Genomic DNA, 54,748 nt, shown 5'->3' with positions numbered 1-54,748 from the left:
ATCAGGCCGGAAACGGTGGATTTGGTGGAGGCGCCGGGTACCGCCCCCGGGTCCGTAACGCTTATTCCGTATGACGTTTAGCGCCATAGTCGGGTGCGACCCGACGAAACCAATATAGCGAGCCGCCCGGCGCTTCGCCAGAGGGGAGCACAAAAAAATAATATCCCTTTTGGGCCATGAGGCACGACTGCTGGGGTATTGAAGGCGGCTTCCGATGACATTGGCGGTTCTATCGTATAGAAAATAATTCTCCGTATAAAAACGATCCGAGAAGCGGCGCAGGCGTTTGACGCGAAGCGGAAAGCCCTGGAAGCAGGAAAGCAGGCATGGGTGAAACCGATGGCATGAGCAACAAGCCCGACGGTGGTTCTTCGGATCTCGCAGGTCTGGTGGCGGAACTCGGAAACCAGACGGCAGACATGCAGGGCAAGGCCGATGGGGTGCGGAATGTGCGCCGGACGGTCCAGCACACGCAGCGGCGCTACAAGACCCTGTTCGAATTGCTGCCCCCGCCCTGCGTCACCGTGGATGCCCAGGGCATCGTCACCGATGCCAACCGTGCCGCCGAAGAACAATTCCGCCTGCCGCGCCACGACTTGCGGGGGCGCCCGGCGGAATTATTGGCCGATGCCGAACACCGTCCCGCCCTGGCCGAATTCCTGGGCTCCCTGCGCCATCATTCCCGCCACCGCCGCGCCGAATTCGTCTTCCGCTGTGCCGGGGGCGTGTCCTTCGACGGCATCATCGAGGCGGTGCAACTGCCCGATGACGTGATCGGCGAAGGCGCCTTGCTATGCACCATCACCGACGTCACCGAACGCAACCGCGCCACCGAGGCCCTGCGTCTCGCCAACCAGCAGGCCGAACAGGCGCGCAGCAAGCTGGAAGTGGCTCTGGCCGCCAAGACCCGCTTCCTGGCGGCGGCCAGCCATGACCTGCGCCAGCCCCTGCAGGCCCTGTCGCTGTTCGTCGGCGTGCTGTCGGGCGAGCGGAGGGATAGTCACGAGGTGGTGGGGCGGATCCAGGAATCCGTGGGGGCGCTCAGCGAACTGATCAACAGCCTGCTCGATATCTCGAAACTGGAAGCCGGGCTGATCGAGGCCAAGGTCACCTCCTTCTCGGCCGGCGATCTGATGGGGCGGCTGCACGGCGAATTCTCCACCATGGCGGCGGGCAAGGGGCTGAAATTGCGTACCTATGCCCTGGACGTGCCGCTGCGCACGGATGCAGGCCTGCTGGAGCGCATCCTGCGCAACCTGTTGAGCAACGCCGTGCGCTATACCATCAAGGGGGCGATCCTGTTCGGCGCCAGGCGGCGGGGGCGGCATCTGGTGTTCGAGGTCTGGGATAGCGGCATCGGCATTCCGGAAGACCAGATGGAGCTGATCTTCGAGGACTTCCATCAGGTCGCCAACGAGGCGCGGAACCGGCAGGAAGGATTGGGCGTCGGGCTGGCGGTGGTCGAGCGCCTGAGCCGGTTGCTGGGCTGCACGGTGCGCGTCCAGTCCCAGTTGGGGCGCGGGTCGCGCTTCATCGTGGAAATCCCCATGGCCGTCGAGCTCGAACAAGTCGCGCCGCCGCCTCCCGTCATGCCGCCCGAAGGGGTGCAGGTGCTGGTGGTGGAGGACGAACCGGCCGTGCGGCAGGCGATGGCGATGCTGCTGGAAAGCTGGGGATGGCGGGTCAGCACCGCCGACAAGGCCGAGGAGGCCCTGGCCCTGGTCCGGCAGGGCGCCCGCCCCATGGTGGCGCTGGTGGACCATCAGTTGAACGACGGCGTCAGCGGGGCGGAACTGCTTTCGGAATTGCGCTATCTCCTCGGCGAGGAGCTGACCGGGGTCCTGCTGACCGGGGATACCTCGGCGGAGCGCTCCGCCGATGCCTCCTGCCGCAATCTGCGCCTGCTGCACAAGCCGGTGCAGCCGGAGCGGCTGCGGGACATCCTTTCGGGAATCCTGACCCCCCTGGATGCGTGAGAAGAGATGGTCCGGACAGGCTGTGGGCGCTTCACTGCCCGCAGCCTGTCCGGTGTCCTTTACAGCACTGTCAGCATGCTGGCGACCAGCGGATGGCGGACGATGTCCTTCTCGCCCAGCTGCACTACCGACACGTCGGGCAGGGCGCCCAGGCGCTGGGCGATCTCGGCCAGGCCCGACATGCCGGGCAGCAGGTCGCTCTGGTCGGGGTCGCCGGTCAGGACCATGGTGGAATGCCAGCCCAGGCGGGTCAGCAGCATCTTGATCTGGCCATAGGTGCAGTTCTGCGCCTCGTCGATGACGACGAAGGCATTGTTCAGGGTCCGCCCGCGCATATAGGCCACAGGGGCGATCTCGATGCTGCCGTCGGCCAGAAGCGAGCGCAGGCGCTTGCCGCCCAGCCGTTCGGTCAGGGCGTCGTAGAGGGGGCGCAGATAGGGCGCCAGCTTTTCCTGCATGTCGCCGGGCAGGAAGCCCAGGCTTTCTCCCGCCTCGACCGCCGGACGGGTCAGGACGATGCGTCCGACCCGGCCGTCTTCCAGCGCCTCGACCGCCTTGGCGATGGCCAGATAGGTCTTGCCCGTGCCGGCCGGGCCGAGGGCAACCGTCAGATGGAAGCCATCCAGCGATTCCAGTAGCAGGCGCTGATTGTCGCTACGCGGCTTGATGCGGCGCACATAGGATTGATCGCGGTTTTCGTCGAGCGGCGTCCAGCCGGTCGGAAGGGCGTGGATCGGCGGAAAGTCACGGACCGTCGTTTCGGGAACCACGGGGCGAGCGCGCTTAGCCATGGCAGTCTCCATCGTCTGGGACGGGAAAGAAGACATGAAAAAGGCCTCCGCAAAGGGAGGCCCGATCATGCACTGATGAATGGAGGGATGCGTCTGCTGCTCCGCCGGAAGGACGGGTCGGTGCGACAAGTGCGGGTTTTCGTTCCTGCATACGAGTCCCCCTGGCAGACGGGAATAGACGCAAAGTAAGCCGTCCACTCGCGATTAATGTGGGACCAAACGGAAGCCGCGTGCAAGGGGGTTCTAAAGGGGGAAAGCAAGGGGTGCCGCCGCCGAGGAGGCCTTTTTCCCAGCAATGCCGCCGGTTTCGCGTCTCTATGACACAAAAGAGAAAGCCGGAATGGCGGCCTCTCCCCCACCGAAAGAGAGGCCGCCGGGACCTTCGGCAAGGGTCAGGGGGCCGAGATGTCGAGCATCTCGATGTTCCGCTGGGCCAGTTGGGCGAGTTCCCCGTCGGGCGCCATGGCGAGGACGCGCTGCCAGGCCTCGCGCGCCGCCGGGGCGTCGCCGCTCAGATATTTCGCCAGGCCGTATTCCAGCCAGGCCTCGGCATGGGAGAAATCGCTCTTCAGCGCGGCTTCGGCATCGGCCAGGGCGGCGGCCAGATTGCCGGTCTGGCGATGGGCGCTGGCGCGCAGGCTCAGCGCATCGGCGCGGCCGGGATCGATGGCCAGGGCGGCATCGAGATCGACCAGGGCCTCGGCATGGCGTCCGGCTTCGGCCAGGGTGACGGCGCGGTCGATCCGCAGCTCCACGTCATCGGGGACCAGCGCCAGGGCGGCGGTCTGCACCGCATCGGCGCGACTGACCTGCCCGGCCATCAGCCAGGCCTGTCCCGCCTGGGCCAGCATCCCGGCCCGGATCTCCGGCTCGGCGCGGCTTTCCTGGGCCAGGCTTTCCAGGCGCGTGGCGGCCTCTTCGTATTTTCCTTGGCCGATCAGGGCGACGGCGGCGCAATGGCGGGCGGGGTCGCCGCCGCCCAGGCTGGTCCAGGCCAGGGCCAGTTCCCATCCCTGCACGGGATTGTCGCGGGCCAAGGCCATGCAACGGGGATATTCCCGGGCGGGATCGATGGTTTCCCCGGCGGCAACGGGCGTTGAGAAAAGGGCGGCGGCGGAGATCGTCAGGAGAATTCGGCGCATTGTCTTGTCAGTCGGGAAAGGGCCGGGCTAGACTCCCCTCTCCTTGTGGCGATTTCAAGGTCGAGGATGAGCGGGCATCGGCGTCTTTTCTGTTTCGGACTGGGCTTTTCGGCCATGGCCCTGGTGCGTCGCCTGTTGCGTTCCGGCTGGAACGTCGCCGGGACCTGCCGTTCCGGAGACAAGGTACAGGCCCTGCGCGAGATGGGGATCGAGGTCCATCTCTTCGATCGCGACCATCCGCTCGATCCGGTCGTCCTGGCCGGAACCACCCATATTCTGGTCTCGGTGCCGCCGGATGCGCAGGGCGATCCGGTCCTCGCCCTGCATGGCCGGGAGATCGCCGCCTTGCCCGGCCTGTCCTGGTTCGGCTACCTCTCGACCACCGGCGTCTATGGCGACCATGACGGCGGCTGGGTGGACGAGACGACGCCGGTCACGCCCAGCCTGGAGCGCTCGGAACGCCGCGCCGAGGCGGAACAAGGCTGGCTGGGACTGTGGCGGGATCACGGCCTGCCGGTCCATGTCTTCCGCCTGGCCGGTATCTACGGGCCGGGGCGCAGCGCCATCGAGTCCCTGCGCGCCGGCAAGGCCCGCCGCGTCGTCAAGCCGGGCCAGATGTTCTCGCGCATTCATGTGGATGACATCGCCCAGGTGCTGGAGGCGTCGATGGACCGGCCACGCGGCGGCGCCATCTACAATGTCTGCGACGACGATCCGGCCCCGCCTCAGGACGTCATTACCTATGCCGCCCAATTGCTGGAGATGGAACCGCCGCCCGAAGTCCCCTTCGACCAGGCCGGTCTCTCGCCCATGGCGGCCAGCTTCTATGCCGACAACAAGCGCGTGCGCAACGACCTGATCAAGACGGAATTGGGCGTCCGCTTGATCCATCCCGATTACAAATCCGGCCTGCGCGCGGTGCTGGAGGCAGAGCGGGATATGCCGAGGCGGAGTCCGGTCTAGACATCTGTCAGGCGTCCTTCGAGACGGCCCTTCGGGCCTCCTCAGGACGAGGGGACGATTGTGATATGAAATAGCCTCGTCCTGAGGAGCCGCTTCAGCGGCGTCTCGAAGGACAGGGCGGGCCAAGGCCCTTTGATCCCCGTTGATTCACTCGTCATTCCTGCGAAAGCGGGAATCCATCATGTGGCGGCGTCGCCCTGGACTCCCGCTTTCGCGGGAGTGACGGAATGAGAGAATACGGGAAAACAGCCTATGCCATCACCGCCCGCACCACCGCGCGGATCTCCTCGCGCACCGGGCCGGGGTGGGGAGTGTCGGCCAGGGTGGTGAACCAGTGTTCCGGCGCGTTGCGGCCCCGGCGATGGTCCCACCACAGGGCGCGCATCACCTCCTCGGCCTGGGGCGGCAGGCGCTCGGGCAGGGGGTGGTCGTTGAGCAGGGCCCATAGTCCCGTCCAGCAGCGGGCGGCGGACCAGGGATTGTAGCCGCCACCGCCCAGCACGATCAGGCGCGGGGCGAGGTCGCGGAAGGCGGCCACACTGCGCCACAGGGCGCGGTTGGAAAGCTCCAGCTTCGACAGCGGATCGTCGGCCAGGGCGTCGGCGCCGCATTGGATGACGATGGCCTGCGGCTGGAAGTCCTCGGCCAGCGGCAGCAGCGCCTGGGTGACGAGGAAGCACATCTCGCTGTCGTTGAAGCCCGGGGGCACCGGCAAGTTCCGCGCCATGCCGCCCGCCCGGTCGTGCAGCAGCCCGGTGCGCGGCCAGCGGTTGGCCTCGTGGACCGAGATGGTGAAGACGCGGTCCTCGTCGTGGAAGGCCTCCTGCACGCCGTCGCCGTGATGGGCGTCCAGGTCCAGGTAGAGGATGCGCTCCAGCCCCTGGTCGAGCAGCGCGTATAATCCCAGCACCGGATCGTTCAGATAGCAGAAACCGAAGGCGTGATCAGGGCGGCCGTGATGGGTTCCTCCTGCCGGATGGAAGACGCAGCCGCCGTCGGCCACCAGCCTTGCCGCCGTGATCGATCCGCCCGCCGAAGTGGCCGGGCGGCGGAAGACTTCCCCGTAAACCGGGTTGCCGTTGACACCGATATTGAAGTCCGGCAGCGCCTGCTGCTCGGCTTCGGCCCGCATCAGGGCGGCGATGTATTCGGGGCGGTGAAAGCGCGCCAGTTGCTCCGGCGTTGCCGGGCGGCTTTCCACATAGGCCGAATCGGGCAGCCAGCCCAGCGCCCGGCACAGATCGATCACCGGATAGACCCGTGGGATCGCCAGCGGATGGCCCTTGCCGTAGCTGGAACCGCGATAGATGTCGCTGCCGATGAAATATGGGTGCTGCATCAATGGCCCGCCTCGCCCTCCGAGACGCCCCTTTCGGGGCTCCTCCTCAGGACGAGGCTAATTCTCTAAAAAGAAAAAGCTTTTCCTCGTCCTGAGGAGGCTGCGACGCAGCCGTCTCGAAGGACAGTGGAACGGACCCCTTACTTCAACGTCTCCAGTCCGACCAGCGCACGGGCGAACTGGTCGGCGGAGAAGGAGCGCATGTCCTCGGCGGTTTCGCCGACGCCGATGAAATGGACCGGCAGCTTGAACTTCTCGGCCAGGGCGACGAGGACGCCGCCACGCGCCGTGCCGTCGAGCTTGGTCAGGACGAGGCCGGTGACCTGGGTCATCTCCTTGAAGATTTCCACCTGCGAATGGGCGTTCTGGCCGACCGTGGCGTCGAGGACCAGCAGGCAGGAATGGGGCGCGGTTTCGTCATGCTTCTTCAGGACGCGGACGATCTTCTGCAGCTCGGCCATCAGGTGCTGCTTGTTCTGAAGGCGCCCGGCGGTGTCGATCAGCAGCAGGTCGTCCTGGCGGGCCTGGGCTTCCTTCAGGGCGTCGAAGGCGAGGCCTGCGGCATCGGCACCGGTGTCGCGGGCGATGACCGGGCAGCCGGTGCGGTCGCCCCAGACCTTCAGCTGTTCGACGGCGGCGGCGCGGAAGGTGTCGCCGGCGGCCAGCGTGACCTTCAAGCCCTGGTCGCGGAAATGCTTCGCCATCTTCCCGATGGTGGTGGTCTTGCCCGATCCGTTGACGCCGACCACCAGCACCACATGGGGCTTGTTGGCGCGGTCGATTTCCAGCGGCACGGCGACGGGGGTCAGCACCTTCGAGACCTCGTCGGCCAAGGCGGCCTTGATCTCCTCGGGCGCCACTTCCTCGTTGAAGCGCGACTTCGCCAGGCGCTGGGTGACGCGGTTGGCGGTCGAGACGCCGAGATCGGCGGTGATCAGCAGTTCTTCCAGTTCCTCCAGCGCCTCGTCGTCGAGCTTGCGCTTGGTGAACAGGTCGGTGAGGCCCTGGGTCAGACGGGAAGAGGAGCGCGACAGGCCCTGGCGGATGCGGGCGAACCAGCTCTGCTTCTCGGCCTGGGGGGCGCCGACAGGCTGCGGGGCCTCGGCCGCTTCGGGTTCCAGGACTTCCGAGGCCGGGGCTTCCGCCTCTGGTTCGTCGGGTTCGGGAGCTTCGGGTTCCCGTTCCTCTTCCTCTTCCTCTTCCTCTTCCTCTTCCTCTTCCTCTTCCTCTTCGGGAGCGGTTTCGGCGGCGCGGGCCTCGGCTTGGCGCTCGGCCTCCTCGGCCAGTTCCTCGGAGAGGAACTGGCCTTCCAGCGCCTCGATGATCTCTTCCGGTGCGGCTTCGGCGATGGGACCGGCTTCGGCGGCGGGGATGGGCTCGAAGGGTTCGGGCTCGGGAACGACCTCGGGCTCCGGCACCACGGCGGGATCCTCGGCCGGAACATCTGCCGGAATTTCTTCCGGGGGAACCTCTTCGGGCGCCGGGCTTTCCTCGGGTGCCGGCGTTTCTTCGGGGGCTTGCGTCTCTTCGGGTGCGGAAGTCTCTTCCGGTGCTTCGTCGCGTCCGCCGAACAGGCGAGAGAGCCAACCCTTCTTCTTCTTTTCCTCGGCCATCATGCCTTCCCCTGTCCGATGAGTATGCCGCCCTCGACCGCGGCGATCTGGACGTCGACCACTTCCCCCACCGGCGCACCGCCGGGGATGCGCACGGGCAGGTAATGCTCGCACTGGCCCTGGCCGTCCTTCTCGATCAGCACCCGCGCGGTCGTGCCGATGCGCGATGCCAGCAGCCCGTTCATTGCCGCCTCGCCCTTGGCGCGCAGCCTTGCCGCCCGCTCCTTGGCCACGTCGCCGGGCACCTGGGGCATGCGGGCCGCCGGGGTGCCGGGGCGGGGCGAATAGGGGAAGACGTGCAGATGGGTCAGGCCGGTCTCGTCCACGATGTCGAGCGAGCGCGCGAACATCTCCTCGGTTTCCGTGGGGAAGCCGGCGATGATGTCGGCCCCCAGGGCGGCATCGGGACGGCGGGCGCGGATTTCGGCGGCGATCCTCAGCACGTCGGCGCGCAGATGGCGGCGCTTCATGCGTTTCAGCACCATGTCGTCCCCGGCCTGGATGGACAGGTGGAAATGGGGCATCAGGCGCGGTTCCTCGGCGATCAGGCGCAGCAGGTCGTCATCGACCTCGACCGGATCGAGCGAGGACAGGCGCAGGCGCGGCAGTTCGGGCACCTGGGCCAGCAGGCGGCGGGTCATCTGGCCCAAACTGGGCTTGCCCGGCAGGTCGGTGCCGTAGCCGGTGATGTCGACGCCGGTCAGCACCACTTCGCGATAGCCGTTGGCGACCAGTTCTCGCACCTGATCGACGATGCGCCCGATGGGGGCGGAACGGTTGTTGCCGCGTCCGAAGGGAATGATGCAGAAGGTGCAGCGGTGGTCGCAGCCCTGCTGGACCTCGACGAAGGCGCGCACGCGGCCCTCGAAGCCGCCGACCAGATGTTCGGCCGTCTCGCGCACCTGCATGATGTCGGTGACCAGAACGCGATGCTCTTCGACGGGCAGCAGCCAGCTTTCCGCCTTCATCTTCTCGGCATTGCCCAGCACCTGGTCCACTTCCGCCATGGCGGCGAATTTTTCGGGATGAACCTGGGCGGCGCAGCCGGTGACGATGATCCGCGCGCCGGGGCGCTCGCGCCGCAGCTTGCGGATGGTCTGGCGGGCCTGGCGCTCGGCTTCGGAGGTGACGGCGCAGGTATTGACGATGATGGCATCCTGCAGCCCCGCCTTGCGGGCATGGTCGCGCATCACCTCGGATTCATAGGTGTTGAGGCGGCACCCGAAGGTGACGATCTCGGTCTCGCGGCTGCTTTCGTCGTTCATTCCAAAAGGCTTGCGTCAAGCGTGCCGGAAAAGGCCAGCGCCACCGGCCCGGTCATCACCACATGGTCGTCGGCCTGCCATTCGATGAACAGGCTGCCGCCGTCCAGGATCACCTCGGCCTTGCGTCCCGTCAGGCCTCGGCGCGCGGCGGCGACCAGGGTGGCGCAGGCGCCGGTGCCGCAGGCCTGGGTGATGCCCGAGCCGCGCTCCCACACCCGCATGCGGATGCGATCGGGCGAAAGAACCTGCGCCACCTCAATATTCGCGCGCTCGGGGAACATCTCGTGATGTTCCAGCGGCGGGCCGAGGACGTCCAGCGTCACCGCTTCGGCGTCGGGCACGAAGAAGACGGCATGGGGATTGCCCATCGACACACCGACGGGATCGGCAAGCGGCCCCATAGTGATGCCCAGATGCAGCGTGTCCACTGGCCGGGCCAGGGGGATCTCGCGCCAGTCCAGGCGGGCCGGGCCCATATCCACGGTGACCATGCCGTTCTCGCCGCGTTCGGCATCCAGCAGCCCGGCATTGGTTTCGATGACCGTATGGCTGTCGCCGCTTTCCTCCATCAGCAGATGGGCGATGCAGCGCGTGGCATTGCCGCAGGCCGAGACGGTCGAGCCGTCCGCATTGCGGATCTGCATGAAGGCGTCGGCTAGTTTATCGCGCGCGGGCTCGATCACGATCAACTGGTCGCAGCCGATCCCGGTCTTGCGGTCGGCGATGGCCCGCACCTGAGCATCGGTCAGGTCGAGCGGATGGGCGCGGGCATCGAGAACGACAAAGTCGTTGCCCAGCCCGTGCATCTTGAGGAACGGACGTCCCGTGGCGGAAAATGCGGTCATGATGCGCCGTTATATGGGGCAGAGGGGGAGTGAGTCCATAGAAGAGGGGGGCTAAGGAGAGGCGAGCGATTGCGTTTGGCGGGCTGTTTCCTCATGTTATAACCGATGTAAGACCGTGGAGGGTGCCGATGTACAAGCTCAAGCTGACCGCCGTTGGCAATTCCTCGGGAGTCATCCTGCCCAAGGATGTGCTGGCCAAGCTCAAGGTCGAGAAGGGCGATGTCGTTTATCTGACGGAAACGCCGGACGGATTCCGCATCACTCCTTATGATCCGGCCTTCGAAACGCAGATGGACGAAGCGCGCAGGATCATGAAGAAGCGCCGTGCCGCGTTGCGGGAACTGGCGAAGTGACGGATTGGGTGTGGGCGGAGCTTGCGGTCGTCCTCGCCCTGCATGAAGAGCATCTGGCCGAGCATGGCGGAAAGGCGGGCGTGCGGGATGAGGGGCTGCTGATTTCGGCCCTAGCCCGTCCGGCCAATCGTGCCGCTTATGATGGAGAGGCGGATATCGCCGCCCTGGCGGCTGCTTACGCCTATGGCATTGCGCGCAATCATCCCTTTTTCGATGGAAACAAGCGCACGGCCTTGGTGGTCGCGGAATTGTTCCTGGCGCTCAACGGCCATGAACTGACCGCTTCCGATGCCGAATGCGTGACGATGTTCCTCGCCCTGGCTGCGGGCGAAGTCGAGGAAGAGGCGCTGGCCGAGTGGATGCGCGCCGCGATTGCGGCGGTCTGATCGCCGGGGCGGTGCCTTATCCTTGACTCTCCGTGTTCAGGGGCGTAGAAGGGCAGCCTTCATCGGCAGAAGTTTTGCCGTTGCCCTCCGAGGAGGCCGTCAGTCTGCGAGTTTCGCACGCTGGCGCCGTTTTTGTTTGGCTGAATGAGTTCGGGTCGCAAAGGACAGGCATGTTCGAGAGTTTGAGCAACAGGCTGGGGACGGTTTTCGACCGGTTGCGGGGGCGCGGCGCGCTTTCGGAATCGGACGTCGCCGAAGCCATGCGCGAAGTGCGCATCGCCCTGCTCGAAGCCGACGTCGCCTTGCCGGTGGTCAAGGAATTCGTCAACAAGGTCAAGGAGCGGGCGGTCGGCCAGGAAGTGATCAAGTCGGTCACGCCGGGCCAGATGGTCGTCAAGATCGTCCATGACACGCTGGTCGAGACCCTGGGCACGGACGGTTCCGAACTCAACCTGAATGCCGCCCCGCCCGCCGTGGTGCTGATGGTCGGCCTGCAGGGCTCGGGCAAGACCACGACCTCGGGCAAGATCGCCCTGCGTCTGAAGACCCGCGAGAAGAAGCGGGTCCTGCTGGCCTCGCTCGACGTCTATCGTCCGGCCGCCCAGCAGCAATTGGAAATTCTCGCCAAGCAGGCGGATGTGGGCTCGCTGCCCATCGTCATGGGCCAGATGCCCGTGGACATCGCCAAGCGGGCCCTGGACGTCGGCCGCAAGGAAGGCTACGACGTCGTCATCCTCGATACCGCGGGTCGCCTGCATATCGACCAGGAGCTGATGGACGAGGTCGCCCGCGTGCGCGACGTCGCCAAGCCGGTCGAGACGCTGCTGGTGGTCGACGCCATGACCGGCCAGGATGCCGTGACCCTGGCCCGCGAATTCAATGAAAAGGTGGGGATCACCGGCTCGGTCCTGACCCGTATCGACGGCGATGCGCGCGGTGGCGCGGCCCTGTCGATGCGTCAGGTCACCGGCAAGCCCATCAAGTTCCTGGGCGAGGGCGAGAAGCTCGACGCGCTGGAGGTCTTCCACCCCGACCGCATCGCCGGCCGCATCCTGGGCATGGGCGACGTGGTCAGCCTGGTCGAGCGCGCCGCCGAGCATATCGACAAGGAAGAGGCCGAGAAACTCGCCGCCAAGGTCACCAAGGGCAAGTTCGACCTGGAAGACATGGCCGCGCAGTTCCGCCAGATCCGCAAGATGGGCGATATCAAGGGCATCATGGGAATGCTGCCCGGTATCGGCAAGTTCAAGCAGCAGATCGAGAACGCCAATATCGACAATTCGATGGTCGCCCGCCAGGAAGCGATCATCCTGTCGATGACGCCCAAGGAACGCCGCAATCCCGACCTCATCAAGGCTTCGCGCAAGCGCCGCATCGCGGCCGGCGCCGGAGTCACCGTGCAAGAGGTCAACCGCCTTCTCAAGCAGCACCAGCAGATGGCCGACATGATGAAAAAGGTCGGCAAGATGGGCAAGAAGGGCCTGATGCGTCATGGCATCCAGGGCCTTCTGCCGCCCAAGGGCCTGGGCTGAGAAACCGTTACACATTGGACCAAGACTTAAGGAACCGCGAAGTATGGCCCTGAAGATCCGTCTCGCCCGTGGCGGCGCTAAGAAGCGTCCCTTCTATCGTATCGTGCTCGCCGATGCGCGCAGCCCGCGCGATGGCAAATTCCTCGAGAAGCTGGGCACCTACAACCCGATGCTGCCGCGTGAGAACGAGAACCGCATCACCCTGCAGAGCGAGCGCGTCAGCCATTGGCTGAAGATGGGCGCCCAGCCGACCGACCGCGTCGCCAAGTTCCTGGCCGAAGCCGGTCTGATGGCCGCGCGTCCGCGTTCCGAGCAGACCAAGAAGCCGGTGCCGAAGGCCAAGGCCCAGGAGCGTCTGAAGGAAGCCCAGAAGGCCGCCGAAGCTGCCGCCGCCGCCGCTGCTGAAGGCGCCGCCGAATAAGCATGGCTGCTCAATCGCGTCCTGAAACCGTCTGCGTCGGCGTTATCGTCGGAGCCCAGGGTGTAAGGGGCGCGGTGCGGGTCAAGAGCTTCACCGCCGATCCGCTCGACGTGGCCGCCTATGGGCCGGTCAGCGACGAGCAGGGTAAGCGGAGCTTTCGGCTCAAGGTGGTCGGCGAGGCCAAGGGCGTGGTCATCTGCACCATTGCCGGGGTCACCGACCGCGATGCCGCCGAAGCGCTGAAAGGCGTGACGCTGCATGTGGACCGGGCCTCCCTGCCCGAGCCCGAGGAAGACGAGTTCTATCACGCCGACCTGATCGGGTTGGCGGCGGAACTCTCCGACGGCAGCCCGTTCGGGCGGGTCAGGGGGATATACGATTTCGGCGCGGGCGACGTGATCGAGATCGGCCGGAACGACGGAACCGTGATCATGCTGCCTTTCACCAAGGCGGTGGTTCCGATGGTGGACGTCAAGGCGGGCCGCCTGGTGGTCGAGCCTCCGCCCGAGGTGGAGGCGAAGCCGGAAGGCGGGGCCGAAGAGGCGGGGGAAGAAGAGGGCGAAGATGGACGATAGGCCGCAACCGGCCTGGACGGCCACCTTGCTGACGATCTTCCCCGAGATGTTTCCGGGGCCGTTGGGCCTGTCCCTGGCGGGGCGGGCCTTGGCCGAAGGGAAATGGGCGTTGGAAACGGTGGACATTCGCGATTACGCAAGCGATAAACACCGTTCCGTAGACGATACCCCCTTTGGCGGCGGGCCCGGCATGGTGATGCGGCCGGATGTGCTGGATGCGGCGATACGCGCCAAGCGGGGTTCGGGTCCGTTGATCTATATGACGCCGCGAGGCCGGGTTCTGACCCAGCAGCGCGTGCGCGAGTTGGCGGAAGAGCCGGGGGTGACGATCCTCTGCGGCCGTTTCGAAGGGGTCGACCAGCGTCTGCTGGAGGCCCATGCGGTCGAAGAGGTGAGCATCGGCGATTTCGTCCTGTCCGGCGGCGAACCGGCGGCGATGATCCTGATGGATGCCGTGGTGCGCCTCCTGCCCGGAGTGATGGGCAAGGAGGAATCGCTGTCGGAGGAAAGTTTCGAGCGGGGATTGCTTGAATATCCCCATTATACCCGTCCGGCCGAATGGCAGGGACGGGCGGTGCCCGAGGTTCTGCTTTCGGGCCACCACGAGAAGATCAGGGCTTGGCGCTTGCGTCAGGCCGAAGAGGTGACGCGGCAGCGCAGACCGGACCTATGGGGACGGTATGTGTCGGCCAGATCAGGCAATATGGCCCCAGGCGACGTGACCGGCGGGCCGGCGAAGAAAGCCAGGACGGCAAACGAGGATTGAGCGATGAACATCATCAAGCAGCTCGAGCAGGAGCAGATCGAGAAGTTGACCGCCGAGCGCGGCGTTCCGGATTTCAAGCCGGGCGACACCCTGAAGGTCAGCGTCAAGGTGGTGGAAGGCCAGCGCGAGCGTCTGCAGGCCTATGAGGGCGTCTGCATCGCCCGCAGGAACGATGGCCTGAACTCCTCGTTCACTGTCCGCAAGATTTCCTACGGCGAGGGCGTCGAGCGCGTCTTCCCGCTGTACTCCCCGAACGTGGCGACCATCGAAGTGGTTCGCCGTGGCGATGTCCGCCGCGCCAAGCTCTACTACCTGCGTGAGCGCCGCGGCAAGTCGGCCCGTATCGCCGAGCAGACCACCGGCTACTCCGCCAAGGTCGCCCAGGCCGAGCGCGAAGCCGCTGCCGCCGAAAAGGCTGGCAACAAGGCCTAAGCTCGCCAGAGGGCTGACAAAGCCTCTTTTCCCTCGTCATTCCCGCGAAAGCGGGAATCCATGGGCCCCCGCTTTCGCGGGGGTGACGAATGGGAAAGGTTTTTGTCGGCGGCTTGCAAGGTCTTCAGGCTGTGCCTGTCGAATCGGGCGGGATCGGGAAGCCGGTCCCGCCCGATCTTTTTTCCGGCATCAATTTCATTCACCATCCGCGTTAGATTTTATCGCGCGCGGGCCGGTCCGCGACTCTTTCATTTCGTGATGGGAGGGGGTAGATTCCGCAACCTTACGGCATAAGGAATCCCGCCCCGCGACCGGAGCCTCACATGGCGCCTTCCGTTCCGGAGCCGACGAGTCTGGAGTAGCTTAGGACATGGCAAAGCCCCGCACCCTGTTCGACAAGATCTGGGACAGTCACTTGGTTGACGTACAAGATGACGGCACTTGCCTCATCTATATCGACCGTCACCTGATCCACGAGGTCACCTCGCCGCAGGCCTTCGAAGGGCTGCGCTCTTCCGGCCGCAAGGTCCGCCGGCCCGAGCTGACCCTGGCTGTCGCCGACCATAACGTACCGACCACCGACCGTTCCGTCGGCATCGCCGACGAGGAAAGCCGCGTCCAGGTCGAGACGCTGGAGAAGAACACGGCCGATTTCGGCGTCGAATATCTGGCGATGGACGACATCCGCCAGGGCGTGGTGCATATCGTCGGTCCCGAACAGGGCTTCACCCTGCCGGGCACCACCATCGTCTGCGGTGACTCCCACACCTCGACCCATGGCGCCTTCGGTGCCCTGGCCTTCGGCATCGGCACCTCCGAGGTCGAGCATGTGCTGGCGACCCAGACCCTGGTGCAGAAGCCGGCCAAGAACATGCGCATCACCGTCAAGGGCAAGCTGCCGGTGGGCTGCACGGCCAAGGACATCGCCCTGGCCATCATCGGCAAGATCGGCACCGCCGGCGGCACCGGCTATGTCGTCGAATATGCCGGTGAAGCCATCCGCAGCCTGTCGATGGAAGGCCGCATGACGGTCTGCAACATGACCATCGAAGCCGGTGCCCGCGCCGGTCTGATCGCGCCCGACGAAACCACCTTCGAATATCTGAAGGGCCGTCCGCGCGCGCCGAAGGGCGCCGCCTGGGAAGCCGCCGTCAGCTACTGGAAGACCCTGCATACCGACGAAGGCGCCGTGTTCGACGCCGAGATCGAGATCGACGCCGCTTCGCTGGTGCCGCAGGTGACCTGGGGCACCAGCCCCGAGAACGTGCTGCCCATCACCGGCACCGTGCCCAACCCGGACGAGATCGCCGATGAAGGCCGCCGCCGCGCCGTGCAGCGTGCCCTCGACTATATGGGCCTGACGGCGGGGATGAAGCTGGAAGACGTCAAGGTCGACACCGTCTTCATCGGCTCCTGCACCAATGGCCGCATCGAGGATCTGCGCGCCGCCGCCGAGGTGCTGAAGGGCCGCAAGGTCGCCGAGGGCATGCGCGTGCTGGTGGTTCCGGGCTCGGGCCTGGTCAAGGAACAGGCCGAGGCCGAAGGCCTGGACGAGGTCTTCCGCGAGGCCGGTGCCGAATGGCGCGAACCCGGCTGCTCGATGTGCCTGGCCATGAATGCCGACCGTCTGCAACCCGGCGAGCGTTGCGCGTCGACCTCGAACCGTAATTTCGAAGGCCGTCAGGGCCGTGGCGGCCGCACCCATCTGGTCAGCCCGGCCATGGCCGCCGCCGCCGCCATCACCGGTTATCTGACCGACGTGCGCAAGATCTGAACCGAGGGACTGCGACCATGGAAAAGTTCAACAAGCTGACCGGGGTGGCTGCTCCGCTGCCGATCATCAATGTCGACACCGACATGATCATCCCCAAGCAGTTCCTGAAGACCATCAAGCGCACGGGGCTGGGCAAGAACCTGTTCGACGAGATGCGCTATGACGACAAGGGCAACGAGGTGCCCGATTTCGTCCTGAACAAGCCGGCCTATCGCAATGCCAAGATCCTGGTGGCGGGCGACAATTTCGGCTGCGGCTCGTCGCGCGAACATGCCCCCTGGGCGATCCTGGATTTCGGCATCCGCTGCGTCATCGCGCCCAGCTTCGCCGACATCTTCTACAACAACTGCTTCAAGAACGGCATCCTGCCCATCAAGCTGCCACAGGACGTGGTGGACCAGTTGATGAAGGATGCCGAGAACGGCGCCAACGCCACCATGACCATCGACCTGGAAAAGCAGGAAATCACCCGTCCCGACGGCGGCGTGGTTGCCTTCGAGGTCGATCCGTTCCGCAAGCATTGCCTGCTCAACGGCCTGGACGATATCGGCCTGACGCTGCAGAAGGCTTCGTCCATCGAAGAGTATGAAACGCGCCTGCGTACGTCTCAGCCCTGGCTTGCGGCCTGATGGGGTGGCCGTCCTTCGAGACGGCCCCTTCGGGGCCTTCTCGGGACGAGGATTAAATAAATGACGGAATAGCCTCACCCCTTCAGGCGCGCGAAGCGCGTCTCGAAGAGTGGGGCGGTCCAAGGACTTTCAGGGGGATCGTAAAGTAAATGGCTACCAATAAGCTTCTGTTCCTGCCCGGCGACGGTATCGGCCCCGAAGTGATGGCGCAGGTGATGCGCATCATCGAATGGATGGCGAAGAAGCGCGGCATCAATTTCGACGTGACCAGCGGCCTGGTCGGCGGCGCCTCCATCGACGCCCATGGCGTGCCCCTGACCGACGAGACCCTGGCTGCGGCCATGGAAGCCGATGCGGTGCTGCTGGGTGCCGTCGGCGGCCCGAAATGGGACAACCTGCCCTTCGACGTGAAGCCCGAGCGCGGCCTGCTCGGCCTGCGCAAGGAAATGGGCCTGTTCGCCAATCTGCGCCCCGCCGTGGTCTTCGACGCCCTGGCCGATGCCTCGACCCTGAAGCATGAAGTCGTGGCCGGTCTCGACATCATGATCGTCCGCGAACTGACCGGCGGCATCTATTTCGGCCAGCCGCGCGGCATCGACACGCTGCCCGACGGCACCCGCAAGGGCTACAACACCCTGGTCTACACCTCGCCGGAAGTGCAGCGCATCGCCAAGGTCGCCTTCGACCTGGCCATGAAGCGCAACAAGCGCGTCTGCTCGGTGGACAAGGCCAATGTGCTGGAATCGACCATCCTGTGGCGTGAAGAGGTCGAGAAGGTCCACAAGGAATATCCCGGCGTGGAACTGTCCCACATGTATGTGGACAACGCCTCGATGCAGTTGGTGCGCAATCCCAAGCAGTTCGACGTGATGGTGACCACCAACATGTTCGGCGACATCCTGTCCGACTGCGCCGCCATGCTGACCGGCTCGCTGGGCATGCTGCCCTCGGCCTCGCTGGGGGCTGCCGACGACAAGGGCAAGCGCCGTGCCATGTACGAGCCGGTCCACGGCTCGGCCCCGGACATCGCCGGCAAGGACCTCGCCAACCCGCTGGCGACGATCCTCAGCTTCGCTATGATGCTGCGCTATTCCTTCAACCTGGACCAGGATGCCGATCTGGTGGAAAAGGCCGTCGAGAACGTTCTCAACGGCGGCCTGCGCACCGGCGACATCATGCAGCCGGGCAAGGCCAAGGTTTCGACCACCGTCATGGGCGAAGCCGTGGTCCGCGAACTGGACAAGCTGGTCTGATTTTTTAATGCGGGGAAGGGCTTTCGGGCCTTTCCCCTTGCCTTTTTCGGCGCGTTATTGTAACACTTCGCCTCCACGGAGAAGGCAGAATGACCGCTTGCGCAGTCCGCATTGATGTTCTGACCACCGCGACCCCCAAGGGCGCGGCTTTTTCCGTTCGCACCACCAAAACCGGCACCACCACCACCGCTTGAGCGGGCCGGTTCGTCACGACTATACGAAAAGGCCCGCAGACGCGACTGCGGGCCTTTTCGTATGAGGCGGCACGCGGTTAGGGCCCGAGAGAGGCCAGAGAGGAGTAAACATGGGTTACAAGGTTGCAGTCATCGGCGCCACGGGCAATGTGGGCCGCGAGATGATGGAAACGCTGTATGAGCGCGATTTTCCCGTCGATGAGGTGATTCCGCTGGCGTCCGAGCGTTCCGCCGGCCGCGAAGTGTCCTTCGGCGACAAGGTGCTCAAGGTCCGCGACCTCGCCACCTTCGACTTCAAGGGCGTCGATATCGCGCTGTCTTCGCCGGGTGCCAAGGTTTCCGCCGTCCACAGCCCCCGCGCCGCCGCGGCCGGTTGCGTGGTCATCGACAACACCTCGCATTTCCGCATGGAGCCCAACGTGCCGCTGGTGGTGCCGGAAGTGAACCCGGAAGCCATCGCCGGCTACACCAAGTCGGGCATCATCGCCAACCCTAATTGCTCGACCATCCAGATGGTGGTGGCGCTGAAGCCGCTGCACCGCCTGGCCAAGATCAAGCGAGTCGTGGTCTCGACCTACCAGTCCGTCTCGGGCGCCGGCAAGGAAGCCATGGACGAGCTGTTCAACCAGACCCGCGCCATCTATGTGAACGACCCGGTCCGGCCGGAACGCTTCACCAAGCAGATCGCCTTCAACTGCATTCCGCATATCGACGTCTTCATGGATGACGGCTCGACCAAGGAAGAGTGGAAGATGGCCGTCGAGACCCGCAAGATCCTCGATCCGGATATCGCCGTCCACGCCACCGCCGTGCGCGTGCCGGTCTTCATCGGCCATGCCGAGGCCATCAATATCGAGTTCGAGAACCCGATCTCGGAGGACGATGCGCGGGAAGCCCTGCGCCGCGCGCCGGGCGTGTCGGTCGTCGACCATCGCGCCGATGGCGGTTATGTCACGCCGCAGGAATGCGTCGGCGAGGACAACGTCTTCGTCAGCCGCATTCGCAAGGACCCGACCCAGCCCAACACGCTGAGCCTGTGGTGCGTGGCCGACAACCTGCGCAAGGGCGCGGCCCTGAACACCGTGCAGATCGCCGAGGTGCTGGCCGAGAAGTATCTGAAGAAGTAAGCGCTTCTTCCTGTTTCAGGCAGGCAAAAGGCCCGTGCGAAAGCGCGGGCCTTTATGTTTGCGCTGCTGACATGAATCCTCTTCTTCCCGGCATGCTGGTCCGCGTCATTTGATCGGCTGGACGGTCTGGCCTCTTGTCGGCTCGCCGTTTTCGATCGCTTCGCCATCGGCGAGATAGGACAAGAACTGGGCGGGCAGTCCTTCGCCATGGCCGAGGCTGGGGCTCGTCTGAAGGTGGAAGTGCAGATGTGGTTCGGAGGTATTGCCGCTGTTACCGCAGCGTCCGACTTCCGTGCCTGTGGTGACCTGGTCTCCTTCCGCCACCGTCACGCTTCCCTGTCGCAGATGAGCGAGGAAACCGTATTCCCCGTTGCCGAAATCGATAACGACATGGTTTCCGGCCGGATTCGAGGGATCGCTCTTGCCGATCGGCTGGTCCGGCAGATGGCCGACCGCTCGCACGATGACGCCTTCTGCGGGGGCGAGGATCGGCCGGTCCCAGCAATAGTAGTTTTCCAGTATCGCCGGATCGCCCGAATGGCTTTGACCGTGCTGCATGACCAGAAGGTCGAGGGCGAATCGCTGGCCGGCATCGATAGCGTGATGATTGTCCTCGACCCTGCGTCCGCCCCAGTAGACATACCATGCGCCGTCAAATGGCAGGCGAAGCGCGGTCTTGGTCTCATAGTCGAGATAGGGGCTATCTGCGGTCTTTGGCTGCGGCCGCACCCAAAGGCCTGCGACCTGTCCGTCGGGATCGAGCGCTACGGTAATCTGGAGCGGCGTGGCAGACCCCGTCCAGCGCGCGGTGCGCTCGTAGACGTCGTAGGGGCCATCGCGGAGCATCCGTTCCGATAGGACTTCGCTTTCGGAGCCAAAGTCGCGGCGCATGTCCGCCTGGACGGCCGCAAGGGCGTCGGCCGTGCCAAGGGCGCTCTTCATCTCGGGTGACATCTCGGCCCAAACCGCATCGGTTTCGCCGGCAAGAAAGGCTTCGGCGATGTCTTTTCCCCGGGACAAGGATTCTGCTCCCGCCGCCGCAGAGAGTATTCCGAAAGCGAGTGCTGCCGCGATTCCTGGCCAGCGTCCCATTCTGCTCTCTTTCCTTCTTGTGCCGCTTCCCCATTAATTTCCGCTTTCCGCCGCAGGAAACAGAATGGGCTTTAGAGGGGGCACGGCACCAGCAGGCATCGCTATCCCTGCGCCATTTCCTTCAGGCGCGACTGATAGAAGGCATGGCCCAGTTCGATATTCTTGGCGATGCGTTCGGCCACCGCCTGGATGTCCCAGGCCAGGGAATCGATGAACAATTCTTCCGTCGTCTCGCGGAACAGGGCGAGCCAGCGGGTGATGTTGTCGGGGCTGATCTGGGGGATCTGGATATGGGCGCTCATGACGCTGCCCTTGTAGCGCCCGCGCGCCAGGATCACCGAATGCCAGAAATCGTACATGGTGCTCAGATGCGGCCCCCAATCCGTGATCCGCTCGTTGAAGATGGGGCCGAGCACGCTGTCGGCGCGGACCTTCTCGTAGAAGCGGTCCACCATGGTGCACAGGGATTCTTCGGTGATCTCTTCGTAACGCATGGCCGCACTCCCCCTCCGTTGTTCGCTCCGCTAAACTGCCAAAAGAGGCTGTTGAGATACAACTTTAAAAGAGCAGGCTGACCAGCAGGACAAGGCCGAACAAGCCCAGGCCCAGGGCGGAATAATGGTTCAGCTTGGTTAGCCAGCGTTCGGAGAAGCGGTTGCGCAGGGCGGTGACGCTGAAGCTGAGGGCCATCCACCACAGGGTCGAGCCCAGGAATACGCCCAGGACCAGCAGCCAGGCTTCGCCCGGTCCGCTCACGCCCACCCCGCCCAGAGCGGCGAAGATCCCGAGGAAGGCCAGGATGGTGCCGGGATTGGTCAGGGTGATGACCAGCGTGGCGAAGAAATCCTTGACCAGACCGGCGCCCGAAAGAGGGGTGTCGGACAGGGCGCAGGGGGTGAACCATGTGCGCACGCCCAGGCCCAGCAGGAAGAGCCCGCCGACCAGGCACAGGGAGCGTTCCCATTCCATCAGCCAGTCGGAGATGAAGCTCAGGCCGAAGGCGGCGACGGCGCCATAGAAGGTATCGGCCACGGCCGCCCCCAGTCCGGCGACGAAGGCGGCGAAGCGGCCATCCGCCAAGGCGCGGCGGATGCACAGAATTCCTACCGGCCCGACGGGAGCGGCTATGGCGAGACCGATCAGCATGCCGGTCGGAAGCGTTAGAAAGCCCATGGACGGGGAATGAGTCCGGAACAGGAAATGACAGGTTGTTTTTTTAATCGCGATTCGGCGGCAGGTTAATCTCATTCTGCGCCTCTCCTGCATTAATTCCGAAGGATGCCGGGGGGGCAGGTGAGGCGGCGGCGTATCGGGGTTCTTTCTTCCCTCGTTTGGCCTATCCCAAGTGGTAAGAAAATTCCCTTATGACGCGGCTATCCTTTCTGAATGTTGCGCTGCAACTTGCCAGGAGGGCCTTCGGGCTGTTACTGTCCCGCAGCTTCTGATTTAGCAAGGGAAGTCCAAGATGGCGAATATCGCGCGACCCCGCCGCAGCGTCCTCTATATGCCCGGCTCGAACCCCCGCGCCCTGGAGAAAGCCAAGACCCTGGCCGCCGACGGCCTGATCTTCGACCTGGAAGATGCCGTCGCTCCGGACTCCAAGCCCGAAGCCCGCCGCCAGGTCCGCGAGGCGCTGGCCGGGGGCGGCTATGGCCGCCGCGAGATCCTGGTGCGGGTCAACGGCCTCGGCACGCCCTGGGGCTATGACGACATCGTGGCCGCCGCCACTTCGGGCGCCCATGGCCTGCTGCTGCCCAAGGTCGAGAGCGCCGACATGATCCGCCAGGCCGAGGCCATCCTGGATGCCGCCGGAGCGCCGGGCGACATGGCCATCTGGGCAATGATGGAAACGCCGCGCGGCATCCTGCGGGCCGAGGAAATCGCCCTGGCCTCGCCGCGCATGGGTGGCTTCGTCATGGGCACCTCGGACCTTGCCAAGGAATTGCATTGCGCGCATACGCGCGACCGCCTGCCGATGATCACCAGCCTGGGGATGTGCCTGCTGGCCGCCCGGGCCCATGGGCTGGCGGCCATCGACGGCGTGCATCTGGACCTGTCGGATGACGAAGGCTTCGAATATTCCTGCCGCCAGGGCCTGGAACTGGGCTTCGACGGCAAGACCCTGATCCATCCCAAGACCATCGACAAGGCCAACGAGGTCTTCTCACCCAGCGAGAAGGAGATCGAATGGTCGCGCAGGATCATCGCCGCCCATGCCGAGGCCAGAGCCCAAGGCCAGGGCGTGGTCGTGGTGGACGGCAAGCTGATCGAGAACCTGCATGTCGAGAATGCCCGCCGCCTGGTGGCCCTGGCCGAGCAGATCGAGGACATGCGCAAGGATCTGGCCTCGGCTTGATTGCAGGATTGCGGGGAGGGGGCTGTGGCCCGCCCATCCTTCGAGACGGCTGCTTTGCAGCCTCCTCAGGATGAGGCTATTTCAGCGGCGTCAGACCTCATCCTGAGGAGCCCCGGAGGGGCGTCTCGAAGGATGGGCAAGCGCGCCGCTTTCCTTCCCTTCCTGCCTTGGTTTCCATTCCCCAAGGACGTCGCTCATGACCAAGACCAATTCCGGGAATTTCTTCGAGGATTTCCGACTCGGCCAGGAAATCCGCCATGCCACGCCGCGCACCGTGACGACGGGCGACGTGGCGCTCTATACCGCCCTTTACGGCAGCCGTTTCGCCTTCTCCTCCTCCGACGAATTCGCCCGCTCGCTGGGGCTGGGGAGGGCGCCGGTGGACGACCTGCTGGCCTTCCACATCGTCTTCGGCAAGACCGTGCCGGATGTGTCGCTGAATGCCGTGGCCAATCTCGGCTATGCCGATTGCCGCTTCGGCGCGCCGGTCTATCCCGGCGATACCCTGCGCTCGGTGTCCAAGGTCATCGGCCTGAAGGAAAATTCCAACGGCAAGACCGGCGTGGTCTATGTCCGCTCGACCGGCACCAACCAGCGGGGTGAGACGGTGCTGGACTATGCGCGCTGGGTGATGGTGCGCAAGCGTGACGAAAGCGCCCCGGCCCCCGAGGCCGTCATCCCCGATTTGCCCAAGGCCGTCCCGGCCGGGCGGCTGGAGATCCCCGCCGGGCTGACGCTGGAGGGCTATGACGCCGAACTGGCGGGTTCGCCCCATTTCTGGGACGATTACCAGGAGGGCGAGGCCATCGACCATGTGGACGGCATGACCATCGAGGAAGCCGAGCACATGATGGCGACGCGCCTCTACCAGAACACCGCCAAGGTCCATTTCAACCAATACACCGAGGGGCAGGGCCGCTTCGGCCGCCGCCTGGTCTATGGCGGCCACATCATCAGCCTCGCCCGCGCCCTGTCCTTCAACGGCCTGGGCAATGCCTTCAAGATCCTTGCCATCAACGGCGGCCGCCACGTCAATCCGTCCTTCGCCGGCGACACCATCCATGCCTGGACCAAGGTGGTGGAGAAGATCGAGATTCCCGGCCGCAGGGACATGGGCGCCCTGCGCCTGCAACTGGTCGCCACCAAGGACCGCCCCTGCGCCGATCACCCGCTGAAGGATGCGGCCGGGGAATACGACAAGGCGGTGGTGCTGGACCTGGATTACACCGTCCTTCTGCCCCGCCGGGGTTGAAAATTTTCCTTCCGTTCCCACGCGGACGGCATGTTACAAAACAAACATATGGGCCGCTTGGCCGCCGGAGATCAGGGCTTCCCAAGCGGCCCTATTTCTTAGGGCAGTAAAAAAACCGCCAGAACGGGTAGTGTCCGAACGTTGACACTGCCTGTCCGAGGGGATAAACCATCCGCCATCGCCGAAAAGGTCCCGAACGGACAGTTGCAAGGGGCGTTCTGCCATGACACCGCGAAACAGGCCACTTTCTCCGCATTTGCAAATCTACAAGCTGCCGCTGCTGGCAATCATGTCGATCACCCACCGCGCCACCGGCGTGGCGCTGGCGGTCGGCACGCTGCTGCTGGCCTGGTGGCTCGGTGCCGCCGCCTACGGGCCGGACGCCTATGACACCGTGACATCCTTCATCGGCTCGCCCATCGGCTACATCCTGATGTTCGGCTGGTCCGTCGCGCTGTTCTACCATCTGTGCAACGGTATCCGTCACCTGCTGTGGGATGCCGGCTGGGGGTATGAGATTCCGCAGGCCTATCTGTCGGGCAAGGTGGTCCTGGTCGCCACCGCCGTCCTGACCGTGCTGGCCTGGATCATCGGCCTGGCGGCCTGAGAAGGGGGAGAGTAGAGAATGAGGAGCCTCCGTACTCCGCTCGGCCGCGTGCGCGGCCTGGGTTCTGCCAAGGAAGGCGTCGGCCATTGGTGGGGGCAGCGTCTCAGCGGACTGGCCCTGGTGCCGCTGACGCTGTGGTTCGTGATTTCGGTCATCGGCCTGATCGGCGCGGATTACGCGACCTTCAGCGCCTGGCTCGGCACGCCCGGCAACGCCACCATGATGCTGCTGCTGGTCTTCGTCGTCTTCTACCACGCCCAGCTCGGCCTGCAGGTGGTGATCGAGGACTATGTGCATAACGAAGGCGCCAAGATGGCTAGCCTGATCGCGATCAAGTTCGCGACCGTCGCCCTGGGCGTTTTCTGCGCCGTCTCCATCCTCAAGCTTGTCGCCTTCGGAGGCTGATCTGACCATGGCTTCGTACCAGATCATCGACCATACCTATGACGTGGTCGTCGTCGGTGCCGGCGGCGCCGGCCTGCGCGCCACGCTCGGCATGGGCGCCGCGGGCCTGAAGACCGCCTGCATCACCAAGGTCTTCCCGACCCGTTCCCACACCGTCGCCGCCCAGGGCGGCATCGGCGCCTCGCTCGGCAACATGGCCGAGGACAACTGGCGCTGGCACATGTACGACACCGTCAAGGGGTCGGACTGGCTGGGCGACCAGGACGCCATCGAATATATGTGCCGCGAGGCCGTTCCGGCGGTCTACGAGCTGGAGCATTTCGGCGTTCCCTTCTCGCGCACCGAGGACGGCCGCATCTATCAGCGCCCCTTCGGCGGCCACATGTCCAATTTCGGCGAAAAGCCGGTGCAGCGCGCCTGCGCCGCCGCCGACCGTACCGGCCATGCCATCCTGCACACGTTGTATCAGCAGTGCCTGAAGCATAACGCCGAGTTCCTGGTCGAATATTTCGCCATCGACCTGATCATGGATCAGGACGGCGCCTGCCGCGGCGTCGTCGCCTGGAACCTGGACGACGGCACGCTGCACCGCTTCCGGGCCCATCAGGTGGTGCTGGCGACCGGTGGCTACGGCCGCGCCTATTTCTCCTGCACCTCGGCCCATACCTGCACCGGCGACGGCCAGGGCATGGTGGCCCGCGCGGGCCTGCCGCTGCAGGACATGGAATTCGTGCAGTTCCATCCCACCGGCATCTACGGCTCGGGCTGCCTGATCACCGAAGGCGCACGCGGCGAAGGCGGCTACCTGACCAACAGCAACGGCGACCGCTTCATGGAGCGTTATGCTCCGACCGCCAAGGACCTGGCCTCGCGCGATGTCGTCTCGCGCGCCATGACCATGGAAATCCGCGAGGGCCGTGGCGTCGGCAAGCAGAACGACCATATCTATCTGCATCTGGAACATCTGGGCGCCGAGACGCTGAACCTGCGTCTGCCCGGCATTTCCGAGACGGCCAAGATCTTCGCCGGCGTGGATGTGACCAAGGAGCCGATCCCGGTCCTGCCGACCGTCCACTACAACATGGGCGGCATCCCCACCAACTATCACGGCGAAGTGCTGCGTCCGACCAAGGACGACCCGGAAGCCATCGTCCCCGGCCTGATGGCCATCGGCGAGGCGGCCTGCGTGTCCGTCCACGGCGCCAACCGCCTGGGCACCAACTCGCTGCTCGACATCGTGGTCTTCGGCCGCGCCGCCGGCCTGCGTGCCGCCGAGCTGATCAAGCCCGGCATGACCCACAAGCCGCTGCCGAAGGATGCCGGCGATTACGCCATCGCCCGCTTCGACCGTCTGCGCAATGCCAATGGCTCGGAAACCACCGCCGCCATCCGCGACCGCATGCAGCGCACCATGCAGAACGACGCCGCCGTGTTCCGTACCCAGGAATCGCTGGCCCAGGGCTGCAACAACATCGACCAGGTCCGCGGCATGCTGCCGTCGATCAAGATCACCGACCGTTCGCTGATCTGGAACTCGGATCTCGTCGAGGCGCTGGAGCTGGAAAACCTGATGGCCTGCGCCCAGGCGACCCTGCATTCGGCGGAAGCCCGCAAGGAAAGCCGTGGCGCCCATGCCCGCGAAGACTTCCAGGACCGCGACGACGTCAACTGGATGAAGCACTCGCTGGCCTGGGTGGACGATCAGGGCAAGGTCACGCTGGACTACCGTCCGGTGCATACTTGGACCCTGACCGACGAAATCGATTACATCGAGCCGAAGGCGCGCGTCTACTGACGCGCGTCAACCTCTTGCAGACTAGAGGAACCGATCATGGCTGAATTCGCTCTGCCCGCCAATTCCCGGGTCCAGCAGGGCAAGACCCACAAGGCGCCCGCCGGCGCCAAGAATGTGCGCGTCTTCAAGATCTACCGCTACGACCCCGATACCGGGGCCAATCCGCGCCTGGACACCTACGAGATCGATCTCGACGATTGCGGCCCGATGGTTCTGGACGCGCTGATCAAGATCAAGAACGAGATCGACTCGACGCTGACCTTCCGCCGCTCCTGCCGTGAAGGCATCTGCGGCTCCTGCGCGATGAACATCGACGGCACCAATACCCTGGCCTGCCTGAAGCCCATCGAGGACGTGAAGGAAGACGTCAAGATCTACCCGCTGCCGCATATGCCGGTGGTCAAGGACCTGGTTCCCGACCTGACCGTGCCCTATGCCCAGCTGGCCTCGATCAAGCCCTACATGCAGACCCAGACCCCGCCGCCGCCGGACCGCGAGCGGCTGCAGAGCCCGGAAGAGCGCGCCAAGCTCGACGGCCTGTGGGAATGCATCCTGTGCTTCTGCTGCCAGACCAGCTGCCCCAGCTATTGGTGGAACGGCGACCGTTATCTCGGCCCGGCCATCCTGCTGCAGGCGGCCCGCTGGATCCACGATTCGCGCGACGAGAATACCGGCGAGCGCCTGGATGCGCTGGAAGATCCCTTCCGCCTCTATCGCTGCCACACCATCATGAATTGCACCAAGACTTGCCCCAAGGGTCTCAACCCCGCCAAGGCGATCGGGTCGATCAAGGAAAAGATGATCGAGCGCCGCTAAGGCGTCTGCAGGATGGTCAAGCCTTCAAGGGCCGCCGGATTTTCCGGCGGCCCTTTTTCTTGGGCGTTGGATCATGCTTCGAGGCGGCCCAGTGGGTCAGTCCCTTATGGCGCCACGCATTCGTAATGGGAGCGGCTGGGGGCGCTGATGCGGCATTGCAGGTTTTCCTGGCTGCGGAAGACGGCGGTCTTGCCCAGCTTGGCGCAGCCTTCCTCGGCGGCTTCATCGATGGCGGCGCGTTCGGCGTCGGAGGTATGGCAGACGGCCAGGGCCGAGTCATGGCGGATGACGGGGAAGGGCGTTTCGACGAAGGGCGCTTCGGCGCAGCCGGTGACCAGCAAGGCGAGGAGCGGGGCGGAGAGGAGAAGGCGCATGGGGATGTCCGGCTGGAGAGAACGAACGGCCATTATCCGTCAAGGCGGGCTTGGACGGAAGACACCCTTGGCGGGACGGCCGCGAGTGGGTAAGCTCGCGCCACCATGACCAATGGACCCCTTTCCGCCTATCGCGCGAAGCTGGCTGCCGGCGACCTGAAGCCCGACACGGCGCAGGCCCTGGCCGCCGAGAAATTGCAGAGCCTGCACAACGCTCTCGCCCATTACCGCCCATCCCAGGGGGAAAGTGGCTGGCTGGCCCGGTTCGGCATCTCGCTGGGCCGCCGCCGCGAGGAACCGCCACCGCCGCCCGGCCTCTACATCTTCGGGGAGGTGGGGCGCGGCAAGTCCATGCTGATGGACCTGTTCTTCGCCACGGCGGAAATTCCCGGCAAGCGCCGGGTCCATTTCCACGAATTCATGCGCGACGTCCATGCCGAGCTGCATGCCTGGCGCCAGGCCAACAAGGGCAGCAACGGCGATCCCATTCCGCGCCTGGCGCGCAGCATCGCCGAGGAAGCCTGGCTGCTGTGCTTCGACGAATTGCAGGTCCACGACATCGCCGATGCCATGATCCTGGGGCGGCTGTTCCAATGCCTGTTCGACAACGGCGTGGTGATGGTCGCGACCTCCAACCGCGCGCCGGACGACCTCTACAAGGACGGCTTGCAGCGCGACCGCTTCCTGCCCTTCATCAGCCTGATCAAGTCCAAGATGGACATCCTGGAGCTGGACAGCGAGCGCGATTACCGGCTGGGGCGCAAGCGGGGCCTGCGGGTCTATCACACGCCGCTGGACACGGCGGCGCAGGCTGCGCTGGACGAGGCCTTCCTGCGGCTGTCGGGCGGCCGCACGGGCCAGCGCGAGAGCATTGCCGTGCAGGGCCGCAGCCTGGAGGTTCCCGTGGCCGCCGACGGGGTGGCGCGCTTCACCTTCGAAGAACTCTGCGCCCGGCCGCTGGGAGCGGCCGATTACCTGGCGCTGGCGACCCATTACCACACGATCCTGATCTCGAACATTCCGGAACTGGGACCGGCGAATCGCGACCAGGCCAAGCGCTTCGTCAACCTGATCGATGCCCTTTACGAGCACAAGGTGACGCTGATCTGCTCGGCCGCCGCGCCGCCCGAAAAGCTCTATCCGCGCGGCGACGGGGCGTTCGAGTTCCAGCGCACCGTATCGCGCCTGATGGAGATGCAGTCGGAGGATTATGTCGGGAGCGAGCATCTGACCTGATCCTCCGCCAAGGAGGGAGGCTATGTCGGAAGGGGGGAGCCGCGGCTCCGCCCCTTTCCCGTATTGGGGGGACGGACGGGGAACGGCTCCCCCCTCTGCCTTCTGGACAGGCTCGGTTATGCCCGCTTCCCCAACGGGTAGGTAAAAAACCACCCCGGGTAGGTAATTATCCCGACTCCCCAACGGCTTAGCGCTCTCCGCCCTCCGTGAATCCGCCAAGTGGCGGGGAAATAAATGAATTTTTCCTTCGGCTCGGGGGCTGAAAAAGTGCGTCGGGGGCTTGCCCTGGAGCGAGAATCGCGTTACCAAAGCCCCCCATCGGTAATGCTGCGCGATGGCGTAGCCCACCCGTTCGACAAGACTCAACCCGATCGAGGGACCACACCTATGGCACGCAAAAAGATCGCTCTCGTTGGCGCTGGCAACATCGGCGGCACATTGGCGCATCTCATCGGCTTGAAGGAACTGGGCGACGTCGTCCTGTTCGACATCGCCGAGGGTATTCCCCAGGGCAAGGGACTGGACATCGCTGAATCCACCCCGGTCGAGGGTGTGGACGCCCGTTACAGCGGCGCCAACGACTACTCGGCGATCAAGGATGCCGACGTGGTCATCGTCACCGCCGGCGTGCCGCGCAAGCCGGGCATGAGCCGCGACGACCTGGTCGGCATCAACCTCAAGGTCATGGAAGCGGTCGGCAAGGGCATCAAGGAAAACTGCCCCGGCGCCTTCGTCATCTGCATTACCAACCCGCTGGACGTGATGGTCTGGGCGCTGCAGCAGTATTCCGGCGTGCCGGCGAACATGATCTGCGGCATGGCCGGTGTGCTCGACAGCGCCCGCTTCCGCCATTTCCTGGCCGAGGAATTCAACGTTTCGGTCGAAGACGTCACCGCCTTCGTGCTGGGCGGCCATGGCGACACCATGGTCCCGCTGGTCCGCTACTCCACCGTCGCCGGCATCCCGCTGCCCGACCTGGTGAAGATGGGTTGGACCACCCAGGAAAAGCTCGACAAGATCGTGCAGCGTACCCGTGACGGCGGCGCCGAGATTGTCAACCTGCTCAAGACCGGTTCGGCCTTCTACGCCCCGGCCGCCTCGGCCGTCGCCATGGCCGAAAGCTTCCTGAAGGACAAGAAGCGCGTTCTGCCCTGCGCCGTGGAAGTCAAGGCCGGCAAGTACGGCCAGAAGGACGACATCTTCGTCGGCGTGCCCGTCGTGATCGGCGAGAAGGGCATCGAGCGCGTGGTCGAGATCGAACTCGACGCGGCCGAGCAGGAAGCCTTCAACAAGTCTGCCGATGCCGTCCGTGGCCTGATCCAGGTCGCCCGCGGCATCATGGGCCAGTAATCTCCAGGGGGAGCATCCTTCATGAATATTCATGAGTATCAGGCGAAGCAGCTGCTTCGGAAGTACGGCGTGGCCGTGCTTGAAGGCGGCGTCGCCTACACTCCGGCCGAGGCCGTGCAAGAGGCCAAGAAGCTGGGCGGTCCGGTCTGGGTCGTGAAGTCCCAGATCCATGCCGGCGGCCGCGGCAAGGGCAAGTTCAAGGGCAACGAGAACGGCGCCGGCGGCGTCCGCGTCGTCAAGTCCCTCGAGGACGTCGAGAAGAACGCCCAGGAAATGCTCGGCCAGGTGCTGGTGACCCACCAGACCGGCCCGGCGGGCAAGGAAGTCAAGCGCGTCTATATCGAGCAGGGCTGCGACATCAAGCGCGAGCTGTATCTCGGCATGCTGATCGACCGCGCCACCTCGCGCGTCACCATCATGGCCTCGACCGAAGGCGGGATGGAGATCGAGGAAGTCGCCGCCCACAGCCCGGAAAAGATCCTCAAGGTCGCCATCGACCCGGTGATCGGCTTCCAGCAGTTCCATGGCCGCCAGCTCGCCTTCGGCCTGGGCCTGGAAGGCAAGCAGGTCAGCTCCGCCGTCAAGTTCATGGCCGCCATGTACAAGGCGTTCATCGACCTGGATTGCTCGATCGTCGAGATCAACCCGCTGGTCGTGACCGGTGCCGGTGACGTCGTGGCGCTGGACGCCAAGGTCAACTTCGACGACAACGCGCTCTATCGCCACAAGGACATCGAAGAGCTGCGCGACGAGGACGAGGAAGATCCGTCCGAACTCGAAGCCGCCCGTCACAGCCTGAACTACATCAAGCTCGACGGCACTATCGGCTGCATGGTCAACGGCGCCGGCCTGGCGATGGCCACCATGGACATCATCAAGCTCTATGGCGGCGAGCCGGCCAACTTCCTCGACGTCGGCGGCGGCGCCACCAAGGAGCGCGTCACCACCGCCTTCAAGCTGATCCTGTCGGACAGCAATGTCGAAGGCATCCTGGTCAACATCTTCGGCGGCATCATGCGCTGCGACGTCATCGCCGAGGGCGTGGTCGCCGCTGCCCGCGAAGTCTCGCTGAACGTTCCGCTGGTGGTGCGCCTGGAAGGCACCAATGTGGAACTGGGCAAGAAGATCCTGTCGGAATCCGGCCTGCCCATCATCGCCGCCGACAACCTGGCCGACGCGGCGGAAAAAGTCGTCAAGGCCGTGAAGGAGGCTGCATAATGGCCGTTCTCGTCAATTCCAACACGAAGGTTATCTGCCAGGGCTTCACCGGCGCGCAGGGCACCTTCCACTCGGAACAGGCCATCGCCTACGGCACCAAGATGGTCGGCGGCGTGACCCCCGGTAAGGGCGGCACCACCCACCTGGACCTGCCGGTGTTCAACACCGTCGCCGAGGCCAAGGACAAGACCGACGCCAATGCCTCGGTCATCTACGTTCCGCCGCCGTTCGCCGCCGACGCCATCCTGGAAGCCATCGATGCCGAGATCGAACTGATCGTCTGCATCACCGAAGGCATCCCGGTGCTGGACATGGCCCCGGTCAAGCGCGCCCTGGCCGGTTCGAAGAGCCGCCTGATCGGCCCGAACTGCCCCGGTGTCATCACCCCCGGCGAATGCAAGATCGGCATCATGCCCGGTCACATCCACCAGCGCGGCAAGATCGGCATCGTCTCCCGCTCGGGCACCTTGACCTATGAAGCCGTCGCGCAGACCACCGCCGCCGGCCTGGGCCAGACCACCTGCATCGGCATCGGCGGCGACCCGATCAACGGCACCAACTTCGTCGATGCCCTGGACCTGTTCCTCGGCGACGACGAGACCCAGGCGATCATCATGATCGGCGAAATCGGCGGCACCGCCGAGGAAGAGGGTGCCGAGTTCCTGAAGCAGTCCAAGGTGAAGAAGCCCGTCGTCGGCTTCATCGCCGGTGTCACGGCGCCTCCGGGCCGCCGCATGGGCCATGCCGGCGCCATCATCTCCGGTGGCAAGGGCGGCGCGGGCGACAAGATGGAGGCCATGCGTTCGGCCGGCATCACCGTCGCCGACAGCCCGGCGGCCCTGGGCAGCACCATGCTCAAGGTCCTCAAGGGCTGATTGGTCCTTTAGGGCTTAGGGAAGAAGGACGGTCCCCTCTGGAACATGTCGTTCAAGGGACCGAGTTTATGAAGCGGGCGTAATCCCGCGAACGATACGGACGGCACCGCAGGGGCAAACCCGGCGGTGCCGGACGTGGCGAAACCCAAACCCAGGGGGCGGGGCAGGAAAAGGGCCTCGCCGACCGAGAAATGGCACGACAGCTCGAGACCACCTTCCTGACCGGCCAGAACGCGACGTTCATTGCCGAGCTCTATACCCGATACGTCGAGGATCCGTCCTCGGTCGACCCCAGCTGGGTCACGTTCTTCGAGGAACTCCATGAAGATGGCCGCGCCATGCTGCAGGAATTGCAGGGGGCGAGCTGGTCCAGGCATCACGCTTCGGTGATCGTCAACGGCGAGGACGCCGCGCCTGTCATGACCCGTCCGGCCGCCACCGGTGGCGACCTGTCGGCCGAAGGCGTGCGCAATGCGGTGCTGGATTCGATCCGCGCCCTGATGCTGATCCGCGCCTATCGCGTGCGGGGCCATTTGCAGGCCAATCTTGATCCCCTGGGCCTGATGGTGCGCGCGCCCCATCCGGAACTCGATTACCGCAGCTACGGCTTCACCGAGGCCGATCTCGACCGCGAAATCTTCATCGACAACGTACTGGGCCTGGAAACGGCGACCCTGCGCCAGATCATCCGGGCGCTGCAGGAAACCTATTGCGGCACCATCGGCGTCGAATTCATGCATATCCAGGATCCCGAGCAGAAGGCCTGGATCCAGAAGCGCATCGAAAGCATCCACAACCACACCGAATTCACCGACCGCGGCAAGCGCGCCATTCTCGAGCGCCTGACCGAGGGCGAGGGCTTCGAGCGCTTCCTGCAGATGAAGTATACCGGCACCAAGCGCTTCGGCCTGGAAGGCGGCGAAAGCCTGATTCCCGCGCTGGAACAGATCCTGAAGCGCGGCGCGCAGCTCGGCGTGCAGGACGTGGTCCTGGGCATGGCCCATCGCGGCCGCCTGAACGTGCTGGCCAATGTCATGCAGAAGCCCTATCGGGCGATCTTCTCGGAATTCCAGGGCAACCCGGCCAATCCGTCGGACGTCCAGGGTTCGGGTGACGTGAAGTACCATCTCGGCACCTCGGCCGACCGCGATTTCGACGGCCAGGTGGTCCATCTGTCGCTGACCGCCAACCCGTCGCATCTGGAAGTCGTCAATCCGGTGGTGCTGGGCAAGGTTCGCGCCAAGCAGACCCAGCTCGATGACACCGACCGCAGCAAGGTGATGGCGATCCTGCTGCATGGCGACGCCGCCTTCGCCGGTCAGGGCGTCGTGGCCGAATGCTTCGCCATGAGCCAGATCGAAGGCTACACCACCGGCGGCACGGTCCACGTCATCATCAACAACCAGATCGGCTTCACCACGCTGCCGCAATATTCGCGTTCGGGTCCGTATTCCTCGGACATCGCGAAGATGGCTGCCTGCCCGATCTTCCACGTCAATGCCGACGACCCGGAAGCCGTGGTCCATGTCGCCCGTATCGCCACCGAGTTCCGTCAGACCTTCAAGATGGACGTGGTGATCGACATGATCTGCTATCGCCGCCACGGCCATAACGAAAGCGATGAACCGGCATTCACCCAGCCGCTGATGTATCGCAAGATCGCCCAGCATCCGACCACCCGCCAGATCTATGCCCAGAAGCTGGTGAGCGCCGGTGTGCTGAGCGAGGACGAGGCCAACGGCTTGGTCAGCGCCTTCCAGGCGCGCATGGAAGAGGAATTCCAGGCCGCCTCCAACTTCCGCCCCAACAAGGCGGACTGGTTCGAGGGCCGCTGGACCGGTCTGGCGCAGCTTAACGAGGAAGAGGAATTCCGCGAAGAGCGCACCGACGTGGACCTGGCGGTGCTGAAGGATGTCGGTCTGAAGCTGACCGAGGTGCCCGAGGGCTTCAACGTCAACCGCAAGATCCTGCGCCAGCTCGAAGCCAAGAAGAAGGCCATCGAGACGGGCAAGGGCATCGACTGGGCGACCGCCGAGGCGCTGGCTTTCGGCACCCTGCTGGCGGAAGGCACGCCGGTCCGCCTGTCGGGCCAGGATGTCGGCCGCGGCACCTTCTCGCAGCGCCATTCGGTGCTGATCGACCAGGAAACCGAAAACCGCTTCATCCCTCTGAACAACATCAAGGACGGTCAGGCCCGTTACGAGGTCATCGATTCCTTGCTGTCGGAAGAGGGCGTGCTGGGCTTCGAATACGGCTACTCGCTGGCCGAGCCCCACGGCCTGACCATCTGGGAAGGCCAGTTCGGCGACTTCGCCAATGGCGCCCAGGTGATCTTCGACCAGTTCATCTCCTCGGCCGAATCCAAGTGGCTGCGCGTCTCCGGCCTGACCATCCTGCTGCCGCACGGCTATGAAGGCCAGGGGCCGGAACACAGCTCGGCCCGTTGGGAGCGCTATCTGCAGTTGGCCGCCGAGGACAATTGGCAGGTCTGCAACTGCACCACCCCGGCCAACTACTATCACGCGCTGCGCCGCCAGATCCGCCGCAACTTCCGCAAGCCGCTGGTGATGATGACGCCCAAGTCGCTGCTGCGTCACAAGCTCTGCGTCTCGAACCTGGAAGATTTCGCCACCGGTTCGCGCTTCCGCCGCGTGCTGCCCGAAACCTCGACCAATCTGGTGGCCGATGAAGCCATCCGCCGCGTCGTGCTGTGCTCGGGCAAGGTCTATTACGATCTGGCCGAGGAGCGCGAGAAGCGCGGCCTGAACGATGTCGCCATCGTGCGCATCGAGCAGCTCTATCCCTGGCCGCATGCGACCATCCAGAAGCAGCTGTCGCGCTACAAGAATGCCGAAGTGGTGTGGTGCCAGGAAGAACCGGCCAATATGGGCCCCTGGACCTTCGTCGATCGCCGCCTGGAATACGCCCTGGAGGAAATCGGCGGCCACAAGGCCAAGCGCGCCAGCTATTCCGGCCGCCGCGCCTCGGCTTCGCCCGCGACCGGCTCGCTCAAGGTCCACAATGCCGAGCAGGCCAAGCTTGTCGAGGATGCGCTGTGCACTTCCCTCGACAAGCTGCACCAGCCTTTCCGCCGCGCTACGGCGCTCAGCAATATCCTGCCGTAATCGGACTACCCAGACGAGGTTGATACCCTAATGTCGACTCAAATTGTTGTGCCCGCTCTGGGCGAATCCGTCACCGAGGCCACGGTTGCCAAGTGGTTCAAGGCGGTGGGCGATGCCATCAAGCAGGATGAGCCGCTGGTCGAGCTCGAAACCGACAAGGTGACCGTCGAGGTCAACGCGCCGGCTTCCGGCACGCTGGCGGAGATCGTCGTCAACGAAGGCGATACCGTCGAAGTCGGCGCGCTGCTCGGTGCCATCGCCGCCGGTGGCGCCGCCGCCACCAGCACCACCGCCGCTGCGCCCGCGGGCACCAAGCCGGTCGAACCGGCCAAGCCCGCGCAGCAGCCCGCCGCCGCTGCCTCCAGCGCTCCGGGCTCCGCCCCGGCCATGCCTTCGGCCAAGAAGATCGCCGCAGATGCGGGCGTGGATACCGCCCAGATCGCCGGTACCGGCAAGGACGGCCGCGTGACCAAGGGTGACGTGCTGAGCCATATGGAGAAGCCCGCTGCCGCTCCGGCTCCCGCCGCCAAGGCCCCGGCCGCGCCGCGCGCCGCCGGCGAGCGCGAAGAGCGCGTGCGCATGACCCGTCTGCGCAAGCGTATCGCCGAGCGCCTGAAGGAAGCCCAGAACACCGCCGCCATGCTGACCACCTTCAACGAGGTGGACATGACGGCGATCATGGAACTGCGCAACCAGCACAAGGACGCCTTCGAGAAGAAGCACGGCGTGAAGCTCGGCTTCATGTCCTTCTTCGTGAAGGCCAGCATCACCGCCCTGAAGGAATGGCCGGCGGTCAATGCCGAGATCGACGGCGACGACATCGTCTACAAGAACCATTACGACATCGGCGTTGCCGTCGGCACGCCCCAGGGTCTGGTGGTTCCGGTGCTGCGCGATGCCGACGAAATGTCCTTCGCCACGGTGGAAAAGACCATCGGCGCTTTCGGCAAGAAGGCCCGCGACGGCAAGCTGACCATGGAAGAGATGATGGGGGGCACCTTCACCATCTCCAATGGCGGCGTCTACGGCTCGCTGATGTCCACGCCGATCCTCAATCCCCCGCAATCGGCCATCCTGGGCATGCACAAGACCATGATGCGCCCGATGGTGATGCCCGACGGTTCGATCCAGGCCCGCCCGATGATGTATCTGGCGCTGTCCTACGACCACCGCATCATCGACGGCCGCGAGGCGGTGTCCTTCCTGGTGCGTGTCAAGGAGTGCCTGGAAGATCCGCAGCGCATCCTGCTGGACATGTAATCATCTGACATCCGGCCCCCGACCCGAAAAGGGCGGGGGCCGCGACACTTTACGACCAAGGGACTTCTCTCCATGAGCGATACTTTCGACCTCGTCGTTATCGGCGGCGGCCCGGGTGGTTATGTGGCGGCGATCCGCGCGGCGCAATTGGGCCTGAAGACCGCCTGCGTCGAAAAACGCGGGGCGCTCGGCGGCACCTGCCTCAATGTCGGCTGCATTCCGTCGAAGGCGCTGTTGCAGTCTTCGCATCACTTCGAAGCCGCCGGGCATGAATTCGCCCAGCACGGCATCAAGGTCGGCCAGCTGGAACTCGACCTCGCCGCGATGATGGGCCGCAAGGACAAGGTCGTCTCCGGCCTGACCAAGGGCATCGAGGGCCTGTTCAAGAAGAACAAGGTGACCTATGTGGTCGGCTCGGGCCGCATCGCCGCCGGCAACAAGGTGATCGTCACCGGCCAGGACGGCGAGCAGACCCTGCAGGCCAAGAACATCGTCATCGCCACCGGCTCGGACGTCACCCCGCTGCCGGGCGTGACCATCGACGAGAAGCGCATCGTCTCCTCGACCGGCGCCCTGGCCCTGTCCAGCGTGCCGAAGTCCATGGTCGTCATCGGCGCGGGCGTCATCGGTCTGGAACTGGGCTCGGTGTGGCGCCGCCTGGGTGCCGAAGTCACCGTGATCGAATATCTCGACCGCGCCCTGCCGCCCTTCGACGGTGAAGTTTCCAAGCAGATGCAGCGCATCCTGGAGAAGCAGGGCATGAAGTTCCGCCTGAAGACCAAGGTCACCAGCGCGGAATCCTCCGACAGCGGCGTGACCCTGACGGTCGAGCCCGCCGCCGGCGGCGATGCCGAGAAGATCGAGGCCGAAGTGGTGCTGGTCGCCATCGGCCGCCGTCCCTATACCGAAGGCCTGGGCCTGGAAGACGTGGGCGTGCGGGTTGAGCGCGGCTTCGTACAGGTCGACAACCACTTCCGCACCAACGTGCCGGGCGTCTATGCCATCGGTGACGTGATCGGCGGCGCCATGCTCGCCCACAAGGCCGAGGAAGAAGGCGTGGCAGTGGCGGAAATCCTGGCCGGTCAGCACGGCCATGTGAATTACGAGGCCATTCCCTCGGTCGTCTACACCTGGCCGGAAGTGGCCACGGTCGGTGCCACGGAAGAGCAGCTGAAGCAGCAGGGCGTGGCCTACAAGGTGGGCAAGTTCCCCTTCATGGCCAATTCCCGTGCCCGCGCCAATGACGACGCCGACGGTTTCGTGAAGATCCTGGCCGATGCCAAGACCGACCGCATCCTCGGTGGCCACATCATCGGCCCGATGGCTGGCGACCTGATCGCCGAGATCGTGCTGGGCGTGGAATTCAGCGCTGCCGCCGAAGACATCGCCCGCACCTGCCATGCCCATCCGGGCCTGGGCGAGGCGGTCAAGGAAGCGGCCCTGGCCGTGGATGGCCGCGCGATCCACATGTGATCTCGCGTCTCATCGCAAAAGAAAGCGGGGCGGCTCAAGCGAGCCGCCCCGTTGTTTTTTATGCGGGCTGCTGCCCGCGCCCTGGGATCCCGAACCCCGTTTCTTGGTCCGCCCTTCGAGACGCCGCCAAGGCGGCTCCTCAGGGTGAGGCTAATTCTTTATCAATCACATAAACCTCATGCTGAGGAGGCCCGCAGGGCCGTCTCGAAGCATGGGCAAGCGCTCAAAAAGGGTTCCAAGGGCCGATGCAGGGCGGCGCCCTGCGTCTTATCTCCCTTACACCGCCTTGCTGTGCCGCTTTTCGCCCGCCTGAAGATAGCGGTCGAAGACGGCGGCGGCGGCACGGACCAGCGGACGGCCTTCCTCGGTGACGGCGATGCGATGGCCGTCGCGGATCACGAGGCCGTCGGCCAGCAGGGGGGCGAGGCGGTCCAGATCCTCCTCGAAATCATCGCCCGAGGCGCCGTGGCGGGCGGCGATGACGTCCACATCCACCGACAGGTCGCACATCAGGCGTTCGATGATCTCGCGGCGCAGCAGGTCGTCGGGCGTGACGGCGATGCCGCGCACCACGGTCAGGCGGTTCTCGTCGCGGATCATGCGCTTATAGGCCGTCACGCTGCCTTCATTGGCGACATAGCCCTGGGGCAGGGAACCGATGGCCGAGGCGCCGAAGCCGATCAGCACTTCCGCCGAATCGGTGGTGTAGCCCTGGAAGTTGCGGTGCAGGCGCTTCTCGGCCAGGGCGACGGCCAGCGGATCGTCGGGTGCGGCGAAGTGATCGAGGCCGACGGCGACATAGCCCCGATCCACCAAGCGCTGGGTGGCGGCCTCGTATTGCTGCCAGCGTTCCTCGATACCGGGCAGGGCGTCTTCGGGAATCAGGCGCTGATGGCTTTTCATCCACGGCACATGGGCGTAGCCGAAGAGCGAGATGCGGCGCGGCGCCAGGCCGACGCCCTGGTCGATGGTTTCCATCAGGCTGTCGACCGTCTGATGGGGCAGGCCATAGACCAAGTCCATGTTGATCTGCGACACCCCCTCGGCGCGCAGCCAGTTGATGACGCGCTCGGTCACTTCGTAGGGCTGGATGCGGTTGATCGCCTTCTGCACCACCGGATTGAAGTCCTGCACGCCGATTGAGGCGCGGGTGACTCCGGCCTCGGCCATGGCCTTCACATAGGCCTCGTCGGCGGTGCGCGGATCGAGTTCGACGGCGATTTCCGCGTCCGGCTTGATCAGGAAGTTGCGGCGCAGGATGTCCAGCGTCTTGACGAAATCCTCGGGCGCCAGAACGGTCGGGCTGCCGCCGCCGAAATGGACATGGCGGGCGGCCATGCGCGCGGGCAGGCGCTCGGCGACCATGTCGATCTCACGCCACAGGGCGTCCATGTAATCGGCTACGGGAGCGTATTTCTTGCTGATCTTGGTGTGGCAGCCGCAGAACCAGCACATTTCGGCGCAATAGGCGATATGCAGGTAGAGCGACAGCTCGGTCTCGGGCGGCAACTCCGCCAGCCAGCCGTCATAGCGCGCCGCATCCACGGTTGCGTTGAAATGGGGCGCAGTGGGATAGGAGGTGTAGCGCGGGACGCGCAGGTCGTATTTTGCCGCAAGGTCGGGGCGCATGCGAACTCTTCCTGTTGCGATATCCCGAAAGCTACCCCCAATGCCCAAGGGAATGCAATAAACCACCACGGGAAGGAGGGAAATATGTCCGGATTCGCAGCCCCGGCGGAACGTCCTGAACCGGGCTAAACTTGAATATGGAGGGGAGGCGCGGAGTCTTGTTGAAGGTTATGCGCATAACCTTTAACAAGGATGGCCAGGGCTGCCTCTTGTTCAAGGTTACGCGATGCACCGTCCCGATTTGGTGGGCCGGGTTCAGGCTCGGCTGAAACGCCTGCCGCCGCCTTTCGCGGCGCATTACGGCGTGGTGCCCTTGCCGCCGCCGGAGGAAAGTGTTTCCGTCCTGCCGGTAGCGGGCCGACATGAAGCCGCCATCGCGGCTATTGCACGGGCCGATGCCCTTGCCAGGGATTTGCGCGATCCCTTCATGATCAGCCGCATCCTGACCCGCCGGGAAGCCGTCTCCTCTTCGTCGATCGAAGGCACCCACAGCACCTTGGACGAATTGCTGATGGTGGAGGAAGGGAACGAAGCAGGGACGGCGGAGGCGCGGCAGGTGCGCAGCTACGCCCTGGCGCTGGAAGAAGCGCTGGAGGTGGTGAGACCCCAGGCCCATGGGGCCTTCAGCCTGGATCTGATCCGCCAGCTTCATCGGGCGGTGATGGCCGACGATCCGGATTACGAGGACGAGCCGGGGAGATTCCGCGACCGAGTGGTCTGGATCGGCGGCAGTGGGGATATCAGCCGTTCGGTCTTCAACCCGCCGCCGCCCGAAGATGTCGAGGCCTGCATGGAAGATCAGGTGGATTACCTGCGTTGCGAGGGCATGCAGCAATATCAGAGCCTGATCACGCGCATGGCCCTGGCCCATGCCCATTTCGAGGCGGTGCATCCTTTCCGCGACGGAAATGGCCGGGTGGGGCGCCTGCTGCTGCCTTTGATGATGGCGGCGGACGGCCATGTGCCGCTTTACCTGTCGCCCTATATCGAGGCGCACAAGGGACGCTATCTGGAGGGCCTGAAACTGGCCCAGCAGCGCCTCGACTGGGCGCCCCTGATCGGCTTTCTGGCCGATGCGATCACGGCTTCGGTGGAGGAGGTGCAGGAAAGCCGGGCAGCCTTGTCGCGGCTGCCCGAGCTGTGGCGGAAACGAGGGCGTTTCCGCAGAAAATCGGCGGCGGACCGGGCCCTCGACCTGCTGGGCGAGTATCCGGTCCTGTCGGTCAACCGCCTGGCCGCCTTGCTGGATGTCAGCTATCAGGCGGCCAATGGCGGGATCGAAGCCCTGGTGGCGGCAGGTATCCTGGTCGAGCGGACGGGATATCACCGCAACCGCCTGTTCTCGGCGCCCGAGGTTCTGGCCGTCTTCAACCGTCCCTTCGGGAGCCCGGCCCAGGGGGAAGGGTAATCAGCCCTTCACCCTGATCCGCTGCTCGCCCAGGCCGTCGGCGCCCAGGACCATTTCGTCGCCTTCCTTCAGGAAGATGCCGCATCCCAGGCCGACCCCGGCGGGGGTGCCGGTGCAGATGACGTCGCCGGGCTGCAATTCCATGAAGCGGCTGAGATAGCTGACGATGGTGGCGACGCTGAAGACCATGTCGGCGGTCGAGCCGTCCTGTCTTTTCGTGCCGTTGACCGACAGCCACAGGCGCAGGGCCTGGGGATCGGGGATTTCGTCCGCCGTCACCAGCCAGGGGCCCAGCGGGCAGAAGCCCGGGGCGGATTTGCCCTTGATCCACTGGCCGCCGCGTTCGATCTGGAAATCGCGCTCGGACAGGTCGTTGGCCAGCATATAGCCGGCGACATGGGACAGCGCGTCCGCTTCCGGAACCTGCCAGGCGGCACGGCCGATGACGACGGCCAGTTCCACTTCCCAGTCGCTTTTCTTCGAGCCGGGCGGCAGGGTGAGGTCGTCATAGGGACCGGCCAGGGCGGAACTGTGCTTGCTGAAGACCACCGGTTCGGACGGCAGGGCGAGTCCGGCTTCGGCGGCATGGTCGCGGTAGTTCAGGCCGATGCAGAGCAGGTTGCCGATGCCCGAGAGGGGCAGGCCGAGGCGGGGATTGCCCTCGACCAGCGGCAGTGACGCTTCGTCCAGGCCGCGCAGGGCATCAAGGCCGTCGGCGCGGATATCCCCGCAGCGGGCGGACAGGTCGCGCAGCTTCCCTTGGGAATCGATCAGGCCGGGCTTTTCCGCGCCCTTGGGTCCGAAACGCACCAGTTTCATGCAAGCAGCTCCTGTAGTCTGGAAAGAAGAAGGCGGCGCGCGGTCAGCGCGGCGGCAGGATCACGATCTTGCACCAGAAATCCTCGATGGCCCGGATCACGGTGATGAATTGATCCAGGTCCACGGGCTTGGTGATGAAGCAATTGGCGTGCAGGTCGTAGCTGCGCAGGATGTCCTGTTCGGCCTGCGAGGTGGTCAGCACCACCACGGGAATGCGGCGCAGATGCGGGTCTTCCTTCAACTCGGCCAGGACCTGGCGGCCGTCCTTGCGGGGCAGGTTGAGGTCGAGGAGGATCAGATGGGGACGGGGAGAGGCGCTGTCCTGCAGGAAGGCCATGGCTTCGACACCGTCCTGCGCCACATGCAGGCGGGTGGCAAGCTGCCCTTCCTTCAGAGCCTCTTCGGCGAGGCGGGCATCGCCCGGATTATCCTCGACCAGCAGGATGTCGATGACCTCGTGCGCGGGCTGGGGCATGGGATCACTCGCCTCAGGACGGCGCGGCGGAAGTTCCGCGCCTGCTTTCACTATAGTGAAGGTTCCCGGAGCGGCAAAGAAAAAGGGCTCCGCCATCGGCGGAGCCCTTGAGGTAAGGCAGGCGAAGGAATCAGCCCCAGATGTCGCGGGTGATGCTGTCGTACCAGCCGTAGGTATATTCGGCCTCCTGCTTGCGCAGCGAAGCCGGGGCATTGGCCGGGCTGAGGCCGCCCGCCCCCTCGACATCGGCGATCTTGCCCTCGGCGACATGATAGACGCCGGCCACCGACACGCCGTATTCCGGCCCCAGCAGGCTGTAGCAGGTGTTGATGAAGGACGGCGCGGCCGGTTCGGCATCGCCGAGCAGGGCCAGCACCGCCGCGGCGACGGCCTTGCCCTGGCTGTTGGCCGAATAGCCGGACTTGGGCATGGTGCCGGCGATGCAGGCGTCGCCGATCACGTGGATGCCCTTCTGCAGGGTCGATTCGAAGGTGACGGGATCGACCGGGCAGAAGCCGGTTTCGTTGGTCACGCCGGCGGCCTCGGCGATGACGCCTGCCTTCTGCGGCGGGATGATGTTGATGACGGCGGCCTGATGGGTGTCGAAATCGGTCTCGACGCTCATGGCCTGGGTATCGACCTGTAGGACCTTGCCGCCCTGGCTGGCCGAGACCCATTCGATCATGTCGCCGTAGAGCGCCTTCCAGCCCTCGGTGAACAGGCCCTGCTTGGAGAAGTTGTCCTTGGCATCGAGGATCAGGATCTTCGAGCGGGGCTTGTGGGTCTTCAGGTAATGGGCGATCAGGGCCGCGCGCTCATAGGGGCCGGGCGGGCAGCGGAAGGGATTGGCCGGTGGGGCGATGATCACCAGGCCGCCGTCTTCCATGGCTTCGAGCTGGCTGCGCAGCAGGGCGGTCTGCGGACCGGCCTTCCAGGCATGAGGCATGATCTCGGCGGCGGCCTCGTCATAGCCTTCGATGGCGCCCCATTTCATGTCCACGCCCGGCGACAGGATCAGGCGGTCATAGGTCAGCGTCTGGCCGCCCTGGGTGGTGACGCTACGCTTGACGGGATCAATGTCGGTGGCGCGGTCGTGGAGCACGGTGACGCCGGCGGCTTCCAGGCCGTCATAGCCCTGTTCGATGAAGTCCAGCGTGTTGATGCCGGCCAGCACGGTGTTGCTGAAGGGGCAGGTATGGAAGCTGCGGTTGGCTTCGATCAGGGTGACGCGCAGGGACGGGTCCCGGCGGCGCAGATAGCGCGCTGCCGTGGCGCCGCCGAAGCCGCCACCGATGACCACCACATGCGCGCCGTTGCCGCCCTGGGCGCGGGCCGTGCCGATGCCCAGGCCCAATGCGGAGAGGGCGCCGGTGGCGCCGACCAGGCGGCCGAAAGACCTGCGGGAAATGCCGTTCATGTCCGTCTCCCTCACTTGCGGCCGAGATAGCGGGCGATCAGGGCGATCTCGTCGTCCGTATAGCCCTTGGCGATGCGGTTCATGACGCTGCCCTCGCGGGCTTCGCTCTTGAAGGCGAGCAGCGCCTGCTCGATCGCCTGGGCATCCTGGCCCCGGATGGCGGGAATGGCGCCGGTGCTGTTGCCGTCGGGGCCGTGGCAGCCGGCGCAGGTGTCGGCAAGAAGGGCGGAACGATCCTGCGGTCCTTGCGCGGCGGCGGGCATCTGGGCAGCCAGGAGCAGCGCGGCCGCCAAGGGCAGGGCAGCCTTGACGATGAGCATTGGGTAGCCTCCTTCGTGATTTAACACATAAACCACGTGTAATAGCTTAATAACGCTTAATTGCTGCGTTAAATTCGCATCGACGAAAGGCATGCGCAAGTGATTTGTTGCGCTATACCAAAGTGCAAAGCGGGATTATCGGGAAACGAGATGCAGAAGGGGATAGGGGCGGCCCGCCTCGTCGACGGGGGAGCGGCCGATCTGCTCGAAACCCAGCCGGGCATAGAAGGCGCGCGCCCGGTGGTTCTGTTCGTTGACGTCGACCAGCAGGGTGGGATGGTGCCGGCGGGCTTCGTCGATCAGCCGCCGCCCCACGCCCCGCCCGTGCCAGGCGGGATCGACGAAGAGGGAAAGGATCTTGTGCCCGCTCAGCCCTATGAAACCCAGGATGCGGCGGTCGCTTTCGGCCAGCGTGAACCTGTTGTTCGGCAGGTAATGGGCGCGGACCATTTGCGCGTAGAAGCTGATATCCTCTTCCGCCACGAAATCATGGGTGGCACGCACGGCGGCGAGCCAGATGCGGAACAATTCGTCGGTATCGTCGGGAGAGGACTCCCGCAGGGTGAACGTCGTCACGGTCCGCTGCCTCAGGTCAGGGCGTCGATCTCTTCGTTGCTGAGGCAGCCGGGCAGGATGGTCAGGGGGATGCGCAGGCGGCTGGAATGCTTGCCGGTCAGGGCGGTGATGAGGGGCCCCGGCCCGCCCGGTTCGGTCCCGGCGGCGAGGACCAGGACGCTGATGCTCGGTTCCTCGTCGATCAGGCGCAGCAATTGGTCCAGGGGATCGCCTTCGCGCAGATACAGGGCGGGGAATTCGCCGGTATGGCCGTTGATATGTTCGGCCCAGCGATGCAGCAGGCGTTCGGCCTCTTCCCGCGCTTCCGCCTCCATGATGTCGCGCACGCCGAAGAACGGTCCCAGATCGGCATGTTCGACCACGTGAAGCAGGGCCACGCGCCCGCCGGTATGCTCGGCCCGGCGGATGGCGAAGCGCAGGGCGGCGCCCATTTCCTCGGTGTCGTCCAGAACCACCAGCCATGTCCGTCCCGACCGTCCGCGTGCGGCGGCAGGAGGAGGGGCGGCGGTGTCGCAAGGGTTCGGGCGGTCGTGGCTCATGCTCTGTCTCGCGATGACAAGGAAAGGGAAATATAACCGCAGACGGAGGATGTTGCCCAATGCTTTGCTGTCGCCGGTTTTATTGCACTGCAACATCGGCGGTGCATTGGTCATAGACAAAGGAGGGTGCCTTGTCGGCGGCGCCGGTCGAACATATCGTAACGTTGCCCTTCCTCGGCGGGCGCTTATTCTAAGAGTGGAACGGCCTGTCATGAAAATCGATCTGCTGCTCGATTTCGCGACGCCCCCCGGCGATGAGCGGTCTCTTGCGGAAATGGTCGAGGACGGACTGGCCCTGGCCCGCGCCGCCGATTGCCTGGGCTTCGATGCCATTTGGGTCGCGGAACATCACTTTCTCGACCACTATTCCCATGCCTCCTGCCCCGACATGCTGCTGGCCGCGCTGGCGCGCGAGACCAGCCGCATCGGCCTGGGCTTCGGGATCGTGCCTTTGCCCATCCACGAGCCGGTGCGGGTGGCGGAACGTCTGTCCACCCTGGACCTGCTGTCGGACGGGCGGGTGTTGTGGGGCGCGGGGCGCGGGCTGGCCCCGGTCGAGCTGCAAGGCTTCGGCGTGCGCCCCGAGGACAGCCGGAAATTGCTGGCGGAACGCCTGGGCGAGGTGCGCAGCATCCTGCGCCGGGGCGGTTTCGTACGCGAGGGCCAGTTCTTCGACCTGCGCCCGGCGCCGCGTCCGGACCTCGCCGACGAGGCCTGGCTGGCCGCCGGGGCGCCCGAGAGCTTCGACATGGCGGCGGCGTGGAAGCTCAATGTCCTGGCCGGGCCGTTCAAGCCCTGGCCGATGGTCCGCGCCGACCTCAACCGGTACCGCAAGCTGTGGCCGGGCGGGCGCGGCGCCTTCACCCTGGCGGTGCATTGCGACCTCGACCAGCGCCGGGCCCGGCGTCGGGCGGGACGGGGCGTGTTGTGGCTGTTCCGCCAGATCTTCGCGCTTTCCCGTCCCCTGCTGCTGAGCGAGGTCGAGGATTACGACCATTACCGCGCGGTGGCCTGGGTGGGGCCGTTGCTAGAGCGGATGCTGACCCTGCCGGCGCTCGAAGCCCTGGGCCTAGCCGCCGTCGGCACGCCCGAGCATGTCGGCGAGCGTCTGGAGGGCTTGCAGGCCTCGGGCCTGGACCGCGTCTGCATCATGCCCGGCGGCGGCGGGTTGGAGCGCGAGGAAATGATCCGCAGCCTGGAACTGATCGCCGACAAGGTGATGCCCCGGCTGACCGTGGCGCCCTCGGCCTGAGGGATCAGCTCACCGTGATTTCGGACGAGGTGGTGTAGACCGAGCCGTCGTCGTCGTGCCAGGCCATTTCGATGGTGCCGCTTTCCTCAGCCCGCAGGAAGAAGGCCATGTAGGGATTGGCGGCGATGCCCGGATACCAGTCGGTGACGAAGACTTCCTTGCCGTTATAGGTGCAGACGAATTTGTTGATGATGCGGCGCGGGATCGTCTGGCCGCTGGCGTTCTGGCGCTGGCCCGTCTCCATGTCGTGGCCGATGGTGGTCTTGATCTCGATGACCTCGCCCTTCCTGGCGGTGGCCGGGACGCGGGTCTTGATGGTGTCGTTGCTCATGCTTCCTCCCCTCCCTTAACCGCCGCAGCCGCCGATGGTGACGGTCACATTCTGCACCGTCTGATAGACCGAGCCGTCGCTCATCATCGCCAGGGCGCGGACATTCTGGCTTTGGGCGAGGCGCATGCGCCCCGAAACCTCGGCCCGGCCCGACGCCGGGGTGAAATGGTACGAGGCCACGGCCGGCGCAGGGTTGCCCTCGGCCAGGATATGGATGCTCTTGACGTGGTCCTCCTCGGTCATCGGGCTGTCCACGCTGACGGTGAAGGGCACGCTGGCGCCGTTGTCGGGAACCTTGGGCATCCGCAGCGAGACCTTGCCGTCGATGGGTTTGGCGTCGCCGATCAGCGCGGCTTGCAGGGAATCGGCGTCCGCAGGAGTCGCCCGGGCCGCGCGCGGAGCCAGGGCCAGGCCGCTGGCGACCAGCGCCCCGCAGCCCGCGGCCAGTATCACCTGGCGGCGGCTCAGGGCCTTGAGGTCGGTGGTGTCGGACATCGCATTCTCCTTTGCAGCTTTCCCCGGAGGCGGGGGCCCAAAGGCGGCCCTCGCATCCTCGATCTTACATCGTCCCGGACGCCGCCGGGGCAAGAAGAGGCAAGTTGTGATAGCGAATCATGTCCCCCCTGTCCACAAGGGGGCGGACTCAGCCGGGCGAATAGTCGAAGCGGTAAATAAGTATTCAAACTGTTCGGCGGCGGTGCAAAGGCCGCATCTCTTGCGGCGGCACTTGCCATCCGCGGAGGCGAGGACAAGGTGCTAAAGGCCTGGCAAACAAGGAGGGAGTAAAGCTGCGATGGCGACTGGACGGCTGAAATGGTTCAACCCGGTCAAGGGCTACGGCTTCATTCTGCCCGATGAAGGAGGGCGGGATGTCTTCGTCCATGCCAGTGCGCTTCAGCAGTCCGGCCTGAAAGCGGTGAATCATGGCCAGCGCCTGGAATTCGAAACCGCCCTGTGCCGGGCCGGGCGCGTGACGGCGGTGCGGCTGGCGGCCCTGGACCAGCCCGGGCGGGAGCGCCGCCGCGACGCGGCGGCTCGGCCGGTGAAGGCGGCGGCGGGAAGCAGCAGGCTGAACGGCGCCGAGTGACGCGCCGTTCCCTTTTCCGCCGATCAGGCTGTGCGGGTGAAGACGGCGCGGAAGGCGCCGCCGAGGCTTCCTTCCTCCAGATATTTCAGACCGAGATAACCGCCCGCCAGGATGGACAGAAGGGCGATGACCGAGCCCAGCGCCAAGGTGGAGAGGCCGCTGAGGCCCTGGCCGATGGTGCATCCCAAAGCCAGCACGCCGCCGGTCCCCATCATCGCCGCTCCGGACAGATGGCGCAGCATGTCGTCGGTATTGGTGAAGGATTCCAGGCGGAAGCTGCGGGTGGCCAGCGCCATCAGGAAGGAACCGGCGATCACCCCGCCCACGGCGGCGACACCGAACGAGATCGTCGCGCCGGTAAAGCTCATCAGATATTGCATGGCTTCGCCGATGGGGCCGACGAAGGTGAAGGAGGCCAGCGGCTGCGGGTCGAAATCGTCGTTGCCCAGCACGCCGGTGATCCACCAGGCGGTGGGCACCATGGCGCCGATGATCACGCCGCCGATGATATCGCGGGGGGAAGCCCGGAATTCGGGGCTCTTGAAGCACCAGAACAGCAGCCCCAGCACCGCCAGGGCGGCCAGCAGCAGGCGGGAGGCCTCGGCCGGAAGGCCGGTCAGGGCGGTCAGCATGTCGGGCAGGCCTTGAGTGGACAGGCCGGCGGCGGCGAGGTCCAGATTGGTCGCGGCTTCCAGCTCGACCCGCGCCAGCGCGATCAGGCCGCGCATGGTCATGTAGGCGAACAGGCCCAGGACCAGGAAGACGATGATGGATTTCAGGTTGCCGCCGCCGATGCGGACGAGGCATTTGTTGCCGCAGCCGCCCGCCATGGTCATGCCGAAGCCGAACAGCAGGCCGCCCAGGATCGCCCCGGCCCATCCCAGATTGGGCGTGAGATAGATGGAACGGCCGAGATCGACCAGCCCGGCCAGATGCATCGCCTGGCTGCCGGCGATGGCGACGGCGACGGCCAGCATCCACGAGCGGAAGCGCCGGTAATCGCCCATGAAGACCGCGTCGGAAAGCGCGCCCATGGTGCAGAAATTGGTTCGCTGCGCGGTCGCGCCGAAAACGATGCCGGCCAGGAAGGCCGCCATGCCTACGATCGTCGTCACCGAAAAGGCGTCCACTCTGCTTTTCCTCCTGGCCTTGTCGCCCAAGGCCGGGTGAAGTTGGCGGCGGCGACAAAAGGGGTTACATTTCGGGCGGCTAAATTAGCATCGGCTGCGCCGGCCAAACAAGACACCTGGCCATCCCGCCGTTCCATCCCGAGTGTAGAGGAGAAGAAGCGTCCATGTCCGTGACCGTTCTCGACGTAAAGGGGCTGAACTGCCCGCTGCCGGTCCTGCGTACCAAGAAGGCGATGAAGGACGTGCCCGCGGGGGGGACGCTCCAGGTCATGACCACCGATCCCGGATCGGTGAAGGACTTCCAGGCTTTTTGCGAGCAGACCGGCAACCAACTGGAGAACTGGTCCGAAGCCGACGGCGTCTTTACCTTCCTGATCAAGAAAAACTGAGGGTTTTCCGCCACCCCTGCCTGTGCGGGCGTGGCGGATTCCTACGGTCGTTCGGCAGGCCCTGCGCTCAATCCTGCCCGACCAGACCGCGATAGGCGTGCCAGCTGGCATGGGCGACCAGGGGCAGGGCGATGGCGAGGCCGATGAAAAGCGTGGCCATGCCCGCGCCGATGATCAGCACGATCATCGCGGCCCAGCCGATCATCACCCGCCAGTTCTGCAGCACCGCCTGGATGCTGGTGGCGATGGCTGTGACGACGGTGGCGTCGCGGTCCAGCAGCATGGGAATGGACACGACGCTGATGGTGAAGGCCAGGGCGGCGAAGAAGCCGCCGATGGCGGTGCCGATCAGCAGGAAGGGCAGGTTCCCCGTCGAGGTCAGAATGGACAGCAGGAAGCTTTCCATGGGCGGCGGCGAGGCCGAGAAGAACAGGGCGAACAGCAGGAAGGCCAGTTGGATCCAGACCAGCGTCAGGATCAGCAGGGCCACGCCCATCATGCCGATCTGCTCGCCGTTGCGACGGAAGGCCAGCAGCGTCCGGATATCGGGCCTATCCCCCAGTTCGAGGCGGCGGCTGATTTCGTAAAGCCCCACCGCCAGGACCGGGGCCACCAGCATGAAGCCGCCGAGAAGGGGCAGGAACAGGCTGCCCAATCCCACCTGTTCCAGGCCGACCAGCAGCAGATAGCCAAAGGCCACGAAAGACAGGCCGTAGCCGAGGCTGAGGGCCGGGGAACGCCGCAGGTCGCGCCAGCCGGCGGCGAGCCAGCGCCCGGTCTCGTCGGCGGTGACCTTGTGGATGGCGGGGGTGGCGAAATCTCCGCTGAACCAGCGGGCCTGCGATGCGCGCGTAGTCTCCATGGACGGACCTCCTGTCGGTCTATTGCCGATTATCGCTGATCTTGCTCTTCTTACTTCACCGTAAAAAGTATTTATTAAGTGTGGGTATCGAAGGAATTTGTTTTCCGACAATATGGGTGCTGGTGCGAAAGGGTGAAGGGGCTCTACCAATTTAGGCTTTATTTTTGCGCTGCAAAATGAGCGGAAGGGGCTTTTCGCACCCGCCCAAAGGCCCCACATAAGATGGCGCGATTGCAACAGGGGGTATCGATGATGACACGAAAGAGGCCCGGCAAAGGGACCATGCTTGTCATCCTCATGGCTATTGCCGTGGCCATGTATGTCTTGATTATTCTGAGAGTCGGTCTTTACGGGTGGGGCTGAGATGAACACGGCGACTGTCCTGCCGCATGTCACGGCCGCGCTGAACGCGGTGTCGCTGCTGCTCCTGCTGGTGGGTTTCGTGCTGATCCGCCAGCGCCGGCAGGCTGCCCATCGGGCGGCGATGATGGGGGCGATGGGGGCATCGGCGGCTTTCCTCGCGGTCTATGTGGTGTATCACTTCACCGCGCCGATCTTCGTCTTCACCGGCGAGGGCATGATCCGGCCGGTCTACTACTTCATCCTGATCACCCATGTGATCCTGGCCGCCGTGGTCTTCCCCATGATCCTGATGACCGCCGCGCGCGCCTTGCGCGGGCGGTTCGAGGGCCATCGCGGACTGGCGCGCTGGACCTATCCGATCTGGCTCTACGTCTCGGTCACCGGCCTGGTGGTCTACGCCATGCTCTATCACATCTACTATCCGGTCGCCTGATGCGGGCGGTCGATCCCCTCGGTCAGCCCTCCGCCCCCTTCTTCGGCGTCTTCTCCCGCGGCCTCGTGCCGCCGCTGGCGCGCGAACTGCGGGGCTGGGCCTTGCTTGCGGCGGGATCGCTGGCGGTGGCGGGCCTGCTGGCCCTGCTGCTGGCGGCATCGCGCACGCCGGTTCTGGGCGGGCTGCTGCCCTGGGGCCCGGCCTTCTTCCGCACCGCCTTGGTGACCCATGTGGTCTTCTCCTTCATCGTCTGGTATCTCGCCTTCCTGGGTGCCCTGAGCGTCGTCGCCACGGCGCGGGGAGGCGGCAGTCGGGCGGCAGGCCTGGGCATGGCGGGGCTGGTCCTGGCCGTGCTGGGAAGCGGGCTGCTGCTGGTGCCGACACTGGCGGAATGGGGCGAGCCCTCGCTGAACAATTACGTGCCGGTGCTGGTCCATCCCCTCTATTACCTGGGGCTGGGCCTGCTGGGGCTGGGCGTGACCCTGGCGGTACTGCGCCTGTTCGCCAATGCCGGCGGTTGGCGGGATCCGGTCGTGGCCGGAACGCTGGCGGCGGGGGCCTGCCTGCTGGTGGCGATGGCCTGTTTCGTGCTGGCTTGGCTTGCCATCCCGTCGGGCCAGGATGTGTCCAGCGTCAATGAACGCCTGTTCTGGGGCGGCGGCCATGTGCTGCAATTCACCAATACCGCCCTGATGCTCACCGGCTGGCATCTGCTGGCCGGGCTGGCGGCGGGCGAGGCGCCGCTGCCGCCCCGCCTCTTCGGCGCCGCCATGGCCGCCCTGGTGCTGTTCGTACTGCCCGCCCCGGCCTTCTATGCCCTGTTCCCGGTGATGGGATGGGAACACCGGGAAGCCTTCACCCTGCTGCTGCGCTATGGTCTGGTGCTGTCGCCGGTGGTCATGGGGCTGGGACTGGTGGCGCTGTTCTGGCGGCGGCGCGCCGTGCTGCGCTGGACCTCGGTGCCGATGCTGGCGCTGGGCCTGTCCATCCTGGTCTTCGGCATCGGCGGCGTTTTCGGTTATTTCCTGGGCGTCAGCGATACCCGCACCCCCTCCCACTATCATGCCGTGATCGGCGGGGTGAACCTGACCTTCATGGGGCTGATGCTGGCCTTCCTGCTGCCCCTGCTGTCGCGGATGCCCGATGAAAGCCGGGCGGTGCGGCTGCAATTCCCGCTCTATGGGCTGGGGCAGCTGATGTTCTCGGTGGGCATGTTCGCCGCCGGCGCCGCCGGCGTGCCGCGCAAGACCGCCGGGGCCGAGCAGGGATTGGACAGCCTGGGCAAGATCGCTTCGATGGCGGTGACCGGCCTGGGCGGGCTGGTGGCGGTGATCGGCGGTGCCATGTTCGTGTGGATTTCCCTCCGCTGGCTGCTGGCGAGGCCCCGTCATGGCTGATCTTCTGCGCACACGTTGGGATCAACTGGCGGCGGCCTTCGTCCTGGCGGCCGGGCTGGGCCTGTTCGCCGCCATGCCGCTCTGGCGCTGGGCCGGAGCGCCGCCGCAGAGCCGGGTCGCCGCCATCGACGTGGCGGAGTTCGAGCAGAGGGTCGAGGATTTCGTCGCCGCCCACGGCACCGGCGAGGTGGAGGACGGCCTGCCGGTGGTGGCACCGCCGCCGGGCGAGGTGCCGGTGATCGCCCGGCGCTGGCAATTCTATCCGGCCCTGCGGCTGGAGGCGGGGCAGCGCTACGAATTGCACGTGGCCAGCACCGATATCCTGCACGGCTTCGCCCTGGAAGGAGCGGGGGCGGACCTGCTGCTGCCGGGCGGCAGCGCAGGCGTGGTGACGCTGGTTCCCCAGGCCCCGGGACGGCTGGCGATCCAATGCAGCGAATATTGCGGAATCGAGCATAACCGCATGCGTGCCTGGGTCGAAGTGGTCGGCCCACAATAACGCCACATCTTTTGTGGCTAATCTTTTGGGGTATTATTTCATATAGGAGGGCTGGATATTCTGCCCCGGCATTCCCATGCTCTAATAAAACCAATGATTAAGCAGGGAAGGCACCCAATGACGTTCCGGCACTATCTCGAGCTCATGAAACTGCGCATCGGCGTGATGATCGCGCTGACGGCGGTGATGGGCTATGTAGCCGTGGCCGACGAGGTGAGCGTGGTGCAGATGGCGGTTCTGGCCCTGGCCATGCTGCTGGGCTCGGCCGCCTCTTCGGTCTTCAACCATTTCTACGACCGCGACATCGACCGGCTGATGACGCGCACCGCCCGCCGCCCGCTGGCCTCGGGTGCCGCGCAGAAGCCGGTCATGGTGCTGTGGTTCGCCGGCCTGCTGCTGGCCCTCGGCCTGGGTCTGTCGAGCTGGGCCTTCAACATGGTCGTGTCCCTGCACCTGTTCCTGGGGGCGTTCGTCTATGCCGTGGTCTACACGGTCTGGCTCAAGCGCCGCACCTGGCTGAACATCGTCATCGGCGGAGCGGCGGGCAGCTTCGCCGTCCTGGCCGGCGCGGCGGCGGTGGATCCCAGCATCTGGCTGCTGCCCCTGCTGCTGGCCGTCACCCTGTTCCTGTGGACCCCCAGCCATTTCTGGAGCCTGGCGATCCTGCTGAAGGAGGATTACGCCCAGGCCGGAATCCCCATGCTGCCGGTTCTGGTGGGCGAGAAGCGCACCGCCGACGCCATCCTGATCAACAGCGTGCTGCTGGTCGGTTCGGCCCTGCTTCCCTGGATGCTGGGTGAACTCGGCTGGATCTACGGCGCCGGTTCCTCCCTGCTGGGGGCATGGTTCCTTTGGCTGAACTGGCGCTTGTGCCGCAACCCCTCGCGGCCCCTGGCGCGCAAGAACTTCTTCGCCTCGATGCTCTATCTGGTGGGGCTGTTCTTCGCCGTGCTGGCGGATGTGAACTGGGCGTAAAGGAAGGGTATGCAGGGCGCTGCCCTGCACCCGCAAAGGGCCGCAAGGCCCTTTGGTTCCGTTCAGGAGGATGGCCCGCCCCACCCTTCGAGACGACCGCTTTGCGGTCTCCTCAGGGTGGAGACCTTTGCGCGGGGGAGGATCGGCCTTTTAGGTGGCAAATCGAGGCTGCTTTGCCCTTAAAAAAACCGCCGCCAGAGCTTGATCTCTGGCGGCGGTCTACGTTTTGGCGGGGGA

The 54,748-nt window shown here is 65.2% G+C and carries 55 protein-coding genes and 1 other RNA gene (1 of these 56 cut by a window edge); 34 read left to right on the top strand and 22 right to left on the bottom strand.

The genetic code is table 11. The annotated features are described in order from the left end of the window. Positions 1-144, bottom strand: a transfer-messenger RNA (tmRNA) gene (gene ssrA, locus EPD66_RS16660); it reaches 193 nt to the left of the window's first position. 182 nt (positions 145-326) lie between these two features. Here ssrA and EPD66_RS16655 point away from each other — a divergent pair. Continuing rightward, positions 327-1,976, top strand: coding sequence for an ATP-binding protein (locus EPD66_RS16655; RefSeq protein ID WP_142849634.1), 1,650 nt, complete (start codon positions 327-329; stop codon positions 1,974-1,976). Positions 1,977-2,035: 59 nt separating this feature from the next. Here EPD66_RS16655 and EPD66_RS16650 read toward each other — a convergent pair whose 3' ends face one another. After that, the gene (locus tag EPD66_RS16650) at positions 2,036-2,767 is read right to left on the bottom strand and encodes a PhoH family protein (protein WP_142849633.1); all 732 of its coding nucleotides are present in this window, start codon (positions 2,765-2,767) and stop codon (positions 2,036-2,038) included. Positions 2,768-3,159: 392 nt separating this feature from the next. Next, positions 3,160-3,909, bottom strand: coding sequence for a tetratricopeptide repeat protein (locus EPD66_RS16645; protein ID WP_142849632.1), 750 nt, complete (start codon positions 3,907-3,909; stop codon positions 3,160-3,162). A gap of 66 nt (positions 3,910-3,975) precedes the next feature. Between EPD66_RS16645 and EPD66_RS16640 the strand changes: the two genes are divergently transcribed. Continuing rightward, a complete protein-coding gene (locus tag EPD66_RS16640; RefSeq protein ID WP_142849631.1) occupies positions 3,976-4,872 on the top strand; it encodes an SDR family oxidoreductase in 897 nt (298 codons plus the stop codon). 250 nt (positions 4,873-5,122) lie between these two features. On the opposite strand, the gene EPD66_RS16635 is transcribed toward EPD66_RS16640, so the two are convergent. The 4 genes from EPD66_RS16635 to dapF form a co-directional block, all read right to left on the bottom strand. Next, positions 5,123-6,211, bottom strand: coding sequence for an acetoin utilization protein AcuC (locus EPD66_RS16635; RefSeq protein WP_142849630.1), 1,089 nt, complete (start codon positions 6,209-6,211; stop codon positions 5,123-5,125). A 140-nt stretch (positions 6,212-6,351) separates the two neighbouring features. Continuing rightward, positions 6,352-7,827, bottom strand: a complete 1,476-nt coding sequence (ftsY, locus tag EPD66_RS16630) for a signal recognition particle-docking protein FtsY (protein ID WP_255448544.1) — start codon at positions 7,825-7,827, stop codon at positions 6,352-6,354. Then, entirely contained in the window at positions 7,824-9,089 is a 1,266-nt protein-coding gene (gene mtaB, locus EPD66_RS16625; protein WP_142849629.1) for a tRNA (N(6)-L-threonylcarbamoyladenosine(37)-C(2))-methylthiotransferase MtaB, read from the bottom strand. The genes ftsY and mtaB overlap by 4 nt, the downstream gene beginning before the upstream one ends. Next, entirely contained in the window at positions 9,086-9,934 is an 849-nt protein-coding gene (gene dapF / locus EPD66_RS16620; RefSeq protein ID WP_142849628.1) for a diaminopimelate epimerase, read from the bottom strand. The genes mtaB and dapF overlap by 4 nt, the downstream gene beginning before the upstream one ends. Before the next feature lie 128 nt (positions 9,935-10,062). Here dapF and EPD66_RS16615 point away from each other — a divergent pair, with 128 nt between their 5' ends. The 11 genes from EPD66_RS16615 to EPD66_RS16565 all read left to right on the top strand — a co-directional run bounded on the left by EPD66_RS16615 (position 10,063) and on the right by EPD66_RS16565 (position 19,376). After that, positions 10,063-10,287, top strand: a complete 225-nt coding sequence (locus EPD66_RS16615) for an AbrB/MazE/SpoVT family DNA-binding domain-containing protein (protein WP_142849627.1) — start codon at positions 10,063-10,065, stop codon at positions 10,285-10,287. Next, positions 10,284-10,673, top strand: coding sequence for a type II toxin-antitoxin system death-on-curing family toxin (locus tag EPD66_RS16610; protein ID WP_142849626.1), 390 nt, complete (start codon positions 10,284-10,286; stop codon positions 10,671-10,673). The genes EPD66_RS16615 and EPD66_RS16610 overlap by 4 nt, the downstream gene beginning before the upstream one ends. A 170-nt stretch (positions 10,674-10,843) precedes the next feature. Further along, positions 10,844-12,205 carry a signal recognition particle protein gene (ffh, locus tag EPD66_RS16605; protein ID WP_142849625.1) on the top strand — a complete coding sequence of 454 codons (1,362 nt, stop codon included), beginning with the start codon at positions 10,844-10,846 and terminating at the stop codon, positions 12,203-12,205. Positions 12,206-12,248: 43 nt separating this feature from the next. Then, entirely contained in the window at positions 12,249-12,626 is a 378-nt protein-coding gene (gene rpsP / locus EPD66_RS16600; protein WP_142849624.1) for a 30S ribosomal protein S16, read from the top strand. A 2-nt stretch (positions 12,627-12,628) separates the two neighbouring features. Next, entirely contained in the window at positions 12,629-13,201 is a 573-nt protein-coding gene (gene rimM / locus EPD66_RS16595; RefSeq protein ID WP_142849623.1) for a ribosome maturation factor RimM, read from the top strand. Continuing rightward, the gene (gene trmD, locus EPD66_RS16590; RefSeq protein ID WP_142849622.1) at positions 13,191-13,967 is read left to right on the top strand and encodes a tRNA (guanosine(37)-N1)-methyltransferase TrmD; all 777 of its coding nucleotides are present in this window, start codon (positions 13,191-13,193) and stop codon (positions 13,965-13,967) included. Before rimM ends, trmD begins: the two co-directional genes overlap by 11 nt. Positions 13,968-13,970: 3 nt before the next feature. Beyond that, complete coding sequence (gene rplS, locus EPD66_RS16585; protein ID WP_142849621.1) at positions 13,971-14,399, top strand: 50S ribosomal protein L19; 429 nt, start codon at positions 13,971-13,973, stop codon at positions 14,397-14,399. A 370-nt stretch (positions 14,400-14,769) separates the two neighbouring features. Next, the gene (leuC, locus tag EPD66_RS16580) at positions 14,770-16,173 is read left to right on the top strand and encodes a 3-isopropylmalate dehydratase large subunit (RefSeq protein WP_142849620.1); all 1,404 of its coding nucleotides are present in this window, start codon (positions 14,770-14,772) and stop codon (positions 16,171-16,173) included. A gap of 17 nt (positions 16,174-16,190) precedes the next feature. Continuing rightward, positions 16,191-16,802 carry a 3-isopropylmalate dehydratase small subunit gene (gene leuD / locus EPD66_RS16575; protein ID WP_142849619.1) on the top strand — a complete coding sequence of 204 codons (612 nt, stop codon included), beginning with the start codon at positions 16,191-16,193 and terminating at the stop codon, positions 16,800-16,802. Positions 16,803-16,951: 149 nt separating this feature from the next. Continuing rightward, entirely contained in the window at positions 16,952-18,055 is a 1,104-nt protein-coding gene (leuB, locus tag EPD66_RS16570; RefSeq protein WP_142849618.1) for a 3-isopropylmalate dehydrogenase, read from the top strand. A gap of 304 nt (positions 18,056-18,359) precedes the next feature. After that, positions 18,360-19,376: an aspartate-semialdehyde dehydrogenase gene (locus EPD66_RS16565; RefSeq protein ID WP_142849617.1), complete on the top strand. Its 1,017-nt coding sequence runs from the start codon at positions 18,360-18,362 to the stop codon at positions 19,374-19,376. Between the two features lie 105 nt (positions 19,377-19,481). Here EPD66_RS16565 and EPD66_RS16560 read toward each other — a convergent pair whose 3' ends face one another. The 3 genes from EPD66_RS16560 to EPD66_RS16550 form a co-directional block, all read right to left on the bottom strand. Beyond that, positions 19,482-20,468 carry a M23 family metallopeptidase gene (locus EPD66_RS16560; RefSeq protein ID WP_142849616.1) on the bottom strand — a complete coding sequence of 329 codons (987 nt, stop codon included), beginning with the start codon at positions 20,466-20,468 and terminating at the stop codon, positions 19,482-19,484. A gap of 101 nt (positions 20,469-20,569) precedes the next feature. Beyond that, positions 20,570-20,962: a group III truncated hemoglobin gene (locus EPD66_RS16555; RefSeq protein WP_142849615.1), complete on the bottom strand. Its 393-nt coding sequence runs from the start codon at positions 20,960-20,962 to the stop codon at positions 20,570-20,572. 64 nt (positions 20,963-21,026) lie between these two features. After that, the gene (locus tag EPD66_RS16550; protein WP_142849614.1) at positions 21,027-21,641 is read right to left on the bottom strand and encodes a LysE family translocator; all 615 of its coding nucleotides are present in this window, start codon (positions 21,639-21,641) and stop codon (positions 21,027-21,029) included. Positions 21,642-21,933: 292 nt separating this feature from the next. Here EPD66_RS16550 and EPD66_RS16545 point away from each other — a divergent pair, with 292 nt between their 5' ends. The 6 genes from EPD66_RS16545 to EPD66_RS16520 all read left to right on the top strand — a co-directional run bounded on the left by EPD66_RS16545 (position 21,934) and on the right by EPD66_RS16520 (position 27,699). Next, positions 21,934-22,824 carry a CoA ester lyase gene (locus EPD66_RS16545; protein ID WP_142849613.1) on the top strand — a complete coding sequence of 297 codons (891 nt, stop codon included), beginning with the start codon at positions 21,934-21,936 and terminating at the stop codon, positions 22,822-22,824. A gap of 196 nt (positions 22,825-23,020) precedes the next feature. Beyond that, positions 23,021-24,076 carry a MaoC family dehydratase gene (locus EPD66_RS16540; RefSeq protein WP_142849612.1) on the top strand — a complete coding sequence of 352 codons (1,056 nt, stop codon included), beginning with the start codon at positions 23,021-23,023 and terminating at the stop codon, positions 24,074-24,076. A gap of 223 nt (positions 24,077-24,299) precedes the next feature. Continuing rightward, positions 24,300-24,683 (top strand): succinate dehydrogenase, cytochrome b556 subunit, encoded by a 384-nt coding sequence (gene sdhC / locus EPD66_RS16535; protein ID WP_142849611.1) that lies wholly within the window; start codon positions 24,300-24,302, stop codon positions 24,681-24,683. Positions 24,684-24,701: 18 nt separating this feature from the next. Beyond that, the gene (sdhD, locus tag EPD66_RS16530; protein WP_142849610.1) at positions 24,702-25,088 is read left to right on the top strand and encodes a succinate dehydrogenase, hydrophobic membrane anchor protein; all 387 of its coding nucleotides are present in this window, start codon (positions 24,702-24,704) and stop codon (positions 25,086-25,088) included. Between the two features lie 7 nt (positions 25,089-25,095). Further along, positions 25,096-26,883 carry a succinate dehydrogenase flavoprotein subunit gene (sdhA, locus tag EPD66_RS16525; protein WP_142849609.1) on the top strand — a complete coding sequence of 596 codons (1,788 nt, stop codon included), beginning with the start codon at positions 25,096-25,098 and terminating at the stop codon, positions 26,881-26,883. A gap of 36 nt (positions 26,884-26,919) precedes the next feature. Beyond that, positions 26,920-27,699, top strand: a complete 780-nt coding sequence (locus tag EPD66_RS16520) for a succinate dehydrogenase iron-sulfur subunit (RefSeq protein ID WP_142849608.1) — start codon at positions 26,920-26,922, stop codon at positions 27,697-27,699. Positions 27,700-27,803: 104 nt separating this feature from the next. Here EPD66_RS16520 and EPD66_RS16515 read toward each other — a convergent pair whose 3' ends face one another. Next, complete coding sequence (locus tag EPD66_RS16515; protein ID WP_142849607.1) at positions 27,804-28,073, bottom strand: hypothetical protein; 270 nt, start codon at positions 28,071-28,073, stop codon at positions 27,804-27,806. Positions 28,074-28,178: 105 nt separating this feature from the next. On the opposite strand from EPD66_RS16515, the gene zapE reads away from it, so the two are divergent. The 7 genes from zapE (at position 28,179) to lpdA (ending at position 38,610) form a co-directional block, all read left to right on the top strand. Beyond that, complete coding sequence (gene zapE, locus EPD66_RS16510) at positions 28,179-29,309, top strand: cell division protein ZapE (protein WP_142849606.1); 1,131 nt, start codon at positions 28,179-28,181, stop codon at positions 29,307-29,309. A gap of 387 nt (positions 29,310-29,696) precedes the next feature. Continuing rightward, positions 29,697-30,659 (top strand): malate dehydrogenase, encoded by a 963-nt coding sequence (gene mdh / locus EPD66_RS16505; protein WP_142849605.1) that lies wholly within the window; start codon positions 29,697-29,699, stop codon positions 30,657-30,659. 21 nt (positions 30,660-30,680) lie between these two features. Then, positions 30,681-31,877: an ADP-forming succinate--CoA ligase subunit beta gene (gene sucC / locus EPD66_RS16500; protein WP_142849604.1), complete on the top strand. Its 1,197-nt coding sequence runs from the start codon at positions 30,681-30,683 to the stop codon at positions 31,875-31,877. Further along, the gene (gene sucD / locus EPD66_RS16495; RefSeq protein WP_142849603.1) at positions 31,877-32,752 is read left to right on the top strand and encodes a succinate--CoA ligase subunit alpha; all 876 of its coding nucleotides are present in this window, start codon (positions 31,877-31,879) and stop codon (positions 32,750-32,752) included. Before sucC ends, sucD begins: the two co-directional genes overlap by 1 nt. A gap of 191 nt (positions 32,753-32,943) precedes the next feature. After that, on the top strand, positions 32,944-35,877 hold the full coding sequence (locus EPD66_RS16490; RefSeq protein WP_142849602.1) for a 2-oxoglutarate dehydrogenase E1 component: 2,934 nt from the start codon (positions 32,944-32,946) through the stop codon (positions 35,875-35,877). Between the two features lie 30 nt (positions 35,878-35,907). Further along, positions 35,908-37,137, top strand: a complete 1,230-nt coding sequence (gene odhB, locus EPD66_RS16485) for a 2-oxoglutarate dehydrogenase complex dihydrolipoyllysine-residue succinyltransferase (RefSeq protein WP_142849601.1) — start codon at positions 35,908-35,910, stop codon at positions 37,135-37,137. A gap of 72 nt (positions 37,138-37,209) precedes the next feature. Next, positions 37,210-38,610 carry a dihydrolipoyl dehydrogenase gene (gene lpdA, locus EPD66_RS16480; protein ID WP_142849600.1) on the top strand — a complete coding sequence of 467 codons (1,401 nt, stop codon included), beginning with the start codon at positions 37,210-37,212 and terminating at the stop codon, positions 38,608-38,610. 276 nt (positions 38,611-38,886) lie between these two features. Here the strand turns inward: lpdA and hemN are convergent, their stop codons facing one another. After that, complete coding sequence (gene hemN, locus EPD66_RS16475) at positions 38,887-40,239, bottom strand: oxygen-independent coproporphyrinogen III oxidase (protein ID WP_142849599.1); 1,353 nt, start codon at positions 40,237-40,239, stop codon at positions 38,887-38,889. 226 nt (positions 40,240-40,465) lie between these two features. On the opposite strand from hemN, the gene EPD66_RS16470 reads away from it, so the two are divergent. Continuing rightward, on the top strand, positions 40,466-41,647 hold the full coding sequence (locus EPD66_RS16470; RefSeq protein ID WP_142849598.1) for a Fic family protein: 1,182 nt from the start codon (positions 40,466-40,468) through the stop codon (positions 41,645-41,647). Here the strand turns inward: EPD66_RS16470 and EPD66_RS16465 are convergent, their stop codons facing one another. From EPD66_RS16465 to EPD66_RS16440, 6 genes are all read right to left on the bottom strand, one after another. Continuing rightward, positions 41,648-42,466: a fumarylacetoacetate hydrolase family protein gene (locus tag EPD66_RS16465; protein ID WP_142849597.1), complete on the bottom strand. Its 819-nt coding sequence runs from the start codon at positions 42,464-42,466 to the stop codon at positions 41,648-41,650. A 43-nt stretch (positions 42,467-42,509) separates the two neighbouring features. Then, on the bottom strand, positions 42,510-42,941 hold the full coding sequence (locus EPD66_RS16460; protein WP_185961464.1) for a response regulator: 432 nt from the start codon (positions 42,939-42,941) through the stop codon (positions 42,510-42,512). Positions 42,942-43,071: 130 nt separating this feature from the next. Further along, positions 43,072-44,358 carry an NAD(P)/FAD-dependent oxidoreductase gene (locus EPD66_RS16455; RefSeq protein ID WP_142849596.1) on the bottom strand — a complete coding sequence of 429 codons (1,287 nt, stop codon included), beginning with the start codon at positions 44,356-44,358 and terminating at the stop codon, positions 43,072-43,074. Positions 44,359-44,369: 11 nt separating this feature from the next. Continuing rightward, positions 44,370-44,678 carry a c-type cytochrome gene (locus tag EPD66_RS16450; RefSeq protein ID WP_185961463.1) on the bottom strand — a complete coding sequence of 103 codons (309 nt, stop codon included), beginning with the start codon at positions 44,676-44,678 and terminating at the stop codon, positions 44,370-44,372. Positions 44,679-44,813: 135 nt separating this feature from the next. Beyond that, entirely contained in the window at positions 44,814-45,254 is a 441-nt protein-coding gene (locus EPD66_RS16445; RefSeq protein WP_142849594.1) for an acetyltransferase, read from the bottom strand. An 11-nt stretch (positions 45,255-45,265) separates the two neighbouring features. Beyond that, a complete protein-coding gene (locus tag EPD66_RS16440) occupies positions 45,266-45,793 on the bottom strand; it encodes a universal stress protein (RefSeq protein WP_142849593.1) in 528 nt (175 codons plus the stop codon). A gap of 211 nt (positions 45,794-46,004) precedes the next feature. Here EPD66_RS16440 and EPD66_RS16435 point away from each other — a divergent pair, with 211 nt between their 5' ends. Then, positions 46,005-47,045 carry an LLM class flavin-dependent oxidoreductase gene (locus EPD66_RS16435; protein WP_185961462.1) on the top strand — a complete coding sequence of 347 codons (1,041 nt, stop codon included), beginning with the start codon at positions 46,005-46,007 and terminating at the stop codon, positions 47,043-47,045. A gap of 4 nt (positions 47,046-47,049) precedes the next feature. Here EPD66_RS16435 and soxZ read toward each other — a convergent pair whose 3' ends face one another. After that, complete coding sequence (gene soxZ, locus EPD66_RS16430; protein WP_142849591.1) at positions 47,050-47,376, bottom strand: thiosulfate oxidation carrier complex protein SoxZ; 327 nt, start codon at positions 47,374-47,376, stop codon at positions 47,050-47,052. 15 nt (positions 47,377-47,391) lie between these two features. Beyond that, positions 47,392-47,871 carry a thiosulfate oxidation carrier protein SoxY gene (gene soxY / locus EPD66_RS16425; RefSeq protein WP_142849590.1) on the bottom strand — a complete coding sequence of 160 codons (480 nt, stop codon included), beginning with the start codon at positions 47,869-47,871 and terminating at the stop codon, positions 47,392-47,394. Positions 47,872-48,169: 298 nt separating this feature from the next. On the opposite strand from soxY, the gene EPD66_RS24830 reads away from it, so the two are divergent. Continuing rightward, the gene (locus tag EPD66_RS24830) at positions 48,170-48,463 is read left to right on the top strand and encodes a cold-shock protein (protein WP_142849589.1); all 294 of its coding nucleotides are present in this window, start codon (positions 48,170-48,172) and stop codon (positions 48,461-48,463) included. Positions 48,464-48,486: 23 nt separating this feature from the next. Here the strand turns inward: EPD66_RS24830 and EPD66_RS16415 are convergent, their stop codons facing one another. Then, a complete protein-coding gene (locus EPD66_RS16415; protein ID WP_255448543.1) occupies positions 48,487-49,593 on the bottom strand; it encodes a YeeE/YedE family protein in 1,107 nt (368 codons plus the stop codon). 164 nt (positions 49,594-49,757) lie between these two features. On the opposite strand from EPD66_RS16415, the gene EPD66_RS16410 reads away from it, so the two are divergent. Continuing rightward, on the top strand, positions 49,758-49,982 hold the full coding sequence (locus tag EPD66_RS16410) for a sulfurtransferase TusA family protein (protein ID WP_142849588.1): 225 nt from the start codon (positions 49,758-49,760) through the stop codon (positions 49,980-49,982). Between the two features lie 67 nt (positions 49,983-50,049). On the opposite strand, the gene EPD66_RS16405 is transcribed toward EPD66_RS16410, so the two are convergent. Then, positions 50,050-50,844, bottom strand: a complete 795-nt coding sequence (locus EPD66_RS16405; protein ID WP_142849587.1) for a DUF2189 domain-containing protein — start codon at positions 50,842-50,844, stop codon at positions 50,050-50,052. Between the two features lie 364 nt (positions 50,845-51,208). On the opposite strand from EPD66_RS16405, the gene EPD66_RS16400 reads away from it, so the two are divergent. The 4 genes from EPD66_RS16400 to cyoE all read left to right on the top strand — a co-directional run bounded on the left by EPD66_RS16400 (position 51,209) and on the right by cyoE (position 54,511). Continuing rightward, entirely contained in the window at positions 51,209-51,640 is a 432-nt protein-coding gene (locus EPD66_RS16400) for a DUF420 domain-containing protein (RefSeq protein ID WP_142849586.1), read from the top strand. Next, positions 51,640-53,037: a cbb3-type cytochrome c oxidase subunit I gene (locus EPD66_RS16395; RefSeq protein ID WP_142849585.1), complete on the top strand. Its 1,398-nt coding sequence runs from the start codon at positions 51,640-51,642 to the stop codon at positions 53,035-53,037. The genes EPD66_RS16400 and EPD66_RS16395 overlap by 1 nt, the downstream gene beginning before the upstream one ends. Continuing rightward, on the top strand, positions 53,030-53,536 hold the full coding sequence (locus EPD66_RS16390) for a quinol oxidase (protein ID WP_142849584.1): 507 nt from the start codon (positions 53,030-53,032) through the stop codon (positions 53,534-53,536). The genes EPD66_RS16395 and EPD66_RS16390 overlap by 8 nt, the downstream gene beginning before the upstream one ends. A gap of 117 nt (positions 53,537-53,653) precedes the next feature. Continuing rightward, positions 53,654-54,511 (top strand): heme o synthase, encoded by an 858-nt coding sequence (cyoE, locus tag EPD66_RS16385; protein ID WP_142849583.1) that lies wholly within the window; start codon positions 53,654-53,656, stop codon positions 54,509-54,511. The last annotated feature ends 237 nt before the right edge of the window (positions 54,512-54,748 follow it).

Origin of the sequence: Telmatospirillum sp. J64-1, from assembly GCF_006980715.1 — a bacterium.
Classification (GTDB): Bacteria; Pseudomonadota; Alphaproteobacteria; order Rhodospirillales; family Magnetospirillaceae; genus Oleiliquidispirillum; species Oleiliquidispirillum nitrogeniifigens.
This window is presented reverse-complemented; position numbering and strand designations above follow the sequence as displayed.

Excerpts from the sequence above, each read along its gene's own strand:
- ffh (WP_142849625.1), top strand. The coding sequence starts at position 10,844 with ATGTTCGAGAGTTTGAGCAACAGGCTGGGGACGGTTTTCGACCGGTTG.
- EPD66_RS16435 (WP_185961462.1), top strand. The coding sequence starts at position 46,005 with ATGAAAATCGATCTGCTGCTCGATTTCGCGACGCCCCCCGGCGATGAG.
- EPD66_RS16490 (WP_142849602.1), top strand. The coding sequence starts at position 32,944 with ATGGCACGACAGCTCGAGACCACCTTCCTGACCGGCCAGAACGCGACG.
- EPD66_RS16470 (WP_142849598.1), top strand. The coding sequence starts at position 40,466 with ATGCACCGTCCCGATTTGGTGGGCCGGGTTCAGGCTCGGCTGAAACGC.
- EPD66_RS16405 (WP_142849587.1), bottom strand. The coding sequence starts at position 50,844 with ATGGAGACTACGCGCGCATCGCAGGCCCGCTGGTTCAGCGGAGATTTC.
- EPD66_RS16650 (WP_142849633.1), bottom strand. The coding sequence starts at position 2,767 with ATGGCTAAGCGCGCTCGCCCCGTGGTTCCCGAAACGACGGTCCGTGAC.
- EPD66_RS16460 (WP_185961464.1), bottom strand. The coding sequence starts at position 42,941 with ATGCCCCAGCCCGCGCACGAGGTCATCGACATCCTGCTGGTCGAGGAT.
- EPD66_RS16450 (WP_185961463.1), bottom strand. The coding sequence starts at position 44,678 with ATGCTCATCGTCAAGGCTGCCCTGCCCTTGGCGGCCGCGCTGCTCCTG.
- EPD66_RS16410 (WP_142849588.1), top strand. The coding sequence starts at position 49,758 with ATGTCCGTGACCGTTCTCGACGTAAAGGGGCTGAACTGCCCGCTGCCG.
- EPD66_RS16400 (WP_142849586.1), top strand. The coding sequence starts at position 51,209 with ATGAACACGGCGACTGTCCTGCCGCATGTCACGGCCGCGCTGAACGCG.
- EPD66_RS16655 (WP_142849634.1), top strand. The coding sequence starts at position 327 with ATGGGTGAAACCGATGGCATGAGCAACAAGCCCGACGGTGGTTCTTCG.
- rpsP (WP_142849624.1), top strand. The coding sequence starts at position 12,249 with ATGGCCCTGAAGATCCGTCTCGCCCGTGGCGGCGCTAAGAAGCGTCCC.
- odhB (WP_142849601.1), top strand. The coding sequence starts at position 35,908 with ATGTCGACTCAAATTGTTGTGCCCGCTCTGGGCGAATCCGTCACCGAG.
- EPD66_RS16640 (WP_142849631.1), top strand. The coding sequence starts at position 3,976 with ATGAGCGGGCATCGGCGTCTTTTCTGTTTCGGACTGGGCTTTTCGGCC.
- EPD66_RS16560 (WP_142849616.1), bottom strand. The coding sequence starts at position 20,468 with ATGGGACGCTGGCCAGGAATCGCGGCAGCACTCGCTTTCGGAATACTC.
- soxZ (WP_142849591.1), bottom strand. The coding sequence starts at position 47,376 with ATGAGCAACGACACCATCAAGACCCGCGTCCCGGCCACCGCCAGGAAG.
- soxY (WP_142849590.1), bottom strand. The coding sequence starts at position 47,871 with ATGTCCGACACCACCGACCTCAAGGCCCTGAGCCGCCGCCAGGTGATA.
- leuB (WP_142849618.1), top strand. The coding sequence starts at position 16,952 with ATGGCTACCAATAAGCTTCTGTTCCTGCCCGGCGACGGTATCGGCCCC.
- EPD66_RS16555 (WP_142849615.1), bottom strand. The coding sequence starts at position 20,962 with ATGCGTTACGAAGAGATCACCGAAGAATCCCTGTGCACCATGGTGGAC.
- sdhC (WP_142849611.1), top strand. The coding sequence starts at position 24,300 with ATGACACCGCGAAACAGGCCACTTTCTCCGCATTTGCAAATCTACAAG.
- leuC (WP_142849620.1), top strand. The coding sequence starts at position 14,770 with ATGGCAAAGCCCCGCACCCTGTTCGACAAGATCTGGGACAGTCACTTG.
- mtaB (WP_142849629.1), bottom strand. The coding sequence starts at position 9,089 with ATGAACGACGAAAGCAGCCGCGAGACCGAGATCGTCACCTTCGGGTGC.
- EPD66_RS16645 (WP_142849632.1), bottom strand. The coding sequence starts at position 3,909 with ATGCGCCGAATTCTCCTGACGATCTCCGCCGCCGCCCTTTTCTCAACG.
- EPD66_RS16550 (WP_142849614.1), bottom strand. The coding sequence starts at position 21,641 with ATGGGCTTTCTAACGCTTCCGACCGGCATGCTGATCGGTCTCGCCATA.
- trmD (WP_142849622.1), top strand. The coding sequence starts at position 13,191 with ATGGACGATAGGCCGCAACCGGCCTGGACGGCCACCTTGCTGACGATC.
- EPD66_RS16515 (WP_142849607.1), bottom strand. The coding sequence starts at position 28,073 with ATGCGCCTTCTCCTCTCCGCCCCGCTCCTCGCCTTGCTGGTCACCGGC.
- EPD66_RS16565 (WP_142849617.1), top strand. The coding sequence starts at position 18,360 with ATGGGTTACAAGGTTGCAGTCATCGGCGCCACGGGCAATGTGGGCCGC.
- EPD66_RS16540 (WP_142849612.1), top strand. The coding sequence starts at position 23,021 with ATGACCAAGACCAATTCCGGGAATTTCTTCGAGGATTTCCGACTCGGC.
- sucC (WP_142849604.1), top strand. The coding sequence starts at position 30,681 with ATGAATATTCATGAGTATCAGGCGAAGCAGCTGCTTCGGAAGTACGGC.
- sdhA (WP_142849609.1), top strand. The coding sequence starts at position 25,096 with ATGGCTTCGTACCAGATCATCGACCATACCTATGACGTGGTCGTCGTC.
- hemN (WP_142849599.1), bottom strand. The coding sequence starts at position 40,239 with ATGCGCCCCGACCTTGCGGCAAAATACGACCTGCGCGTCCCGCGCTAC.
- sucD (WP_142849603.1), top strand. The coding sequence starts at position 31,877 with ATGGCCGTTCTCGTCAATTCCAACACGAAGGTTATCTGCCAGGGCTTC.
- EPD66_RS16455 (WP_142849596.1), bottom strand. The coding sequence starts at position 44,358 with ATGAACGGCATTTCCCGCAGGTCTTTCGGCCGCCTGGTCGGCGCCACC.
- EPD66_RS16635 (WP_142849630.1), bottom strand. The coding sequence starts at position 6,211 with ATGCAGCACCCATATTTCATCGGCAGCGACATCTATCGCGGTTCCAGC.
- rimM (WP_142849623.1), top strand. The coding sequence starts at position 12,629 with ATGGCTGCTCAATCGCGTCCTGAAACCGTCTGCGTCGGCGTTATCGTC.
- cyoE (WP_142849583.1), top strand. The coding sequence starts at position 53,654 with ATGACGTTCCGGCACTATCTCGAGCTCATGAAACTGCGCATCGGCGTG.
- mdh (WP_142849605.1), top strand. The coding sequence starts at position 29,697 with ATGGCACGCAAAAAGATCGCTCTCGTTGGCGCTGGCAACATCGGCGGC.
- ftsY (WP_255448544.1), bottom strand. The coding sequence starts at position 7,827 with ATGATGGCCGAGGAAAAGAAGAAGAAGGGTTGGCTCTCTCGCCTGTTC.
- EPD66_RS16545 (WP_142849613.1), top strand. The coding sequence starts at position 21,934 with ATGGCGAATATCGCGCGACCCCGCCGCAGCGTCCTCTATATGCCCGGC.
- EPD66_RS16520 (WP_142849608.1), top strand. The coding sequence starts at position 26,920 with ATGGCTGAATTCGCTCTGCCCGCCAATTCCCGGGTCCAGCAGGGCAAG.
- lpdA (WP_142849600.1), top strand. The coding sequence starts at position 37,210 with ATGAGCGATACTTTCGACCTCGTCGTTATCGGCGGCGGCCCGGGTGGT.
- zapE (WP_142849606.1), top strand. The coding sequence starts at position 28,179 with ATGACCAATGGACCCCTTTCCGCCTATCGCGCGAAGCTGGCTGCCGGC.
- EPD66_RS16615 (WP_142849627.1), top strand. The coding sequence starts at position 10,063 with ATGTACAAGCTCAAGCTGACCGCCGTTGGCAATTCCTCGGGAGTCATC.
- EPD66_RS16440 (WP_142849593.1), bottom strand. The coding sequence starts at position 45,793 with ATGAGCCACGACCGCCCGAACCCTTGCGACACCGCCGCCCCTCCTCCT.
- EPD66_RS16465 (WP_142849597.1), bottom strand. The coding sequence starts at position 42,466 with ATGAAACTGGTGCGTTTCGGACCCAAGGGCGCGGAAAAGCCCGGCCTG.
- EPD66_RS24830 (WP_142849589.1), top strand. The coding sequence starts at position 48,170 with ATGGCGACTGGACGGCTGAAATGGTTCAACCCGGTCAAGGGCTACGGC.
- EPD66_RS16395 (WP_142849585.1), top strand. The coding sequence starts at position 51,640 with ATGCGGGCGGTCGATCCCCTCGGTCAGCCCTCCGCCCCCTTCTTCGGC.
- dapF (WP_142849628.1), bottom strand. The coding sequence starts at position 9,934 with ATGACCGCATTTTCCGCCACGGGACGTCCGTTCCTCAAGATGCACGGG.
- EPD66_RS16390 (WP_142849584.1), top strand. The coding sequence starts at position 53,030 with ATGGCTGATCTTCTGCGCACACGTTGGGATCAACTGGCGGCGGCCTTC.
- leuD (WP_142849619.1), top strand. The coding sequence starts at position 16,191 with ATGGAAAAGTTCAACAAGCTGACCGGGGTGGCTGCTCCGCTGCCGATC.
- rplS (WP_142849621.1), top strand. The coding sequence starts at position 13,971 with ATGAACATCATCAAGCAGCTCGAGCAGGAGCAGATCGAGAAGTTGACC.
- sdhD (WP_142849610.1), top strand. The coding sequence starts at position 24,702 with ATGAGGAGCCTCCGTACTCCGCTCGGCCGCGTGCGCGGCCTGGGTTCT.